This is a genomic window from Prochlorococcus marinus str. MIT 9201 (assembly GCF_000759955.1).
GTDB lineage: Bacteria > Cyanobacteriota > Cyanobacteriia > PCC-6307 > Cyanobiaceae > Prochlorococcus_A > Prochlorococcus_A marinus_G.
Map to the genome: position 1 here is coordinate 114,974 of NZ_JNAL01000010.1, position 57,671 is coordinate 172,644.

The window sequence follows — 57,671 nt, forward strand, 5'->3', positions numbered from 1 at the left end:
ATTCATTAATACAGTGCTTGGGTAAGCAGCCCTACCTCCAGGAATATATATGCCCGCATTTTTAACTGGTCTCCATCTTCTTTGAACAGTATCACCATGCTCCCCTTTTATAGTGAAAGATGATGGAATTTCTTTTTCATGGAATTGTTTGATTCTTTTATGCGCTACCTCAAGTGAGTGCTTTAAGTTAGTATCAATATCATCCCATGCATTCTTTAAGTCATTTTCACTAACTTGCATAGGATCAGGGTTGAAACCATCAAATTTTTTGGTAAATTTGCCCACTGCAGTATCTCCATTATTTTTTACCTCCTGAAGAATCTCTTCGACAATTGAATTTATCTTGTGATTGTTTTCTGAATTAGTTCGAGTAGAAATCCTTTTTAATTCTTGGATAGCGTCTTTTTTATTGTTTATGATCTTCATATTCTTAATTTTTCAAATTGAAAGGTCTCTAGACTCAATGTAAATAACTTACTAAATTATATATGATTGATTAGTAGTCGATCTATTTGTTATGATAATAATCTTCTAATTTTTTACCCTCTGTGGCCAATAACAAATCAGCAAAAAAGAGAATACAAATTGCCGAAAGAAATCGTTTAATCAATAAATCATATAAATCTACTGTTAGGACTTTTACTAAAAGAACCTTAGAAAATTGCGAAAAATATATTAAAGACCCTAGTGAAGATAATAAGAATTTAGTGAAAACAAGTCTTAATAAAGTTTTTAGTTTAATTGATAAAGCAGTTAAAAAAAATGTTCTTCACAAGAATAATGGGGCCAATAAAAAATCTAAAATAAACAATTTTGTAAAAACTGCCCTCACCACAAAGTAAAAAGGCACATAACAATTATGAGCGATATTGAACTCATAGATTCGCATTGTCATTTGATATTTGAAAATTTCGAGAATGATCTAGAAGATGTTGTCAAAAGATTTCGCTCGAGAGGTGTTAAAAAATTAGTTCATGCATGCTGTGAATTAACAGAAATTCCTAAGTTAAAAAAAATATCTCATGAATTTAATGAAATTTATTATTCAGTTGGATTGCATCCGCTAGAAGCAAAAAAATGGAAACCAAGTTCTTTATCCATTCTAAGAAGATCAGCTCAAGAAGATAGACGAGTTATAGCTATTGGGGAATTAGGCTTGGATTTTTTTAAGAATGAAAATAAAAGGCAGCAAATTGATGCTCTTATTCCTCAAATGGAGTTAGCTTATGAACTTGAATTGCCTGTAATTATCCATTGCAGAGATGCTGCAAATGAAATGATCGAGATATGTAACGAACTTTTTAAAAAGGGAAAATGTCCTAAAGGTGTACTTCATTGTTGGACAGGAACACCAGAAGACATGAAGCACTTCTTGGATCTTGGTTTTTATATCAGTTTTAGCGGGATCGTAACATTTCCAAAAGCATATGATATTCATCAGTGTGCCAAATTAGTTCCAAGTGATAAATATCTAATTGAAACTGATTCCCCTTTTTTAGCCCCTGTTCCCCACAGGGGAAAAAGAAATGAACCTTCATATGTGGAAAATGTTGCTAATTTTATGGCAGATTTAAGATCTACGGAATTAATTACAATTGCCAAAGAGTCGTCAAGTAATGCTGAAGATTTGTTTAAATTTGACTTGTTAAGTTGACACAACAGCTGCTAAAATTAATATTTACTTGAAATTTTTCTTAAATTTTTAGGTTTAACTTTCTTTATATGATGGTTTTGTATCCATTAAGCTCAATTTTATAGTCTTTTAAATTGATTTTTTTGTTGAAATCGAGATCTTATCTTTGATTTTGAGTCATAAGAAAAGTTAAACGGTTAAAAATTGAGTAGATTAAAAGTAAATGGTAAATCTCACATAATCGCAGGTTTCTTGGATGAGCAGTAGCGCTTTACAGGTAGCAAAAACAGCTACTTATCTACCAGATTTAGTTGAAGTACAAAGAGCAAGCTTTAAGTGGTTTTTGGAAAAGGGTTTAATAGAAGAACTACAAAACTTTTCTCCCATTTCTGATTACACGGGTAAATTAGAATTACATTTTATTGGTGATGAGTACAGATTAAAAAGACCTAGGCATGATGTTGAGGAAGCAAAAAGAAGAGATGCAACATTTGCATCACAAATGTATGTTACTTGCAGATTAATTAATAAAGAAACTGGAGAAATTAAAGAACAAGAGGTATTTATTGGCGAATTACCATTAATGACTGAAAGAGGAACTTTCATAATTAATGGTGCTGAAAGAGTAATAGTGAATCAAATTGTTCGAAGTCCAGGAGTATATTTCAAAGATGAACAGGATAAAAATGGACGAAGAACATACAATGCGAGTGTTATTCCTAATAGAGGTGCATGGTTAAAATTCGAGACTGATAAAAATAATTTACTTTATGTAAGAGTTGATAAAACCAGAAAAATCAATGCTCACGTTTTAATGAGAGCGATGGGTCTTTCAGATAATGACGTTGTTGATAAACTTAGGCACCCTGAGTTTTACCAGAACTCAATTGAGTCAGCTAATGACGAGGGAATAAATTCCGAAGATCAGGCCTTACTTGAACTCTACAAGAAGTTGCGTCCTGGTGAACCACCCTCTGTTTCTGGTGGGCAACAATTACTATACAGCAGATTTTTTGATCCCAAAAGATATGACCTAGGCCGAGTTGGTAGATACAAAATTAATAAAAAATTGAGGCTTACTGTACCTGATGATGTAAGAACACTTACTCATGAAGATGTTCTCTCCACTATTGATTATCTAATCAACCTAGAGTTAGATATCGGTGGTGCGAGTTTGGATGATATTGATCATCTTGGTAATCGCAGGGTTAGATCTGTTGGAGAACTTCTTCAAAATCAAGTAAGGGTAGGACTTAATCGTTTGGAAAGAATTATTAAGGAAAGGATGACTGTTGGAGAAACAGATTCTCTTACTCCTGCTCAATTAGTGAACCCTAAACCTTTGGTTGCTGCTATTAAGGAGTTTTTTGGATCTAGTCAATTAAGTCAATTTATGGATCAAACCAATCCTCTCGCAGAATTAACTCACAAAAGAAGAATCTCGGCCTTGGGTCCTGGAGGTTTAACACGAGAAAGAGCAGGGTTTGCAGTAAGAGATATTCATCCTTCACATTATGGAAGATTATGTCCTATTGAGACTCCTGAAGGTCCTAATGCAGGACTTATAAACTCTTTAGCTACGCATGCACGCGTAAATGAGTATGGTTTTATTGAAACTCCCTTTTGGGAAGTTGATAATGGCAAAGTTAATAAAAACGGCACTCCTGTTTATCTTTCTGCTGATTTAGAAGATGAGTGTAGGGTAGCTCCTGGAGATGTAGCTACTGATAAGGATGGAAATATACTTGCAAGTCTAATACCAGTCAGATATAGACAAGATTTTGAAAAAGTACCTCCACATCAAGTTGATTATGTTCAACTTTCCCCTGTTCAAGTGATTTCAGTTGCGACTTCTCTTATTCCTTTCCTTGAACATGATGATGCAAATAGAGCTCTGATGGGATCTAATATGCAAAGACAAGCTGTTCCTTTGCTTAGGCCCGAACGTCCTTTGGTTGGGACAGGTTTAGAATCTCAAGTTGCCCGAGATTCTGGGATGGTCCCCATAACAAAAGTTAATGGTACCGTATCTTATGTAGATGCTAATGAGATTGTTGTTAAAGATGATGACGGTAATGAATATTTTCATTATCTTCAAAAATATCAAAGATCAAATCAAGATACCTGCCTAAATCAAAGACCTATAGTAAAAATTGGAGATCAAGTTATATCTGGGCAAGTGTTAGCAGATGGATCAGCATGTGAAGGTGGGGAAATAGCGCTTGGCCAGAATGTTTTAATTGCATACATGCCATGGGAGGGCTACAACTACGAAGATGCAATTCTTGTCAGTGAGAGGATGGTAACTGATGATTTATATACATCAGTACATATTGAAAAATACGAAATTGAGGCAAGACAAACAAAGTTAGGACCAGAAGAAATTACAAGAGAGATTCCTAATATATCCGAAGAAAGCTTGAACAATCTTGATGAAATGGGAATTATTCGGATTGGAGCTTTTGTCGAAAGTGGAGATATTCTTGTTGGAAAAGTTACTCCAAAAGGGGAATCAGATCAGCCCCCTGAAGAGAAACTTTTGAGAGCTATTTTCGGCGAAAAGGCTCGAGATGTTAGAGACAACTCCCTGAGAGTCCCAAAGACTGAAAAAGGAAGGGTTTTGGATGTTCGAATTTACACCAGAGAACAAGGTGATGAATTACCTCCTGGAGCAAATATGGTTGTTAGAGTATATGTGGCCCAAAGAAGGAAAATCCAAGTTGGCGACAAAATGGCTGGGAGGCATGGTAATAAGGGAATTATTAGTAGAATCTTACCGAGAGAAGATATGCCCTACTTGCCTGATGGAACCCCTGTAGATATAGTTCTTAATCCTTTAGGAGTCCCTAGTAGGATGAATGTAGGTCAAGTTTTTGAATTATTGATGGGCTGGGCAGCTTCCAACTTAAATTGCAGGGTTAAAGTTGTTCCATTCGATGAAATGTATGGTCCTGAAAAATCGCATCAGACTGTTCAGGCATTTTTAGAGGAAGCTTCAAAACAGCCAGGTAAATCATGGGTTTACAATCCTGAAGATCCCGGAAAGTTATTACTCAAAGATGGCAGGACTGGGGAACCCTTCGATCAACCTGTTGCGGTTGGCTATTCTCACTTTCTTAAGCTAGTTCATTTGGTTGATGACAAAATTCATGCAAGATCTACTGGTCCTTATTCCTTGGTTACTCAACAACCCTTGGGTGGTAAAGCCCAACAAGGTGGCCAAAGGCTTGGAGAAATGGAAGTTTGGGCTCTTGAAGCATATGGAGCAGCCTATACTCTCCAAGAACTTTTAACTGTTAAATCTGATGATATGCAAGGAAGAAATGAAGCTCTAAATGCAATTGTGAAAGGTAAACCAATCCCTAGACCTGGCACCCCTGAGTCATTTAAAGTTCTTATGCGAGAATTACAATCTTTAGGTCTAGATATTGGGGTATATACAGATGAAGGAAAAGAGGTGGATTTAATGCAAGATATAAATCCGAGAAGGAATACTCCATCTAGGCCGACTTACGAATCACTCGGAACCTCTGAATATGAGGAAGATTAAATATTCAATCAACAACTCCTAATTTAAATCTCCCAAAATGACTAATAGCAACTTAAGAACAGAAAATCACTTTGATTATGTCAAAATTTCAATAGCTTCTCCACAACGAATTATGGATTGGGGACAGAGGACATTACCCAATGGACAAGTAGTAGGTGAAGTTACAAAACCTGAAACCATTAATTACAGGACACTTAAACCTGAAATGGATGGTTTGTTTTGTGAAAAAATTTTTGGACCCTCTAAAGATTGGGAATGCCATTGTGGTAAGTATAAAAGAGTTAGACATAGAGGCATCGTTTGTGAGAGATGTGGGGTTGAAGTAACTGAAAGTAGAGTTAGAAGACATAGGATGGGTTATATCAAACTTGCTGCTCCAGTTTCCCATGTTTGGTATTTAAAAGGGATTCCTAGTTATGTTGCAATTCTTTTGGATATTCCGCTGAGAGATGTAGAACAAATAGTTTATTTTAATTGTTATGTCGTCCTAGACCCAGGAGATCATAAAGAACTTAAATATAAGCAACTACTAACTGAGGATGAATGGCTGGAAATTGAAGATGAAATCTATGCTGAAGATTCAACAATTGAAAATGAACCTTTTGTTGGTATTGGTGCTGAAGCTCTGAAGCAATTACTTGAGGATCTTGATTTAAATCAGGTCGCTGAGGAGCTCAGAGAAGAAATAACCCATAGTAAAGGGCAAAAAAGGGCTAAACTTATAAAGAGAATAAGAGTTATAGATAATTTCATTGCAACTAGTGCAAAACCAGAATGGATGGTGTTAGATGCAATTCCAGTAATACCTCCAGATCTTAGACCTATGGTTCAGCTTGATGGAGGCAGGTTCGCAACTTCTGATTTAAATGATCTTTATAGAAGAGTAATAAATAGAAATAATAGATTAGCTAGACTTCAGGAAATTCTAGCTCCTGAAATTATCGTAAGAAATGAAAAAAGAATGCTTCAGGAAGCAGTTGATGCTCTTATAGATAATGGCAGGAGAGGTAGGACTGTTGTCGGAGCGAACAATAGAGCTCTCAAATCTTTAAGTGACATTATTGAGGGTAAACAAGGAAGATTTAGGCAGAATCTTCTAGGTAAACGTGTTGACTATTCAGGAAGATCTGTAATAGTTGTCGGTCCAAAATTAAAAATGCATCAGTGTGGTTTGCCAAAGGAAATGGCGATTGAGCTATTCCAACCCTTTGTAATTCATAGATTAATTCGTCAAAATATTGTGAATAATATTAAAGCTGCAAAAAAATTAATACAAAAAGCTGACGATGAAGTTATGCAAGTTTTACAGGAAGTGATTGAAGGTCACCCAATCCTTCTAAATAGAGCTCCTACGCTGCATCGATTAGGAATTCAAGCTTTTGAACCAAAATTAGTTGGAGGTAGAGCAATACAACTTCATCCCTTAGTTTGTCCTGCATTTAATGCTGACTTTGATGGAGATCAAATGGCTGTTCATGTTCCTTTAGCTTTAGAGGCACAAACTGAAGCACGTATGTTAATGTTGGCAAGTAATAATATTCTTTCTCCTGCTACTGGGGAACCAATTGTTACTCCTTCACAAGATATGGTTTTGGGATCTTATTATCTAACTGCTCTGCAACCTAATTATCAAAAACCGGATTTTGGGGATAATAAGACTACTTTTGCTTCATTAGAAGATGTCATATTAGCTTTTGAAGATAAAAGACTCAGCCTACATGAATGGGTGTGGGTTAGATTTAATGGAGAAGTTGAAGATGAAGATGAAATGAGTAACCCACAAAAAATTAAAGAGCTTGAGGATGGCTCTAGATTAGAAATTTGGAATTTAAGAAGAGACAGATTTGACTCTCAGAATAATTTGATAAGTAGATTTGTTTTGACAACTGTCGGGAGAGTAGTTATGAACTATACCATCATTGATTCTGTATCTAAAACCTAATCATTAAAAACTATTCCTTATTTACTCTAAAATTATGACATCATCAAAACCTAAAAAAACTTCCAGAGTGCGTAAAACCACAAAAAACTCTAAAAAAAATACTCCACTTACAATGGGGACCCTAGCAAAAACTCCGCCATCATTTAAGAATAAAGTAGTAGATAAGAAAGCCTTAAGGAATTTAGTTTCATGGGCTTACAAAACTCATGGTACTGCTATAACTGCCGCCATGGCTGATAATTTAAAAGATTTAGGTTTTAAATATGCTACTCAAGCTGCAGTTTCTATTTCAGTAGATGACTTAAAAGTTCCTGAGGCTAAACAAGATTTGATTGGACAAGCTGAAGAGCAAATATCTGCTACAGAAGAATGCTATAGACTTGGTGAAATTACAGAAGTTGAGAGACATACAAAAGTTATTGATACTTGGACTGAAACTAATGAAAGATTAGTTGATGCTGTTAAAAATAATTTCAATCAAAATGACCCTCTAAATTCTGTTTGGATGATGGCTAATTCGGGGGCAAGGGGTAATATGTCTCAGGTAAGGCAATTAGTTGGTATGAGGGGACTAATGGCTAATCCCCAAGGAGAAATTATAGACTTGCCAATAAGAACAAACTTTAGAGAAGGACTAACCGTTACTGAATATGTAATTTCTTCTTATGGAGCAAGGAAAGGTTTGGTGGATACTGCTTTGAGAACTGCAGATTCTGGTTATTTAACTCGAAGATTAGTTGATGTAGCTCAAGATGTAATTGTTAGAGAAGAAGATTGCGGAACAGAACGATCAATAGTTGTTGAAGCTGAAGAGGGTAAATTTGGAGCTAGGCTTCTGGGTAGGCTCTCTGCTGAAGATATTGTAGATTCCCAAGATAATTTAATTATTCCTCAAAATACTGCAATAGACCCTTCATTGTCAGAAAAAATTGAGACAGCTTCTATTAAAAAAGTAAAAATTAGATCTCCTTTAACATGTGAGGCGAATAGATCAGTTTGTAGGAGATGTTACGGATGGGCTTTGGCACATAATCATTTAGTTGATTTGGGTGAAGCAGTAGGAATTATTGCTGCACAATCTATTGGAGAACCAGGGACTCAGTTAACAATGAGAACTTTCCATACTGGAGGTGTATCAACTGCTGAAAGTGGAGTAGTAAGATCAAAGATTGCTGGTAAAGTAGAGTTCAGTTCAAAAGCGAAAGTAAGGGGTTACAGAACTCCACATGGTGTAGAAGCTAAGCAAGCGGAAGTTGATTTTATATTGAAAATAGTTCCTCAAGTAAATAATTCTAATAAATCCCAAAAAATTGAAGTTTCGAGTGGATCACTTTTATTCGTAGATGATGGTGAAGAAATAAAATCCGACATCACAGTTGCTCAAATTACTGCGGGAGCAGTTAAAAAGAGCGTTGAAAAAGCCACTAAGGATGTTATTTGTGATTTGGCTGGTCAAGTTAGGTATGACAAGGTTATTCAACCTAAAGAGGTCACAGATAGACAGGGAAATATTACTCTTAAAGCTCAAAGACTGGGAAGATTGTGGGTTTTGGCTGGAGACGTTTATAACTTACCACCTAATGCTATACCAGTTGTCTCATCTGGAAAGGCTGTAAAGGAAGGAACTGTTTTAGCAGAGGCAAGTCAATCGAGTGAGTTTGGGGGACAAATACGATTGAGAGAATCAATAGGAGATTCAAGGGAAGTTCAGATTGTTACTACCTCTATGTCCTTGAGCAACTTTAAATTAAATGAAGAATCTACGCATTCAGGTCAAATATATCATTTGGAATCTAAGGATGGAACATCTTACCGTTTGAACACTTCCCCAGGTAGCAAAATTAGTAATGGTGAGGTCATAGCAGATTTAACGGATGAAAGGTTCCGTACAAAAACTGGCGGTTTAGTAAAGTACTCACCTGGATTATCTGTTAAAAAAGCAAGATCATCAAAAAATGGTTTTGAAGTGAGTCAAGGGGGAACATTGCTCTGGATTCCCCAAGAGACTCATGAAATAAATAAGGATATATCTCTTTTAATGATTGAAGATATGAAATGGATTGAGGCAGGAACTGAAGTTGTAAAGGATATTTTTAGTCAAACATCAGGGATTGTTACTGTAACCCAGAAAAATGACATACTTCGCGAAATAACTGTGAGAAATGGAACTTTTCATGAGTGTGATGATGAAGAAGTTTTGGATAGATTTACAGAAGAAGGGAATCTAGTAAATCCAGGGGAAAAGATTTTGGATGGGGTAGATAATCAAGAAATTTTATTCGTTCAGAGATTAGAAACTCCAAAATGTAGAGGTTTATTATTGCGAACGGTAGAAGAATTTAATATTCCTGATCAAGCAGAATTGCCTGAACTATCTCATATTAAGCAGGAAAAAGGACCACATTTAGGCTTGAAAGCCATTCAAAGACTTACTTATAAAGACGGCGAATTGATAAAATCAGTTGAAGGAGTTGAATTGCTTAGAACACATTTAAGTATTGAAAGCTTTGATGCTACTCCTCAAATGACTATTGATGTCGAGTCTATAGAAGACGAAAATGATGAATCAATAAAGAGATTAAGTCTAGTAATATTGGAATCTATTCTTGTAAGGAGAGATACTATGTCTGACTCTAGTCATGGGTCAACTCATACTGAACTGCAAGTTAAAAACAATCAATTTGTTAAAGCTGGAGATGTAATAGCCACTACTCAAATTCTATGTAAAGAAAAGGGGCTGGTTCAGTTGCCAAATGTTATTGAGGACGAGCCTATAAGAAGGTTAATCGTTGAAAGAGAAGAAGATAAAATCGAAATTAAAATAAGTAAGAAAGCATTAGTTAAAGTAGGTGATCGTGTAGTTGATGGAGACCCTATAAGTGAATCTGAAAAATCTACATCTTGTGGAGAAATAGAGGGAATTTCTAATGGTTCAGTAACCTTACGACTTGGCAGGCCTTATATGGTTTCACCTGATTCAGTTTTACATGTTAAAGATGGGGATTTAGTTCTAAGAGGAGATGGTTTAGCTTTACTTGTTTTTGAGAGGCAGAAAACTGGAGATATTGTACAAGGATTGCCTCGAATTGAAGAGTTGTTAGAAGCTAGAAGACCTAGAGATTCAGCAATTTTATGTAAAAAATCTGGAATTGTTCAGATTAAAAAAGGTAATGATGAAGAGTCAGTCTCTTTGTCGGTTATTGAAAAAGATGATTTAGTTAACGAATATCAACTTTTAGTTGGGAAAAACATTATGGTTAGTGATGGACAACAAGTCTCAGGAGGAGAAATTTTAACTGATGGTCCAATTAATCCGCATGAATTATTAGATTGTTACTTCAGTGATTTAAAGGATCAAAAACCCTTAATGGATGCAGCTCGAGAATCTATATCAAAATTACAAAGAAGTATGGTAAACGAAGTTCAAAACGTTTACAAGTCACAGGGTGTAGCAATTGATGATAAACATATAGAAGTTATTGTCAGACAAATGACAAGTAAGGTCCGAATAGAAGATGCTGGTGATACTACTCTCTTACCAGGAGAACTTATAGAATTAAGACAAGTAGAAGATACAAATCAAGCAATGGCGATTACAGGTGGAGCTCCAGCAGAGTTTACTCCTGTTTTGCTTGGCATAACAAAAGCTTCTCTTAATACTGATAGCTTTATATCAGCAGCGTCATTCCAAGAAACTACAAGAGTTCTTACAGAAGCTGCAATTGAAGGTAAATCTGATTGGTTAAGAGGTTTAAAGGAAAACGTTATTATCGGTAGATTAATACCTGCAGGTACCGGTTTTAGCGGATTTGTTGAGGAATTGGCTTCTGAAGCTGGTCCACATCCTGATATCCTTGCAGAAGAATCTGGTGGATATAGAAGAGCTCAGAACTTAAGGCCAGACTATACAGTTGATATGCCTCAAACGCCTGCTGTAAGCTCAACAGCCATACTTGATGATCCTAGTGATGAAGATTTGGAGACTACACGGAATAGACATGGAATAGATCCCTCTTCTAGTAACTTTGCCGCTTTTGCAAGACCAAGTGCTGAAAATCAATTTTCAGAAGATCAATTACCAGATCCTGCTGCATTAGAAGGATTACAAGAAGAAGGTCTTCTTTCTGATGAATAAATATTTTCTGTTATCATTTTTAGTGACTAGAATGAATTCTTTAATTTGTCAGTGATGATTAAGCCAGAGATTGTCCCCAAAAGAAAATTGCCTCGTTACGGATTCCATCTTTATAATGAGAGACTTAACGGAAGAATGGCTATGATTGGGTTTGTTGCGCTTATTCTTACAGAATTCTTTTTGAAACATGGTTTGCTGTTATGGTAAAAATGATTTTTGAACTAAATAATATGTAACTTGAAAAGTCTTCTTGGAAGTAGTATTAAAGATTTAGAAAATATTGCTATAGATTATGGCCAGGCTGCTTTTAGAGGGCGACAAATCTACAGTTGGATCTACAACTATAGAAATAAGAATAAAAATATTGATCAAATAGAAGTTTTACCTTTAGATTTTAGAAAAAAGTTAAAGGACGACGGTTTTAAAATAAGTGAACTTAGTTTTCAAGAGAAAAAATTGGCCAATGATGGCACTCTAAAGTTATTACTCTCTACAAGGGACAATGAGAGCATTGAGTGCGTGGGAATACCAACTGAAAAAAGACTTACTGCATGTCTGTCGAGTCAAGTTGGATGTCCCATGGACTGCAAATTTTGCGCAACTGGGAAAGAGGGTTTGAAGAGATCTTTAAGAGCGAGTGAAATCTTAGATCAAATTTTATTTATTGAAAATGAAATGAATAGAAAAGTGACTAATATTGTTTTCATGGGAATGGGTGAGCCATTGTTGAATATTGATGAATTGCTTTTATCAATAAGATCTATAAATGAGGATTTTCAAATTAGTCAGAGAAAGATAACTGTAAGCACAGTTGCTGTTCCAAAAATGATAACTAAATTATCACAAAAGTCTTTTCAAATTTTAGGTAATTGTCAATTTACATTAGCCATAAGCCTTCATGCTTCAAATCAAAACACAAGAGAAATGATTATACCAAGTGCAAAAAACTACGAAATCAAAAATATAATTGAAGACTCTAAGCAATTTGTAAAAGATACAGGCCGAAGGGTAAGTTTTGAATACTTAATGCTAAGTGGAGTTAATGATAAATTAGAACATGCCAAAGAATTATGTAATTTGCTAAGAGGTTTTCAATGCCACGTCAATTTAATACAGTACAACCAAATTGACGAGGTTGAATTTAAACGAGCATCTTTAAAAAATCTTCAATTATTTCAATCTAGACTTTCTAATAATGGAATCGCTGTTAGCTTCCGAAAGAGCAGAGGTTTAGACAAAAATGCTGCTTGTGGTCAATTAAGACAAAATGCGAGAAATAATAAGTAATTTTATCTAAGAAAAATTTTTTAAAAGTATATTAAAAAGGTTATTATTGGTTTAATTAAGTTTGAATCTTTGGGTTTTATTAAGACAAAAATTTTACCTTTCGCAATAGTCGCACTTTTTGGCATTGCCTTCTTTGCAGTAAGTGCAAGAATTTGGTTGCCAGGAGATATGATGTCACCTGCTCCCATGAATTAATATTTTTAGTTCTATAAAATGACACAAAGTAAGCATCCTAAGAAAAATAGCCTAGCTGAAATTGCAGTTGATCCAGATATTTTGGCCAGAGAATTGGCTTTGGAGATTGAAATAGATCCTTTAGAACAAATTGATGAAGATGCTTTTTCAAAAGGTTTAAACACAACTCAAGAGTGCAATCAAGCTTTAAAAATGCTAGAAGGTAATAGAGAAGAAAGAATACAGGGCTTAAGAATTTTTTGTGAATATAGAGATAAAAGATCTTTTCCCCTTTTGTTACCACTACTTGATCAACCTTGTCCTGTTGAGAGAATGAGTGCAGTATATGCTTTAGGTCGTAATCCGTGCCCTAGCGCGGTGAAAAAACTTGTCAGCCTGTTGGAGACTGATGATAATGCTTATGTTAGAAGGGCGACAGCTTGGAGTTTAGCTAATTATGATGACCAAATTGTTTTAAAGCCATTAATAAGTGCTTTAAAGAATGATGTAGCTGCAGTCAGATTATGGTCATCGAGTTCTTTGGCTGAAATTGGAAATGTTTCTTTGGAAAACGCACAATTAGCAGCAGAACAGCTTTTAATAAGTTTAAAGATAGATAATGAATCGGGTGTAAGAAGTAATTGTATTTGGTCATTGTGTAGGTTATATGAAAAATTAGATAATACATTTCAAGAAAGTTTCGTTGATGAATGTACCAAAATCGCCCTTTTCGATAAGGAACCCTCTGTAATGGAAGAAGCAAAAACTGCTTTGGATTCAATGGGGATGCAGGGTTTTTATAATTAAAAATCTTAATCTTTTTACCAGAAAGCTAAATAACAAATTAATTTATCTGATAATCAATATAAAAATTAAAATTAATTAACTTGTACCAACTGAAACAAAATATTTTCGTTATTCTATATAAAGTAAAAGTACTCAGTACTTGAATTTAATGCCTCAAAAAACATTGAGATTCAAAATTCATCAAGACGGAAGAGTTGAAGAGACTGTTGAGGGATTTACTGGTAATTCATGCAATGATGCTACAAAAAATCTCGAAGACGCTCTCGGGGAAGTAACAGTAAAGAAGAAAACATCTGATGCTTTCATCTCTAATCAAAATGAAAACTTAAAACAATTAAACAAAGAATCTAATGTCTCATTTTAGTACTATTAAAACCCAGCTCAAAGAATCAGAGCCATTAATTAAGGCTTTGAGCAATCTTGGTTATGCAATTAATCAAGAAGAAAAGTTTGTAAAAGGCTACAGAGGTAAGTTTACAGCAGTTGACATAAGTATGAATTTACCTGGCGAAACTAAAGTTGGATTTAAATGGAACAATAATTCAAATACTTATGAATTAGTTACTGACCTTGATCTTTGGAAATTTGAAATACCAGTAGAAAGATTTATTGCTAAAGTCACACAGATGTATGCCTACAACACAATTATTTCCAAAACGAAAGAGGATGGGTACCAAATTGTAGAAGAAAAAAATAAAAATGATGGTTCTATCGAGTTAGTTTTGACCAAGTGGGATAATTAATTTCAGTGTATGGATTTCATTGGTCCATCTGAAAATTTTTTAGTAAATAATGAAATTTCAGGTTATGAGCCTGTATTAGGAGGTCAGTTAGCCGAAAAAGCTGTATGGGTTGATGAGGCTAGATGTATTGGCTGTCAATACTGTGTACACGTAGCTTCAAATACTTTTACAGTTGATGAATTTCATGGTAGATGTCGTGCTATTAGACAGGATGGAGATGATGTTGATGTTATACAGGAAGCAATAGATACATGTCCTGTTGATTGCATTCACTGGGTCAAGTTTGAAGAATTGGATGATCTAGAAAATAGTCTTGATAGAGATATGTTTCAATCATTTGGAAAACCACCAAGAATGAATAAGCATTAATTTTTTAAAGATGCATTATCGGAGATTTGGTAGAACCAATCTAAAGATACCTGTTTTATCTTTAGGTGGCATGAGATTTCAGAAAAGTTGGGATCAACTAGATTTTTCTGAGATTTCATATGAAGAACAAAATAATGTAGAAAATATTTTGAATTTGGCAAGTAAATATGGTTTAAGTCATGTCGAAACTGCTAAGTATTATGGAACTTCCGAGATGCAATTAGGAATGGGTTTTAAAAATACCAAAAAAATCCCAAACATTATTCAAACAAAGATTCCTCCAAATAGTGATCCAGAAGTTTTTAAAAGTGATGTTATGACAAGTATTGAAAAATTGAAAGTTAAAAGAATTGATTTGCTTGCAATACATGGCATTAATACAAATGAACATTTACGTCAAGCTGTTAAAGATGGAGGTTGTATTGATATCTTAAGGAATTTGCAAAAAGAAAATTTAATTGGATCTATTGGATTTTCGACACATGGTAAATCTTCACTCATTGAGAAGGCAATATCAACAAACTTATTTGATTATGTAAATTTGCACTGGTATTTCATTAATCAAGAAAATACAAAGGTAATAAATTTAGCAAGTAAGTATGATCTTGGGGTTTTCATAATAAGTCCCACGGATAAAGGGGGACATCTTCATACTCCCTCAATAAAAATGTTGGAACTTTGTCAGCCACTTCATCCTATAGTTTTTAATGATCTTTTTTGCTTAAGAAATCAAAATGTCCATACTCTTAGTGTAGGTATTGCAAAAGAGGCAGATTTCGCACTGCATTTAGAAGCTGTCTCGTTATTATCAAAATCTGAGAAGTATGTTCCTGAGATAATAAATAGATTAAGGCAAGAATCCATTAATTCTTTAGGTTTAGAGTGGCATCAAAATTGGAATAGAAATTTACCAAGTTGGGAATATACGCCAGGAAATATTAATATTCCTATTCTGCTTTGGCTTGCAAATTTAATCGATTGGTTGGATATGGAAGGATATGCAAGAGCTAGATATCAATTGCTTGGCAATGGTAGCCATTGGTTCCCAGGAAATAACTCTAATTTATTAGATGTGGATGTTACTGAAGACCAACTACTGAATGTTTTAGAAGGCCATATAAATCCAAAAAAAGTTTTAAGAAAATTAAGAACTTTAAAAGAAAAGTTTGGAGATAACGCTGCTAAAAGATTATCAAAAAAATAATTTCATAATGGATTTTTCTCAGGTTTACCAACTTTTCGAGGATAAATTTCAGGGCAAAAATTTTTAGGCTTGATAAAAATAATATTTCGGATGCCTTTATTTTTTGGTAATAAAATCATCTTTTTCTCTTTAAATTTTCCTTCTAATATTTCTAAAGTTTTATCTAGATTTTTACTTTCTTCATCAGTCCATTTCCCACAATATAAAACTCCTAATCCTTCATTTTTTAGGATTGGTATCATGTATTCTGAAACTGTTGATGGATTACTCACTGCTCTAGTAGTAGCTATATCGAAATTACTTCTCATTGACGATTGATGGGCTAAATTTTCAATACGATCATTGATTACATAAATATTGTTTCTGAAATTAATCTCTTTGACTAAGATTTTAAGTGCATCTGTTTTCTTCTTGGAAGAATCAACTAGGTAAATCTCTGAAGCAGGATGGGTTATGGCATAAGCTAAACCAGGGAAGCCACAGCCGGATCCAATATCTAAAAATTTTTTATTATCAAAATTAATATTCGGGGAAGTTCTAAAGGGCCAAATACTGTCAAAAACTTGCGATATCCAATAATTATCACCATCAATTAATCTAGTGAGATTAGTTTTATTATTTAATTCTTTAATTTTAATTTGTAACTCTTGAAAAATGTTTATTTCTTCTTCAGTTATTAATTCAAAAATTTCTTCGGGAATGTTTTGTTTTTTCATTTCGTTAAAAATATAAATTTTTACCTTCATTTAACACATTCTATTTATTAAAAATTTATTAGAATTACAATATCAGTAAAAGATTATTTTGAAAGGGGAAATTTCTTATTACAAAATTTTAGGTGTAGATGAAAATGCCTCAAATCATGAATTAAGAAAGGCATTTTGCAAACTTTCTATTGAGTTGCATCCTGATACAACTTCTTTAGAAATAGACGACGCTAAAAGTAAATTTCAAGAAGTTTTGGAAGCTTACGAAAATTTGAATAATAGTAATTTGAGGAAAATATATGATGATAAACTTAAAGAAAAATCTAGAGGTGATAATAATAGTAAAGTTTTAAATAATTTAATAATCGATTCTAATAAGCAAAATTTAATAGGAAATAGAAGACCTTTTTCAAATGGAGAATTGTTTTCATTATTTCTTTTAATTATAATCATTTCTATTTGTTTGATTTGTTCAATTTTTATTGCCTCTTTTACTGGTAAAGAATTAGATACAGTACCACTTTGGTTAATAAAATAATTTTTTAAAATGTCTGTGAATCACCCTAAAAAACCCATTAACCAATATTCACTTCAAGCATTGGAATTGTGGCTAACTGATTTAGGTGCTGTGAAGGATACTAATAATCCATCTAAATGGTATCTTTTAATATCTAATTGGAATGCAACTATAATTTTTGAACAAGAAGATTTAAGCGTCATCTGGCAAATTGGAGGATGTGAAACTAAAAGGCTTTTTTCGTATGGTATTAATAGAGAAGATGTGGAAAATGCAATACTGCAGGGACCTTAAATACCCATCTAAAGATTGACTAAAATTTTCCTTATTATCCAGTAACTTTTATCTAATTGCTCATTAGTTATACAGAGAGGAGGCAATAGGTAAATAACATTTCCCAGCGGCCTGATAAATAAACCTTGCTCCATTGCAAGACTCTTTATTTCTCTCCCAATATTATTAAAATAGCCTTTTTTATTCCCAATATCTAGATCGAAGGCAGCAATTGTTCCGGATACTCTTATCTTTTTTATATAAGTTAAGTTTCTAAATTTAATTAAATGAGATAAATGTTTTTCTTCAAATGAAAGGTATTTTTGTGGTTCTTTTTCTAATAAATCAAGGCTAGCGTTTGCTGCAGCACAACCTAAAGGATTAGCAGTAAAACTATGTCCATGCCAAAAAGTTTTTTTTGGGGAATCATCAATAAAGGATTGAAAAATTTTTTCTTTACATAAAGTTATTCCCATCGGCAAAAATCCACCAGTTAAGCCTTTTGAAATACTTATTAAATCTGGAATTATTTTTGCCTTTTGGAACGCAAAAAGGCTTCCACATCTTCCAAACCCAGTCAATACTTCATCTGCGATTAACAAAGAATTATTATTTTTTATAATTTCTGAAACTTTTTTTATAAACTGAGGCCTAACCATATTCATTCCTCCTGCCCCTTGAACAAGTGGCTCTAGAATTACTGCAACTGTGGGAGTTTTGAGTATAGTTTCTAATTTTTGAAGCGCCTGATTTTCTTTATTTTCTACTTCTTCATCATTCATCCAAGTTGAAGGCCATGGGACTCTTCTAACAGGGAACATGAGATTATCGAAATTCTCATTAAAAATATTTCTTTCACCTAAAGCCATTGCTCCAAATGTATCGCCATGATAGGCGCCATCAAAAGCTACTATTTGAGTTCTTGTCTCTCCTTTATTTTGCCATGATTGGAAGGCAATTTTTAAAGCGACTTCCACTGCAGTAGAACCGTTATCAGAAAAGAATAATCTTTCTAGTTTTGTTAACTCACTTAGTCTTTCTGCCAATTTTTTTGCCTGTGGATGTAAGAAATCAGCAAATATAACTTGCTCAAGTTTTTTTGATTGATCGAAAATGGCATCTGCAATATATTCATTACTATGACCATGGAGAGTTACCCACCAACTACTAATTCCGTCTATTAGCTCTTTTTTAGGATCTTTAGTAAATAGGAGGGCATCTTTACCATGGGTTACTTCTATTTGCGGTTTGCTGTTATTGATTTGTGTAAAAGGTGGCCAAATATTTGGGTGCCAATTTTGATTTGGAGTTTTTGAATCCAAAGATTTCATTTACTTATTTTGAGTTTAAAAGTGAGATCAACTTATTTTTGATGTCTAGTTCTTTCCATAGTATATCTAAATTATTTGAGTTAATTTTTTTGATGTAAGGAAATTCAGTAATTAAGGGGATACCACTAAACTCAAATAGAGTTTTTGGATTATCTAAGTGTTTTTCTCCATTGACTACTAAACCTAAAATCTTAATTTTTCTTCGTTTTAAGGCCTCAATACTAAGCAATGTGTGGTTAAGAGTGCCAAGTGAGCTCTTACATACAAGTATTACAGGAAGATTCCATTGTTTTATTTGATCTATTTGCAAAAAATTGCGTGTTATTGGAACCATTAATCCGCCTGCAGTTTCTACGATTAATGAGCCTTTTACTTTTGGCAATCTCAACATTTTAAAGTCAATAGTTTTTTGATCAATTTCAGCAGCCCAATGTGGAGATAGAGGTTTCGTAAACACATAAGCTTCTTTAATGATTTTCTCTTTCCCTACTTGTGCAAGTTTTTTAACAGTTTGACTATCAGTTTGAGATTCAATACCACTTTGAATAGGCTTCCAATAAAAGGAATTTAATCCTCTAACAAAAAAAGAGCTTATTAAAGTTTTCCCAATATCAGTGTCTGTTCCACAAATTATAAATTTGAAAATATCATCTTTGCTGTTCATAATTTCTTTATGATTTGAATCTCAATTTGCCATGAAAGGTTCACTGTATTATTGTAATTCTTTGGCCAAAACTTTTGAATTTCTCTAAACTCTTTCACTGTTTTGCATTTACAAATCGTTGATTGTGCTCCTACATTTTTAATACTTCTAAAAAGCTTATATACATCTTCAAAATTTTCAAGATAATGAAACTTTTCTGAATAATGTATTTCAGTTGATTTGAAATCTTTTAATAATTCTCTAGAGCAAAGAAAATTAAGGCCACTATATTCAATATCAATTTTTCTACAAGTATCTTTCCATTCAGGAAAAGAATTTTTTGTTGGATATGCAATGATTAAAAAACCTCCAGGTAGTAATTTACTAAACCAATTTTTTATTATCTTTTCTGGGTTGTTTAACCAATGTATGCAAAAGTTAGATGTTAATAGAGAACAGTTATTGATTTCAGGAGGTAAATCATTATTCAAATCCCATAAAATTTTTTTACTAGATAATTTATTCTCAAGAAGCATTTCTTTGCTGAAATCAATTCTGGATACTTTTTGGGGAGAAAAACTTTTTTCTATTTCATCAGCCAACAGTCCTGGACCTGATCCAAGATCTATCCATTCACCCTTTTTTTGAGGATCTAATTCTTTCATAAATTGAACAATCTTTTCTGCAAAAAACTTCTGAATATTTGAATACTGTAAATACCGATTTGCAGCATCATTGAAATTATTTTTGATTTTCTCATTCCACTGTTTAGGATTCACTTTAATCATTGAATGTATCAAGTAAGATCTCGTATAAATTTAAATTGTTCATGCAATGACCTTGTTGAGTTAGTTTAATTAGAATTGGGCTCCTATCAAGAGTTCTATTTAAGGACTCTAAAAAGTCATTATTTGATTCTTTGTCAAGAATCAAATCATTTTCTGATCTTATAAAAATAATTTTGCAATCTTTTTTTAAAAAAACTGGGAACTCTCTATTCATGTAAAGTTGTTTTAAATCACTTAAAAGAAGAGTTTTATTTAAACTCTCTATACTTTTATAAAAGATATTTTTAAAACTATTATTTATATCATTTGGCATAAATGATCTATATATAAATTCTTTCAACATATCCTTATGTTCATTTTGTGTGATTTTCATTTCCATTCTTTTTAGAGACCTCAAAATAAAGTTTCTTTTGTTACTTACAGGCAGAAAATTATTAAAAGAATTTATAAGAACAATATGAGTTGCTTCTTTTAAAATTTTTTTTTGCATTAAATGAAAACCATATGAATGGCATAAAGTCATTCTGATCTCTTTTTTAGAGTCGCTTCTAATCCATTTTGCTTGACAATGATTTGTCGAAAAATAGCCTCTATCATTATCTTGCCAATGCCAATTATTTTTTAAGAAATCAACTTTAAAATCATCCCAGAAATGTTTATTTAGTCCCCATCCATGTTGAGTAATAATTTGTTTCATTTAAACTCTCTTAATACAGCAATGAAATTCTTTAGCAAATTAAAATCAAAGTTTCTTTTTATTGTTATTCTGATTCTGGATTGCCCAACTGGAACAGTTGGAGGTCTTATCGCAATTGCTAAAAACCCATTTTTTTCGAGATATTTTTGTAGATAAATTGTCTTTTCTTCTTGGCCAACAATAATTGATAAAATGTGAGAATCGCCTTGAACTGGAAAACTAACATTTTTAATAATTTCATCTTTCCATATCTTCGCAGAAGATAACAAATCATTACCCCATTCTTTATTTTCTAAAATTTTTTTCAAACCTTTTAATGCCCCAGCAGCTAAAGATGGAGCAAGCGCGGTTGTGTACCTAAAAGCACCACTTGTTTGGATAAGATATTCAGCAACTTCTGAATTGGAAGCTATGAAAGCTCCACCACTTCCAAATGCTTTTCCAAAAGTTCCAGTAATCATAGTTATATCCGAACGGCAATTAAAACTTAAACCCCTGCCTTCAGGACCCAAGATCCCGATTGCATGAGCTTCGTCAACTAATAATTGAACACTATTTTTTTTGCAAATATCTGTTATTTCTCTGAGCGGAGCCATTGATCCTTCCATGCTATAAAGAGATTCAACAACAACTAAAATAGAATTTTTTGTAGGATTAGATTTAACAATTTTATCTTCTAAATCTTTTATATTATTGTGTGCAAATCTAACCAATTTTGCTTGAGCAGCTTTAACTCCAACTAATAGAGAGTTATGGATCAATTTATCTGCTATTACGATACTATTTCTGTTTGCTAAAGCCTGAATAGCGGCTATATTTGCTTGAAATCCGCTAGGGAAAAGTAATACTTTTTGTTGACCAAGCCACTCGGCAAGTTCTGTCTCTAATAATTTATGTATTGGTCTTGAACCTGTAATAAACCTAGAGCTTCCTGAACCAATTCCTTCTAATAAACTTATTTCGTAAGCAGCTTTTATTAAATCCTTATCTCTACTCAATCCAAAATAATCATTACTGCATAAGTCTATGAGTTTTTTATTATGCGAATTCGAATTTAGTAGTTCGAATGGTTTTTTACCTAAAGAAAATGTTTTTAATTTACGGATTCTATTTTTTGGGATTTTTATTTTTTTCATTTTGGCAAAATAAAATATATTAGATTTAATTAAAAAGATTTAGATTTACCATTTAAGTTTGCAAGGTATTTTTTGTTTATTAATATCTATATAGATCATATATTAAGAAGTTAACTCATCATCTCTTCAATCACAATTATTGCTTAGTTTAGAGGAATATTTCCCCTTTCCGCTAGATGATTTTCAATTAGAGGCAATACAAGCTATTAATAGCGGAAATTCTGTTGTTTTAACGGCACCAACAGGTTCGGGTAAAACATTGATAGGTGAATTTGCTATTTATAGAGGTTTATCTCATGACAGCAGAGTTTTTTATACAACACCTTTAAAGGCCCTATCAAACCAAAAGTTTAGAGATTTTGCTAATCAATATGGTGAGGATAAAGTTGGTCTTTTAACTGGCGATATAAGTATAAATAGAGAAGCGCCAATCTTAGTAATGACTACTGAGATTTTTAGAAACATGCTTTATGGCGAATTTGATGAATTTGAAGATCCCTTAGAAAATTTAGAATCTGTAATTCTTGATGAATGTCATTACATGAATGACCCCCAAAGAGGAACAGTTTGGGAGGAAACAGTAATCCATTGCCCTTCTAGAACTCAAATAATAGCTTTATCAGCAACAATAGCTAATGCAGATCAATTACAAAATTGGATAGAAAAAGTTCATGGACCTACAATACTAATTAATAGTGACAAGAGACCAGTCCCACTTGATTTTATTTTTTGTAGTGTTAAAGGGTTCCATCCACTTTTAAATAATAAGGGTAATGGAATTCATCCAAACTGTAAGATTTGGAGAGCACCTAAAGGGCAGAAAAAGAGAGGAAAAGTGGGAAGGATAATACAACCAAAGTCTCCTTCAATTTGCTTTGTTATCTCGAAACTAGCTGAACGAAATATGTTACCAGCTATTTACTTTATTTTTAGTAGAAGAGGCTGTGACAAGGCTATTGAGAATATAAAAGATTTAACTTTAGTTAGTTATTCAGAAGCAAATATGATAGCCCAAAAATTAGATGTTTATCTTAAAAATAATCAAGAGGCAATTAAAGATAAATCTCAATACGAGGCATTAAAACGCGGTATCGCATCTCATCATGCTGGATTATTGCCTGCATGGAAAGAATTGGTTGAGGAATTATTTCAGCAAGGTTTGATAAAAGTAGTTTTTGCAACTGAAACTTTAGCTGCAGGAATTAATATGCCCGCAAGAACCACTGTTATTTCTTCTTTATCAAAAAGGACAGATGATGGGCATAGATTACTATTTAGCAGTGAATTTTTGCAAATGTCAGGAAGAGCTGGAAGAAGAGGAAAAGACACCCAAGGATATGTTGTTACATTACAAACAAGATTTGAAGGTGCCAAAGAAGCAAGTGCACTGGCTATTAGTAAACCAAATTCTTTAGAGAGTCAATTCACACCTAGCTATGGAATGGTACTTAATCTTTTGCAAAGTTATACTTTAGAGAAGTCTAAAGAATTAATTAAAAGAAGTTTTGGTAGTTTTTTATATTTAGGTGAATCCTCAGGTGAGAATGTAATTCTTGAAAATTTAGATAAGGATTTAATTGAATTAAAAAAAATTACAGCTAACGTTTCATGGAAAGATTTTGATGCCTATGAAAAGTTAAAAAATCGTCTTAAAGAAGAGAGAAGACTCTTTAAAATTTTAGAAAAACAAGCTGCAGAAAAATTATCAGAAGAGATCACTAATGCACTCCCATATATTAGAGATGGAAGCTTGATTTCAATAAAAGCTCCTCAAATTAAAAGAAAAATTATGCCAGGATTAATTTGTAAGAAAATATATGAATCCCAAAAAATTAAGAGTTTATTATGTTTGACAATTGATAATTTATTTATTCTTATAAAACCCTCATTCATAGTAAGTATTTTTAATGATTTGGATACAATTGATGTTTTAGGAATTGAAGTGCCAAAGATGTATTTTTCTGGGGAGGTTGTTAGGGGAGATGATATATCGCAGTGCTTTGCAGATGAAATTCTAGAAGTTTCTAAAAAAAATGATTTACAAACTCCACAATATGATCTGACAAAGGAAGTTTTGGCACAACAGCAACAAATTAATAATTTAGAAGAAACAGTCACTAATCACCCCGCACATAGATTTGGGGACTCTAGGAAATTAAAGAAATATAGAAAAAGAATTTTTGATGTTGAGCAAGAAATAAATGTGAGAAAAAAAATTCTTGAGGATAAAGAAAATCATAACTGGAGAACTTTTACCGATTTGATTAAAATTTTGAACCACTTTGGTTGTTTAAATGATTTGGAATTGACAGAAGTTGGACAAACAGTTGGTGCAATAAGAAGTGAAAATGAATTATGGATTGGTCTTGTTTTAGTAAGTGGTTATTTGGATGATTTAGATCCTCCTGATTTAGCTGCAATTATTCAAGCTATATGCGCTGATGTAAGGAGGCCAAATATTTGGTGTAATTTCAAGCCTTCTTTAAAGGTATTAGATGTTTTTAATGAATTAGATGGTTTAAGAAAATTAGTCGTTTCTCAACAAAATAAGTTTAATATTGAAATTCCTATCTATTTAGAAACAGAGTTGACTGGAATTATTTCTGAATGGGCAAGGGGAAAAAAATGGAAAGATTTGGTCTTTAATACTTCATTAGATGAAGGTGATGTAGTGAGGATTATTAGAAGATCAATTGATGTACTTTCTCAAGTGCAATACTGTATTGGTGTTAGTAATAAATTAAAAAGCAAAGCAAAGCTAGCCTTAAAAGCTATTAATCGTTTTCCTGTTTCTGAGACTAATGATTTTATAAAAGTTTCTGAAGATATTAATCCTGCAACAAAAAGAATTGACAATAATTCTTAAATGTTTTGATCAAATCATTGAATTAATATTCATTGCTTTATCAAATTCATCTTCGTTTAAATAACCTAATTTAAGTGTTGCCTCTCTCAAATTTAATGATTCTTTGAAAGCAAGGTTTGCAATTTCAGCTGCTTTTTCATAACCAATTTTTGGCACTATGGCTGTAACTAACATTAGTGAATTTTCTAAATTTGACTTCATTTTCTTTTGATTAGGTTTCATCCCATCAACTAATTTTATTCTGAAGTTTTCTATTGCATTTTTAAGTAATTTTAAACTTGTAAGAATATTAAATCCAATAAGAGGCTTATATTCATTCATCTGTAAAGTGCCGCTAGAATTTGCCATTGAAACTGCATATTCAAGACCCATTATCTGAGTGCAAACCATTGATAATGCTTCGCATTGAGTCGGATTCACTTTACCCGGCATGATAGAACTTCCAGGTTCATTTTGAGGGATAATTAATTCATATATTCCTGATCTTGGACCAGAAGATAGAATTTTTATATCATTTGAAATTTTAAATAATGCACCTGCTAATATTTTTATCTGACTCATTACTTGAGCGAGACGATCATGCGAAGCCATGATAGAAAAATTATTTTTTGATTTATAGAACATTAGATTAGTATCAGCAGAAATTGATTTTATAGACTCTTCACAAAATCCTCTTGGACAATTAATCCCTGTACCAACAGCAGTTCCTCCAAGAGGTAAGAAATACAACTCATTTAGACTAATAATAATTGCATTTTCAGCATCTTTAATTTGCTCTGACCACCCTGCTATTTCTTGCCCAAAAGTAAGGGGCACTGCATCTTGAAAATGGGTTCTTCCTATCTTTATAAGGTCTTTACATTCTTCACTTTTTTTATCAAGGATCTTTGTAAGTTCTCTTATTGTTGGAACAAAATTTTTGATTATTTCATTAACAACAGATATTTGAATAGCAGCAGGAAAAGTATCATTAGTTGACTGAGATTTATTAACATCATCATTCGGATGAATTGGTTGATGGCTACCAAGCTCTGAATTTGTTTTTAATGCTGCAATATTTGAAATTACCTCATTAACATTCATATTTGTTTGTGTACCACTACCTGTTTGCCAAACCTTCAAGGGAAACTGTGAATCATGAAGCCCATCAAGTATCTCTGTACAAGCCTCCACAATTAAATCTTTTTTTCTTTTTTCTATTAAACCTAAATTGAAATTTGCAATTGAAGCAGCTTTTTTTATTAAGGTGAGTGAATAAATTAACTCAATTGGAATTAATTCTTCTCCAATAGAAAAATTTATTATCGATCTTTGTGTTTGAGCACCCCACAAAGCTTTGATGGGAACCTCTATTGTCCCCATACTATCTTTTTCAATCCTAAAGTTTTTTGTCATTATTCCTCTGAAAACACTGGTTTAACCTAGATAAGGTTTTCAGTAATCCTAGATACCTAACTTCTCCCATATTACACTTAAATTCTTGAGATGAATTGAAGGATTGAAACATTCTTCTAAGTCACTTTGATCAATAAAATCCATTATTTCATTATCTCTCTCTATATTTTGTTTGAAATTCCCATTCTGAGTGTTCCAGGCTTGATGCGCATTTTTTTGTACTAAGCTATAAGCCTTTTCTCTAGACAAGCCCTTTTCTACAAGCAAAAGTAAAACTTTCTGACTAAAGATTACACCACCATATATATTTAAATTTCTGAGCATATTTTTTGGATAAACTTCCAAATTGCTCACTATATCTTTCATTTCCCTGAGCATAAAATGCAAACAGATTGATACGTCAGGTAACATGATACGTTCATTTGAACTATGGCTGATATCTCTTTCGTGCCAAAGCGGAACATTTTCCAGTGCAGTTAAGACGTGACTCCTCAAAATTCTTGCTAAACCACTTACTCTTTCACTTCGAATGGGATTTCTTTTATGAGGCATGGCAGAACTTCCTTTTTGCCCTTTTGTAAAGCCCTCCTCAACTTCTAAAACATCAGTTCTTTGTAAATTTCTTATTTCAGTTGCGAATCTGTCTAGAGAAGCGCCAACTAGTGCAATAGTTTGCACATATTCTGCATGTCTGTCTCTTGATATAACCTGCGTACTTGCTGTATCTGGTTTTAAGCCGAGTAAATCACAAGTTATTTGTTCTACTTTGGGATTAGTATTAGCGTAAGTTCCCATTGCACCACTTATTTGTCCAATTGCTACAGATTCTCTCAGTGTTAACAATCTTTTTTTGTTCCTTATTATTTCTGCTAACCATCCAGCAAGTTTAAAACCGAAGGAAATTGGCTCCCCATGAATAGCATGAGATCTGCCAATCATTAATGTATTTTTATGCTTCCTTGCTAATAATCTGACTTCATTTTCTAGGTTCTTAATTTCTTCTAATAACAATTCGCAAGAATCTTTTAACTGAAGAGATAAGCCAGTATCAAGTACATCACTACTGGTCATGCCAACATGTATATATCTTCCAGAATCTCCTACAAATTCATTAACGCTTGTAAGAAATGCTATGACATCATGTTTAACTTCCTTCTCAATTTCTGTAATTCTAGATTCATCAAACTTTGCATTTGAACGTATCTCTTTCATGGCATTCTCAGGAATTTTCCCGAGGGAAAAATTTGCTTCACATGCAGCTATTTCAACCTTAAGCCAACTTTGGAATTTTGCGCTTTCAGTCCAGATTTTCCCCATTTCGGGTAATGTGTAACGTTCGATCACAATTTTTATTAATTATCAATTTAAACTTTATAACCAAAATCGAATTATTGCCCTATACCTTAAAGATGTACTTGCCATTGAACATATTTGCCTTTTTATTATTTTCTTATGTAACATTTTTATAGCTAATAAAGAAAGCTTGAATATAAAAAAAGTTTGCATTTATTCTTCTTGTTAATAATGGGTAATTTTTTAGTTCTAATTTAAAATTGGAAGGTATTAAATAATTTGGATCTTAATCTTGTAGAAGTTCATTATTCAGTCTTTTTTATTGATTAATAGATGATTAAAAAAAGTAGATTAGACCTTTATCTTCTAAATAAAGGTTTATGTGAAACTCGTCAAAAAGCCCAAGGTTTAATTCTTGCGGGCAAGGTTAGAGATATTAATGGAAAAGTATTAGATAAGCCTGGACAACAAGTATTAATTGGTTCGGAATTTTTTATCGATTCGGGACCTATGTTTGTATCAAGGGGCGGCGAAAAATTATTGGAGGCATTTAAAAAACTTGAAATTAAAGTAAAAGATAAAATATGTATTGACGCAGGAATCTCTACTGGGGGATTCACTGATTGCTTATTGCAACAAGGAGCAAAGTTAGTTTATGGGATAGATGTAGGTTATGGACAGACTGCATGGAAGATTAGAAATAACCCAAAAGTCATACTTTTTGAACGAACTAATATTCGAAATTTAAAACCTAAAGATCTTTTATCTAGAAGTAATGAATTACCGAGTTTTGTTGTTGCTGATTTGTCTTTTATTTCATTAAAGTTGGTTTTTAAATCTATTGGTAATTTATTAGAAGGTAATTGTATTGAGGGAATTTTTTTAATTAAACCCCAATTTGAGGTGGGTAAAGATAAAGTCAGTAAAGGTGGTGTTGTTCGCAATCCCAAATTCCATACTGAGGCGATAGAGTCTGTTATCTATGCTGCTAAGAATTTCCAATGGAATATAAAAAATTTGATAGCTTCCCCATTAGTTGGTCCTGCTGGGAACCATGAATATCTAGCTTGGATGACCTTAGGAAGTCAAGCAAATAAAAGTATTAATTGTGAATATATACAAAATTTAGTAAATGAAACTCTTTGAATTAAAGAGCCTCTTCGTCTTTTTCGCCAGTTCGAATTCTTACAACAGAATCAATTGATGTGATGAATATTTTTCCGTCACCTATTTCTCCAGTTTTTGCTGCTTCAGCAATTGCACCTATCACTGAATTAACTTTTTCATCTTCTACGACAACTTCAACTTTGAGTTTTTGAAGGAATTCAACAGTAAATTCGGATCCTCTATATCTTTCAACTTGTCCTTTTTGCCTTCCAAACCCTCTGACTTCACTAACTGTCATTCCAACAATACCAGAGTTTACTAATGCAATTTTTACATCCTCTAATTTAAATGGACGTATGATTGCCTCAATTTTCTTCATGATTAAAGATTGAATATTATTATTTTAATTGTTTTTTGGGAAAACATCCAACATTGAAATATCAGAAAAACATTTAATATTAAGGCCTGCATTAGTGGCGTCCTCAATCAGTAATTTAGAGTTTTCTTCAGAAATGATTACTGTGCTATTTGATAATGCTTCCCACTGATTATTTTCGAAGTGCGTTTGAAGCCATAACATTCCAACTGCAGTTTTTGGTTGAAGGGATTTATTTGAGTTTTTATCGATAGTTATCAAACAAATGTCCATTATTTTTTATTGAACTAAACACATATAACCCTTTTGACCGACATTATTAATGTTACTATTGCTACAAAAATAAGATTTAACAGCTTTTGTCTTATTCAATTGTAATACTTAAGCTTGTTGTGATTTTTGCAGATTTTGATCTTTTTATATAGGTTTAGTAAATAAGTTCTACTAAAAATGAGTACAGCTAAATTAGATGATTCGACTCAAAGACCACTTTATGGTGAGAGAATTATTGAAGAATCAAAAATAATTTGTTTCGAAAATCCAAATAAGGAAAGAATTTATGAAATTTCTATACAGTTACCTGAATTTACATGTAAGTGCCCCTTTTCTGGTTATCCAGATTTTGCAAAGCTAAATATTATTTATCAACCTAATTTGAAAGTCTATGAGTTGAAATCTTTAAAACTTTATATTAATAATTTTAGAGATATAAAAATATCACATGAGGAAGTTGTTAACAGAATTATGGATGATTTAGTGAATGAGGGCTCACCTCACTGGATACATTTAAATGCTGCGTTCAATCCAAGAGGAAATGTTTCTATGCAGTTAGATATTTTTAGTGGAAAGAAAAAAAATTAAAAATTTTTTATTTCTTTTGATAATTTTAAAAATTCTTTTTTAAACCCAACTAGATTTTTATTGCTAAGACCCCCAATGGATAATTTTTGTGATTCTTTATTTACAAGAATCCATAATTGGTTAGTTGGTATAAGACTTACTATCGTACCAAAAATTATTAAAATAAAAGCAAAGTAAATAAATGGTATAGACGGATCATTTTTAATTATTAATCCACTGCTGGGGATTATTTTTTTCAGAGAAACTTTTGAAGAGTTAACTTCTAAAGGATTGTCATTGATATAGAGATTATTCCCAGAAAAATTTTCTGTATTGGAAATTTTGAGTGGGCCATTTTCATTATCTATTGTTAAAAGGAAATTTTTTTTAGTCTCTGATCCTAATTCAACTAGAACTCCCCAAACTTGATTGCCGATTTCGGGAATCTCCTTTAATTGTAATTGATAAAGGATATTATCTATTTCTAAAACAACATTTGATATGGCCCAATCAGCTTGATAAATAGTTAATCCTTTAAACCTAATTGGGTGATTAACTTTGGCGGTTTTTATTTCATTTAAATTTAGATCTTTAGAAGAAAAATTTAAATTTGAAATAAATTGTTTGGGTATACCATCACTTTCTCGTTCTATAGAAAAATCGACTAATTTAACATTGGCTTTTGAGTTTGTGCTCTCATTAACAAGATCCAAACTTTCTCCAGGCAGTAAGTATTGTTCTTTTGATTGACTTGTAAAACTTCCATAAGCTGAACCTATAAGTAAGACTATTAATCCGATATGTACAACTAAAGGACCAATTTTCCCAATTAAACCTTTTCTTGCAGAAATATGACTTTTAAATTTATATGTTTTCCATCCTCTTTTTTTAAGTAATAAGTCTACTTTTGATATTTGGTCTGCATCTTGATTGATTGAGTGACTTGAAGTTAATTGCAGTCTGCTAAATTTTTGTTCACTCTTGTATTCAATCCATTTTAATGAAGCTTTTAATGAAGGGATTTGCCTCCTGAAACTACAAGCTGCGAGGGAAATGCAAAGAAGAATTAATGTAAATAAAAACCAAAAGCTTGTATATACATGATCCAATTGAAGTTTTAAGATTGTTTCTCCATCTAAAAATCCATAAATGGGAGTACTATCAAAATTATCAATGTAGTATTTACTATTACTACCTTGAGGTATAAAAGTACCTATGCCACTTGTAAAAGCTATAAAGATTATCAGTGCTATGGCAAATCTTAAACTTGATATTTTTAAAATCAAACTCTTAAGAATACTCATTTAAATCCAATTTGAAAATAAATTTAATAACCCTAGGGAAACTAAAAATATCCCACTTAAGGTGGGTATTATTTGACTATATTTTCTAAGCTCTAAAAATTTTTTTAAGTTTTCTGCAGTAGCTCCTGCAACAATTAATGGAGTTACTTGGCCTACACCAAAGAAGAATAAAAAAATAACAGAGATTGTTGGATTTTTAGCTTGCGATACCCAAGCAAGGAGAGTAGCCAAAACTGGAGTAATGCAAGGTGAAGATGCTAAACCAAAAGTAGTTCCTATCGCAAAAGGTGCTAGAGGTAATGGTATTTTATCTTCAATTATTTTTAGATCAGGTCCGTTCGGAAACTGCAACTTTAGAATTCCTAATAAATTTAAACCCATTATTATTGCTATAAGGGCAACAAATGAAGTGTAATAAGATGGAATTTGCCCGTATATTTTGCCTAAGAATCCACTTGCAGCCCCAAGCGCAACAAGAGAAAAAACGACTCCTCCTGAAAAACTAATAAGTTTAAATCTATTCTTCTCTGTTCCTCCTATATAAGCAATTGTGATTGGAAGTAATGATAATGAGCATGGCCCAAGACTTGTTAAAAGCCCTGCGCTGAAAACTAAAAATATAGTAAATGGACCAGGACTATTAAGACCATTCTGCATTAGCAGATTACCCTTTTGAGATAATTCTGAAATAACTAGGTTAAATGATTCGATAGCTTAATTTAAATCAATTAAATTCTAACTAATTAAGTGATTTTCGTGTACCAATAATTCCTATGAATCCTGTTGATTCTAATGAACATCTCAGTAACATCCCTGCAATAAAAAAGGAGGCGATTAATGAATTACCGCCATAACTAACGAAGGGTAGTGGCAAGCCTGTAGTGGGCATTGAACCTGTTGCTACAGCAATATGCATTATTGATTGACCTGTCAACAATACACCACATCCTATAGCAACTAATTTTGTATAGTTGTTCCTGCACTTAAGACTAATTCTTAGACTTATATAAGAGAAAACCGCTAAAAATCCTAAGAATAAAGTACACCCCAACAAACCAAATTCTTCCGCAAAAATGGCAAAAATAAAATCTGTATACATAAATGGTAAGTACTGCAATTTTTGTATAGAAAGTCCAAAACCTTGGCCAAATAGACCACCTGAACCTATAGCTAATAAACTTTGAACCAATTGAAATCCACTTTCCTGTTGATCTCTCCAAGGATTAATAAATGAACTAACTCTAAGTTTTTGATATTCGTTATTTAGAATACTAATACAACCAGTGATGAATCCTAATGATGCAAATGAAGAAAGAGAGCTGAGTTTTATGCCTCCACATAAACCCATTACCCAAAAAAGAATTCCAGTTAATGATGCAGTACTTAAATTAGGTTGCTTTAGTATTAATAAAATTAATAAACCAAAGGAGAATATTGAAATTAATTTTTTATCATTTTTTATCAGATTCCAATGAGCAAAAAGGTTAGAAGCTTCGAGAATCAGAAAAGGTTTTATTAATTCAGATGGTTGCAGATTTAAATTCCCTAGTACTAGCCATCTTGAAGAGCCATTTACCGTAATTCCAGTAATATTGGTTAGAAAAATCAAAAAAAATAAAATATAAAAAATAATTTTTGAAAACTTTAAAAGATTTCTAATGTTCGTATTAAGAACGAAAACAAATAGACCAATGCCTGGAATTGTCCAAATAATCTGTTTTTTTAAAAAATAAGCCCAATTTCCCATTTCTCTACTGGCTACCCACCAACTTGACGATCCTAGAATGCATATTCCTAATATTGACCAAATTCCAACGAGGATAATAAGGATTTTTGCCTCATAAGGCCATATTGTCCAAGGCAAAGGAATAATTGATTCTATAAGGTTGCTTTCATTATTTTTTTTACAAGGAATATGGTTTTTTTTTCTTTTAGAAATTCTTTTATATTTTATTTTTTCTTGACTTATCTCCAATTTTTTTAGATGAATATGTACTATTGAGACGTTTAATTGAGATTTTGCCAAGTCTTTTATTAACGTTTTAAAGTCTTAAAGCAATTAAAAAGATGATTTTTCATGAATTTTATTCTTGAAAAATGAAGTAAAAATTGGTCTATAGATTCATAATAAATCTTAAGAATTAATTTTTTATACAAAAAAACTAGCAAAAAGTCCCCTCCCCGTGATAGATTCCGTGAGTTTATATACTTATTTCAAACCATTCAGAGAGGATTTCTAAACTATGTTCACATCAGTGGACTCAAATAGAAAAAAACTTGAGCATCCTCCTTATGAGAATGTTCAATTACCTCAATCCTTGCATAATAAGATCATCAAAGAAAGTAAATCTGGTATTGCAAATCAAATAGTTAATTTGCTTTCTCAAAATGATGAATACACAAAATTGCAATTAACAATTTTTGGAATTACTTTTATTGTTTCTATTTTATTAGCATCAATAACAGGAATTTTTCTAGGATTCACTTTTGGTTTAAGTATTTTTATAGGTGCAATTGCCGGAATTTTTTACCTACGTTTGCTTGCCAAAAGTATAGGAAAACTTGGTAAAGAATCATCAGGTGTATCAAAATTGCAACTATTAGTTCCAGTTTGCCTCTTTATTTTTGCAAGCAAGCTAGGATATTTGGATATTTTTCCTGCAATGATAGGTTTTTTCATTTATAAGCCTTCACTCATTCTCTATTTTTCACGTTCTTAAGTAAATTTTTTTATTCAAAACAAATGTTTTTTAATTCCTTGCTAACAAATTTTGCAGCATTAGAAGTTGGTCAACATCTTTATTGGCAAATTGGAAATATCAGACTTCATGGGCAGGTATTTTTAACATCTTGGATTTTATTAGGAGCTTTATTAGTTTTTATTTCTTTAGGAACTAAAAAAATGGAAAATGATCCTAAAGGTCTTCAAAACTTGCTTGAGTTTCTCTGGGATTACATAAGAGATCTTGCTAGGACGCAAATAGGTGAGAAAGTTTATAGAGATTGGATGCCATTTATAGGTACTTTATTTTTATTCGTTTTTGTTAGTAATTGGGGAGGAGCTTTAATTCCTTGGAGATTGATTAAGTTACCAAGTGGAGAATTAGGAGCACCTACTGCAGATATCAATACAACTATAGCTTTAGCTTTATTGGTTTCACTCTCTTATTTCTATGCAGGTTTAAGCAATAAGGGTTGGAGATACTTCGAATACTATGTTCACCCAACTCCGATTATGCTTCCTTTCAAAATTCTAGAGGACTTTACGAAACCTTTATCACTCTCTTTCAGGCTATTTGGAAATATTTTGGCTGATGAACTTGTTGTGGGTGTTTTAGTTTTCTTAGTTCCGCTAATTCTCCCAATACCAGTTATGTTCCTAGGATTATTTACTAGTGCAATTCAGGCATTGATTTTCGCAACTTTAGCGGCCTACTACATTGGAGAAGCTGTTGAAGAACATCATTAGCTGTCTTCTAATACATTCAGACGCTTTTACAAAAGGTCTGTAATCTGGCAAAATATCTAATCGCGTAGGTCTGAAAATATCAGACCCATTCTTAAAAGAAAGGATGTCCAAGCGTGTATGACAACAAAGATTATCACAAGTATTAAGCTCTTTATTTCAAAATTATGGATTCGATTACTTCCGCTGCATCAGTTGTAGCTGCTGGTTTAGCAGTTGGTCTAGGTGCTATTGGCCCAGGTCTTGGACAAGGTAACGCAGCTCAAGGTGCTGTTGAGGGTATTGCCCGTCAACCAGAAGCTGAAGGTAAAATCAGAGGAACTCTTCTTTTATCTTTCGCTTTCATGGAGTCATTAACAATTTACGGATTAGTTGTGGCTTTGGTTCTACTTTTTGCGAATCCTTTTTCCTAAAAGTTGATATTGCTTCTAATTCCTTATTAGCAATATTTAAATTTATTTTTTTAACTTCAACTGAATCATATGTTGGCCTTTAATTTTTTTGGTGCTACAGAGGGTGGATTATTTGATATAAATGCCACTTTGCCACTAATGGCGATACAAGTAGTCGCGCTTACTTACATATTAAATTCTCTCTTTTTTAAGCCTGTTGGCAATGTTGTAGAAAAAAGAGAAAAATTCGTAAGTAATAATATTATTGAGGCCAAAAATAAACTTTCTGAGGTTAAAAAATTAGAAGCTGATTTATTAACTCAGCTTCAAAGTGCTCGTACAGAAGCTCAAAGAATTGTGAGCGAAGCTGAGAATGAGTCTGACAAGCTTTATAAAGAAGCACTAGAACTTGCTAACAATGAAGCAAATGCTTCAAAAGAAAAAGCAAGACTAGAAATTGAAAGTCAGACTTCTGCTGCTCGTGATCAACTTTCTAAACAGGCTGATGATCTAAGCGAACTTATTGTTAATAGATTGATTCTAGAAAAATGAATTTAACTCTTTTAGCTACAGAAGGTTTTGGATTGAACTTTAATTTATTCGAAACTAATATCCTAAATTGGGCTGTAGTTGTTTTCGGTCTTTATAAATTTTTGCCTGGTTTCCTAGGTAAAATGCTTCAAAAAAGGAGAGAAGGAATCCTTCTTGAATTAAAAGATGCTGAAGATCGGCTCCTAAATGCAACCCAGGCTTTAGAAAAGGCGAAGAAAGATTTATCTTCAGCAGAAGAAAAAGCTTCGCAAATAAAAGTAGATTCCCTTAAAAGATCTGAATCAATCAGAATGGAAAGTGAAAAAAAAGCGATAGAGGAGATGGCGCGTATTAAACAAAGTGCAATCTCTGATGAGAGCTCTGAAGCATCCAGAGCAATTTCTCAACTTCGAAAAGAAGCTGTTGAACAGGCTATTAAAAAAGCTTTAGATTCTCTCCCAAATCGACTTGATAAAACAACACAAGAAAATTTGGTAACTCAATCAATTAACAATATTGAGGTGAACTAATGCCACTTTTGAATTCAGTTACTACACCATATGCAGAGGCATTACTTCAAGTTGTGAATGAAAATTCGCAAACTGAAGAGATGGTTTCTGAGGTTAAACAACTCTTGGAATTAATAAATGATTCCCCTGAATTAGAGAAGGCACTATCATCTCCCATTTTAGAGACAGATGCTAAGAAGAAAATCATTATTGAAATTTTTTCAAATAAGGTTAATTCTTCTCTACTGAATTTCTTAAAATTATTAGCCGATAGGCAAAGAATTGGAATTATTACTTCAATTCTTGATAGGTTTTTAGAGATTTACCGAGAAAATAGTAATATTGCTTTGGCAACTGTTACTTCTGCAGTCGAGCTTACTGATGAACAGAAAGGTTTAATTACCAAAAAGATCATCAAAATTGCTGGAACAGAAAAATTAGAACTTGTAACTAAAATCGACCCATCTCTTATTGGTGGTTTCGTCGCCAGTGTAGGATCAAAAGTAATTGATGCTTCCCTTGCTTCACAAATAAGAAAACTTGGCTTATCCCTTTCCAAGTAACTTTTAAATCAACCTTAAATTCTTAAATCCATGGTATCTATACGCCCTGATGAAATCAGTTCAATCTTAAAACAACAAATAACTGATTACGACCAATCTGTAAGTGTAAGCAATGTAGGAACTGTTCTGCAAATCGGTGATGGCATTGCAAGAATATATGGCTTAGATCAGGTCATGGCAGGTGAGTTATTAGAATTTGAGGATGGTACCGAAGGTATAGCTTTAAATCTTGAAGATGATAATGTTGGAGCCGTTTTAATGGGAGAGGCACTTGGTGTCCAAGAAGGAAGTAATGTTAAGTCCACAGGTAAAATCGCGTCTGTTCCAGTTGGTGAAGCAATGCAGGGGAGAGTTGTTAACCCTCTCGGACAACCAATAGATGGGAAAGGAGAAATTCCAACAAGTGATACTAGATTGATAGAAGAAATGGCCCCTGGAATAATTAAGAGAAGATCAGTTCATGAACCAATGCAAACAGGTATCACATCTATTGATGCAATGATTCCTGTTGGAAGAGGTCAAAGAGAATTAATTATTGGTGATAGACAAACTGGAAAATCTGCGATTGCAATTGACACAATAATAAATCAAAAAGGTCAAGACGTAGTTTGCGTTTACGTAGCTATTGGTCAGAAGTCAGCATCAGTAGCAAATATTGTAGAGGTCTTACGAGAGAGAGGAGCCCTAGATTATACAGTCGTAGTAAGTGCAGGAGCTTCAGAACCAGCTGCTTTACAGTACTTAGCACCTTATACCGGTGCAGCAATTGCTGAACATTTTATGTATCAGGGTAAAGCAACACTTGTTATTTATGATGATCTAACAAAACAAGCTCAGGCTTATAGACAAATGTCTCTTCTTTTAAAAAGACCACCAGGAAGAGAGGCTTATCCCGGAGACGTGTTCTATTTACACAGTAGATTACTAGAAAGAGCTGCAAAACTCTCCGATGCCATGGGAGGGGGCTCTATGACAGCTCTCCCAATCATTGAAACTCAGGCAGGGGATGTTTCGGCTTACATCCCAACTAATGTTATTTCAATTACTGATGGACAAATATTCTTGAGTGCAGATTTATTTAACTCAGGATTAAGACCAGCTATTAATGTTGGTATTTCTGTTAGCCGTGTTGGAGGAGCCGCTCAGACAAAAGCAATTAAAAAAATTGCAGGAACTTTAAAATTAGAACTTGCGCAGTTTGATGAACTAGCTGCTTTTTCTCAATTTGCATCTGATCTTGATGAGGCAACTCAGCAACAACTTGAAAGAGGTAAAAGACTAAGAGAGTTATTAAAGCAACCTCAATTTTCTCCGCTAAACCTTGCAGAACAAGTTGCAGTTGTTTATGCAGGAGTTAAAGGTCTTATTGATGAGGTTCCAGTTGAAGATGTTACTAAATTTGCAACTGAACTTAGGGAATACCTAAAGTTAAATAAGGCAGAATTTATAGAAGAGATTCTTAAAGAGAAGAAATTAAATGATGGATTAGAAACGACACTAAAAGAGGTGATAAATGAAGTTAAATCCTCAATGCTTGCCACAGTTTAAATTTATTTAAGGAGATACCATGGCAAATCTTAAAGAGATTAGAGATCGAATCGTTTCCGTTAAAAATACAAGAAAAATAACGGAGGCCATGAGACTTGTGGCAGCTGCAAAAGTTAGGAGAGCTCAAGATCAAGTTCTTAAGAGTAGACCTTTTGCAGATAAACTTGCACGGGTCTTAGAAAATATTCAATCTAGAGTACAATTTGAAGCTGTCGACTCTCCTCTATTGTCCAAAAGAGAAGTAAAGAGCATCTCCTTGGTTTGCATAACTGCGGATAGAGGTTTATGCGGTGGTTACAACACAAATATAATAAAAAAGGTAGAAATAAGATACGCAGAATTAGTCAAACAAGGGTATCAGCCAAATTTAATTTTGGTAGGGAAGAAAGCTATCGGATATTTCCAAAACAGAAAGGATAGATATGTAATTAAAAGTACTTTCAAAGAACTAGAACAGGTACCTACAGTAAAGGACTCTGAGGGAGTTACAAATGAAATTTTAGCTGAATTTCTTTCAGAAAATTCTGATAGGGTGGAAATTATTTACACAAAATTCATCACTCTAGTTAGTTGCGCCCCTGTCGTTCAAACACTTTTGCCACTTGATCCTCAGGGAATTGCTGAGGAAAACGACGAAATTTTTAGATTGACTACAAAAGATAGTAAGTTGCTTGTTGAAAAATCAAATATTCAAAAAAGTGATTCAGATAAATTGCCATCAGATATTGTTTTTGAACAAAGTCCTGATCAACTACTAGATTCGTTATTACCATTATATTTACAGAATCAGGTACTAAGAGCTCTTCAAGAGTCAGCAGCTTCAGAACTCGCTTGCAGGATGACTGCTATGAATAATGCGAGTGATAACGCTAAAGAATTAGCAAGTACTTTGAATCTAACCTATAACAAAGCAAGACAAGCGGCTATTACTCAAGAAATATTAGAAGTTGTAGGAGGTTCAGCAGTTTAGCAATAAGATTTAGGATATGTCGGAATACAATATCAAAGTTGAATTTGAGCAAAAGACTTTTAGTTTTTTATGTTCTGAAGATCAAGATATTTTTTCAGCGGCAAAAATGGATGGAGTAGATTTACCAAGTAGTTGTTGTTCAGGAGTTTGTACAGATTGTGCATCAATGATATTGGAAGGATCTGTAGATCAAGAAGATGCTATGGGATTAAATGATGATTTGAGGGAAAAGGGCTTTGCACTTTTGTGTGTGGCATATCCCAAGTCAGATTTGAATATTCTTATTGGTAAAGAAGTCGAAGATGATTTATATAATGATCAATTTGGTAAATATCAAAAATGAAATTAAGTTCAGTTGATTATTATTTAGATTGGCCAGTTGCAATAAAATTAAAAAATTTAAGGGAATTTATCATTGCAAAATTAGAAAAAAAGGGTGATTTAATTCGTTGGTCAATTGTTGATATTCAAAATTCTATTGACTCTTTTGGAACAAAAAAACTTAAAATTAAAGCTGTCTTTGCTAATTAAAAAATATAAATTGAAACATTTTAAATAATGGAAAATTCACCAACAATATTTATTATTCCAACTGGTATTGGTTGTGAAGTAGGAGGTTTTGCTGGGGATGCACTTCCTACTGCTAAATTATTAGCATCGGCAAGTGGATGTTTAATTACTCATCCAAATGTTATGAATGGCGGTGCTCTCTCTGAAAAAGATAAAAATATTTTTTATGTTGAGGGTTATAGTTTAGACCGACTTGCTAAAGGAGAAATCGCTTTAAAAAATGTAAAGCAACAGAAAATTGGGATAATATTTGATTCAGCTATTGAAAAAGATATATTGGTAAGACATTTACAAGTTGCTGATGCATGTGTTTCTACTTTAGGGATTAATGTTCATTCTTATGTGATTACAAAAAAGCCATTAAACATAGTTATTGATTCTGATTCCTCAAAAATTAGTGGCGGGACAATTGAAAATCCTGATACTCTAATTGATGCTGGAAAATGCTTAATAGAAAAAGGAGTTACAGCAATAGCAATTGTGGCAAAATTTCCAGATGATTCAGATTCTTTAGAAACAAATATCTATCGAGAGGGGAAAGGGGTTGATCCTATTTCTGGAGTCGAAGCAGTTATAAGTCATTTAATAAGCAAATTTTTAAAAGTTCCCTGTGCTCACGCACCTGCTTTAAATCAAATTGAATTAAATGAAAACTTAGATCCTCGGGCAGCTGCAGAAGAAATAGGATACACCTTTTTACCATCAGTATTGATTGGGTTAAGCAATGCACCTGACCTTGTTGAATTGCCTGCTAAAAATGAATCAATCTCACTACACCCTGATCAGATTGAATCTATTGTTGTGCCTAATGGGGCACTGGGTGGAGAAGCAGTACTGGCAGGGATTGAAAAAGGTTTAAATATTATCTCTGTACAAAATCAAAATAAATTAAAAGTGACAAATGAGTTTTATGATTATCCCAATCTTTTTGAAGTGGATAATTATTTAGAAGCTGCAGGCATAATTCTTGCTATCAAAAAAGGTATCAACCTTGATTCAGTTAAACGGCCATTAAAAAAAATACAACGGTGTTCCTTATAGTGATTAATAAGATATTGCTATTGGAACTCTCCAGTCACTTCCTAATGATTGACTGCTTAGTTTTAGGATTGGAGGAGCCTGCTTTCTTTTAAATTCCGCTTTTTTTATGAGTGAGATAATTTTTAAAATTAAATCTTTTTTATAACCATCTTCTTCTAGTTGTTGTAAATCTTTTTTCTCTTCAATAATTCCTTTAAGAATATTATCTAAAATAGAATAAGGTGGGAGAGAATCAGTATCTAATTGATCAGGACCTAATTCGGCACTTGGAGCTTTCGTACGTATATTTTCTCCAATTATTTCTACATAAGTATCTAACAAATATGATTTTCTATGATTAATTGAATCTTCACTATCAAGCCAATTGCATAATTTAAAAACATTAGTTTTATATAAATCCCCAATTACTGATAATCCCCCATTCATATCTCCGTAAAGTGTGCAATATCCTACAGCTAGCTCTGATTTATTTCCTGTTGAAAGTAATAAATGCTTTTCTTGATTTGCTAAAGCCATCAGAAGCGTTCCTCTGATTCTTGATTGAATATTTTGATTCGTTATTTCAGCCATCTCGAAAGATATGGTATTTTTAAAAGATTCTTCAAAAGAGTTCATCAAATTTTCAATTGGGATGCTATTGAAATTTATTTTTAATCTTCTCGCTAAATCTTTCGCATCACTCTTTGAATGAGATGAACTCCACTTGGAGGGCATTGATACGCAATAAACATTATTACTGCCAAGAGCAGCTGTCGCAATTGCTGAAACTAGTGCTGAATCAATGCCTCCACTAAGTCCAATTAAAGCTGTTTTAAAACCGCATTTCTGTGCATAATCCTTTACACCAAGTACTAATGCATCAAAAATTAATGACATCTCAGACTTTTCAAATTTATTTTTTTGAGGTTTTGTTTGCTCAATGTCCCAACATGAGAGGTCTTCTGAAAACGATTTTAATTGCTTAATTTTAGATCCATTCTTATCAAGAATAAAACTATTTCCATCAAAAATTAAATTATCATTTGCTCCAATCTGGTTTACATATATCAGCGGTACTTGAAGGTATTGAGCAGCAAAACTGGACACTTTGGATCTTAGCTCTAATTTTTTGAAGGTATATGGTGAAGCCGATAAGTTCACCAAGATATCAACTTTTTTTTTCTTTAAATCAAAAATAGGATTCTTTTTATGAATTCCTCTACCTTCTATATTTTTGTTGACCCATAAATCCTCACAAATAGTAAAGCCAAGTCGCCAATTTTTATTATTAATTTCTTTTGTTAATACTGAAACTTTCTCTTCTGATCTAAAGTATCTTTTCTCATCAAATACTTCATAGGTGGGAAGAATAATTTTACGAGCAATTATTTTCCATTCACCGCGCTCAAGCATTGCAATAGAATTATAAAGATTTGGGAAAAAAGAATCATTTATTATCTCAGCTATCCCTACTGTGATACTCAAGTTTCCATATTTTTTATTAATATCTAATGCTAATTGGTCAAGAATTTGATATTGATTTTTTATTAAATTCTTTTTTAGAAGTAGGTCGTTTGCTGGATATCCCCATAGTGATAATTCTGGAGTAAGAACTAAATCAGCTGAAATTGAACTAGCTTTCGAAGCAGTACAAAGTATTTTTTTTGCATTACCCTCTAAATCACCAACAACTGGATTAATTTGAGCAAGTAAAAACTTCATTCAACTAATTTAGTGGATTCATATAAATTATTCTTTTTAACAATATCTATTAATGAAGTTGGTAAATTAGAATAATTAAAATTTGACCTGAGCTTAGAACTTGAAATATTTGGGATTTTTATGGTTGAAATCTTAAATTTCACTTTATAAGTTTCTAACATTTTAAGAGTATTTGATTCAACAGGATATCCCTCTCTTAAAATTACTAAAAATCTAACCTCATCTGTAATTTTATCAAAATCTTTCCAGTAGAAAATATCTTTAATTAAATCGCTCCCAATAACAAAATCTAAATTATTTAATTCATAAATTCTTTTACATTTTTTAATTGATTCCACTGCCCATTGGCTACTAACACTTTGATTAAATAAAATTCTAGGATTATCTAAATCTTCAATAAGAGTTTTTAATAAATGGCTACGAATTGAGATATCCTCTTTGTGATTTTTGTTGGGGTTATCACTAACATAACCTATTGTTAAAGCATATATTTTGGATAATTCTTCAAGTATTTTTTTATGTCCAATGGTAGGTGGATCTGCACTGGTACCAAATAATGCAATGCTTTTTCCCATTTAAGTTTTAAGGCAGAATACTAACAAAATTATTATTTAAATTTTTATTTGAAAAATAAATATTTATGTGATTAAAAATCTCTGGGTCATTAAAAGTCATATTTTTGATCATAATAGCGGGTTCTATAAAAGAAGCTTTGCTTCTTATAAATATCTCTTTTGCTGCTAATTTTCCTAGAATTTTTGTAGAATGCACTGCTATTGCTGCTTGAATAATTGCTATCGGTCCATAGGGTAATAATGAAAGCCCATTAGTAAAAGGTGCTGTTAATAGAATTACTTTCTTAATAAGGTTGAAAGAGGTATTGACGCCGACTTGAGTGACTCCCAAACATAAATTATTAATGGATATATTTTTAAATATTTTTCTAGTAGATTCACCTTTCAACTTTAAGCCGTAAATCTTACTTAATTCGCTAATCAATGCAGTATCTAGTGCGAAACTACCAGCAATATCAAATAAAATGAAAGGATTAAGAGCTACTGCGGATGCCTTTATAGTCGAAAATTTACCAATAGTTGATTGAGCTAATTTCTGCCTTCTTTGCAATCTTTGCTCTTTTATTCGCAGAAACAATTTGTCAGCTAATTGAATAGAATTTAGGGTTAATAGTATTTCACCATATTGTTTTATTAATTTTGTTATGTAATTTTTAAGATTGTTTTGATTATTAATAATTATTGGAATATTTAAATCTTTTGGAAGCTTAAATTTTATATTTTCAATTATTTCTTTTAATTCATTTTTATTAAAAAGATCGATTTTGTTTAAAACTATAATAATTTTTTTTCCATCTTTTATGAAAGAGCTGATTTCGCTTAACTCATTTCTATTTAAATCTCCTGAAACTATAAATAAAATAAGATCTGAATTATTTATATAAGAGTAAACTTTATCTGGAAATTTAATATTGCAGAAATCAAATCCTGGAGAATCTAGCAAATCTAAACTATTTAGTGATTGATCTTTAAGATTCCAAGTTTCCGATTTTATTTCTTTTGTAGTCCCATTAATAATATCTGTTTTAAAGATGTCTTTTTTTAATAGAGAATTTAAAACAGAAGATTTTCCTACACCTGATTTACCGTATGCTCCAATTCTTATTTTTTTTTCTTTGAGTCTTAAAAGTTGTTGATTAAAAGAAATTATTTCTTTATTAAGAAAACTTTTTTCATAATTAGTAAGATCTATAGTCTCCCACCATTTTTTTAACACTAGATAATTTTTATCAGATTTCAGTTGTTTCATAATTTATTTTTTCCACCAACCAGCTAATACTGATAAGACAGCTTCTGCACCAATAATTCCCACAAATCCTCCAAATTCATCTACTACTACTTTTACTCCTTTATTATTCTTGTCAAATCTTGTTAATAATTGATCTGCCTTAATCATTTCGGGAATATATTCTACAGGTTCGCAAACTTCTGATAACAATTTTTTATTTTCACCATTAATTAATTCTGCTAACATTTTTTCACGCTTAACTACCCCTTGAATTTTGTCAACTTTATCTCCTAAAATAACCCACCATGGAGAGGTATCAGACATTATGAGTTTCGAAATTTTATCAAGATTCGACGACCCATCGAGACAAGGTGCCGATACCCTTGGGATCATTAAATCTTTAGCTTTTAAATCATTTAATTGGAAAACCTTAAATATCATTGCAGCCTCGTCAGCTTCTATCACTCCTTTTTGACTCCCAATTCTTGCCATTTGTCTAATTTCTTCTTCATCTGTTGAGATTTCATTTTCTACAGTAATAACTGGAAATATTTGTTCTATTAGTATTAAGAATGGTCTCATTAAAGTATTTAATATTCTCAAAATGGGAACTGATAGTAGAGCTATTTGAACTGAAAATCTTGTGCCGAAAGCTTTGGGCAGTACTTCTCCGACTAAAACAACTAATATATAAAAAGCAATTGAAAATAAGGTTAAGCCATAACTACTTTTAATTACCAAAGCTCCGTATACTCCTAAGATAAGACTACCAATTATGTTAAAGCCATTATTAGTAATAGTAATAACAGTTAGTGTCCTTCCAAGATGTTTTCTTAGTTTAAGAAGTTGATTTGCAGAACTTTTTGGTTTTTGTTTTGAGGCTATCTCTATAATTCTAATTGAATTAACAGCTAAAAAAGCTGCTTCTACTCCCGAACAACATGCAGACCCAACTAAAATAAAAACTATAAGTAAAATTAAACCGTAAACATTTGGTTCCATTAAATTAGATTAGGTACTAAATCTTTTTAAATTCATTCTTCCATTTTTTTTTAAAACACGCCAATACACAATTTATGTTTAAGCCTGACAATAAAGTTTTTGAAGAAAGAAGAGAAATTTTCCTAAATAAATTAGCTGGAAAGGCTGCTATTATTCCTGCGGCTAATCTTGTAAAGCATCATGCCGATTGTGAATATCCTTTTAGGCAAGATAGTAATTTTTGGTATTTAACTGGTTTCGACGAGCCTGATGCAATCGCTCTTTTCTTATCGCATAAACCAAGGGGAGAGAGATTTATTCTGTTTGTTGCTCCCAAAGATGTTATCAGTGAAGTATGGCATGGTTTTAGATGGGGTTTAGAAGGCGCTGAAGAAGAGTTTAAAGCTGATAAGGCTCATTCAATAACCGAACTAAAAGATTTACTTCCAAGTTATATAAATGGTTGTGATGAGATTGTTTTTTCAATTGGTAAGCATTTATTAATCGAAAAAATAGTGCTGGAAATATATTCGCAACAACTTGAAAATCGCTCAAGATTAGGGATTGGTGCAAATTCTATAAAATCTCCAGAAATTTATTTAAATGAAATGAGATTAATTAAAAGTGAATTTGAAATCAAGAGAATGAGAGAGGCTGCACAAATTTCAGCAGAAGCTCATGAATTAGTTAGAGAATCTATCTCATCAAAGAAAAATGAAAGACAAATTCAGGGCCTTATAGAGGGATTCTTTTTGGAAAAAGGGGCGAGAGGACCTGCATATAATTCTATTGTTGCTTCAGGAGATAATGCATGTATTTTGCATTACACTTCAAATAATTCACCGTTAAACAAGAAAGATTTATTGTTGGTAGATGCTGGCTGCTCACTAACTGATTATTACAATGGAGACATAACAAGAACCATTCCAATAGGTGGAAAATTTTCTGAAGAGCAAAAAGTTATCTACGAAATTGTATTAAGTGCCCAGAAAAATGCAATCAAAAGTGCTGTAACTGGTTCGAACTCTAGTACTGTGCATCATATTGCCTTAACAATTCTGATAGAAGGATTAAAAGAAGTTGGTTTATTGTCCGGCAACACTGAGGAGATCATTGAGAATCAGTCATATAAACATCTTTACATGCATAGGACTGGACATTGGCTTGGATTGGATGTTCATGATGTTGGAGCTTATAGAATGGGGGACTATGAAGTGCCATTACAGAATGGAATGATCCTAACGGTAGAACCTGGTATTTATATAAGTGATAGGATCCCAGTCCCTGAGGGACAACCACTTATTGATGAGAAATGGAAAGGTATTGGAATAAGAATTGAAGATGATGTATTGGTGAGAGATGCAAATCCAGAAGTTTTAAGTCTCTCCGCACTTAAAGAAATTTCTGATTTGGAATTTTAAAAAATTTGACTTATCCAGTTAATAGTTTTATTTTTTATAAAGCTTAGATTCAAACATGGATAAGTCAGATTCATATGATTTCAAACTCTCTCAAGCAAGAGGCTTGGCTAGTCAGCTTGGAATGTTTGCAGAAGAAAACGATATCCCTAAAGATCTTTGGGATTCATTGGAAGCTACAATTTATGATTTTTATAAAGTTTCTCATGATAAATAAAAATTTTGTTTAAAAAAATATCAATAACTAAATCAAGAAATTTTAAATAAATCAATCAAAATGTGACCATAAACTGATAAATTATTTATAAACATAAATAAGTGAATGACTTCATCAGATAAGTTAAATCAAAATTCAACAGAAAAAAAAGAGAAAACCAGTGCTTCACCAAAATCTAAGAATTCTTCTCCTAATTCAGGGATGATGGGTGCTACTGCTGTATTAGCAGCAGCTACAATTGATGAAGATGGTGTACCTACTGGCTATACCCCTAAACCTGATGAAGGGAGGTTCATCATTAAAGTGTTATGGTTACCTGATAACGTTGCATTAGCTGTTGATCAAATTGTAGGGGGAGGGGCAAGTCCCCTTACTGCTTATTATTTTTGGCCAAGAGATGATGCGTGGGAAAAATTAAAAAGTGATCTTGAGAACAAGGCTTGGATTACAGCTAATGAAAGTGTTGAAATATTGAATAAAGCTACTGAAGTAATAAACTATTGGCAAGAAGAGGGTAAAACTAAAAAGTTAGAAGAAGCCAAATTGAAGTTTCCCGAAGTAACTTTTTGTGGAACTGCTTAGATTTAATTCTTTGCAGCTTGAATTCTAGCTTCAGCCTTAGAAATTTCTTTTAAGGCTTTTATTTTTTGTGGATTTTTTTCATTTTCAGAGAACTTGCTAATTGCTAATTTTGCTTCTTTAAGATCTTGCTCAGCATTTTGAACATCAATCTCAGAACCAATTTCAGCATTATTTACTAGAACTATTACTTCATCTGATTCAATTTCAGCGAAGCCTCCCATAAGAGCTATTGATTTCCACTGGGAATTCATTCTTAGCCTTAAAACGCCGATATCTATAGCAGTAACTAAAGAAATATGTCCTGGTAGTACGCCAAGTTGACCAGTAGTACTAGGAAGGATTACTTCTTCAGCCTCGCCTTGATAAACGTTTTTATTAGGAGCTAAAACTTTAAGAGAAATTGCCATTAATTTGAAATTATTGAAAGTTAAAAATAGATTCTAGATATTTATTTTTCTGATTTTATTTTGTCAGCCTTTGCTTTAACTTCATCAATATTACCAACTAAGTAAAATGCCTGTTCGGGTAAATCATCTAACTCACCTGATAAAATCATGTTGAAACCTGCGATGGTGTCCTCTAATTTTACATATTTACCAGACATTCCTGTAAATATCTCAGCCACAAAGAAAGGTTGTGAAAGGAATTTCTCAATTTTTCTGGCCCTGTCCACTGTTAATCTATCTTCTTCAGAAAGCTCATCTAAACCAAGAATAGCAATAATATCTTGAAGTTCTTTATATCTTTGTAAAGTTGATTGAACAGCTCTTGCTGTTTTGTAATGCTCATCGCCAACAACGGATGGTTGAAGCATAGTACTTGTTGAGTCTAATGGATCAACTGCTGGATAAATTCCCTTTGCTGCAAGAGCTCTTGCAAGCACAGTAGTAGCATCTAGATGGGCAAAGGTTGTAGCTGGAGCAGGGTCTGTCAGGTCATCAGCAGGAACATAAACAGCTTGAATAGATGTTATTGAACCTTCTAATGTAGATGTAATTCTCTCCTGCAATTCACCAACATCAGTTCCCAGAGTTGGTTGGTATCCTACGGCTGAAGGCATTCTTCCAAGTAAAGCTGATACTTCAGAGCCTGCTTGAACGAATCTAAAAATGTTATCAACAAAAAGTAGAACATCTTGTTTATTTACATCTCTAAAATGTTCAGCCATTGTAAGTGCTGATAAGCCTACTCTCATTCTTGCGCCAGGTGGTTCATTCATTTGTCCAAAACACAAAGCAACTTTTGATTGAGTTAAGTCATCTGCATTAATAACGCCTGATTCTTTGAATTCTTCATATAAATCGTTCCCTTCTCTTGTTCTTTCTCCAACACCTCCAAAAACAGAAACCCCACCATGTTCCTTTGCGATATTATTTATTAACTCTTGAATAAGGACGGTTTTACCAACGCCAGCTCCTCCAAATAACCCGACTTTTCCTCCTTGCCTGTATGGAGCTAAAAGGTCAATAACTTTAATTCCAGTTTCAAAAACTTTTGGCTTAGTTTCTAGGTCAGTTAATTTTGGAGCCGCTCTATGAATTGGTGCAGTATCCTGAGTTTTTACTGGACCTTGTTCGTCTACTGGTTCTCCTAAAACATTAAATATTCTTCCTAAAGTTGCTTCTCCTACAGGTACAGATATTGGCGCACCTGTGTCGATTGCTTCCATGCCTCTTACAAGGCCATCTGTGCCACTCATTGCGACTGCTCTTACCCTATGGTCACCAAGGAGCTGTTGGACCTCTGCAGTGAGCGCTATTTCTTGTCCAGCAGGATTTTTTGCTTCTATTCTTAAAGCATTAAGTATTTTGGGTAATTGCCCAGCTGGGAATTCTACGTCTAGAACAGGGCCAATTACCTGACGTACTACGCCTTTTGTTTGTGAGGAAGTTGATGGAGTTGCTACCATTTTTTATTGATTTGGTGATAAATGGCTGATTTTATACAGCTTATAATCCGAAAATACTACCACCTCATGGGTAGATTCGTTAAATGGGTTCGGCCACCCGCACAGTTGAACTATGGTTTAATTGCCGCTTCGCAGATTATGTTGTTGATGATAAGGATCGAGTATTTCTCTTTCCATTTTTATGACGCAAGGCGTCTCAATCATGATCCTCCATTAATCTATGGCAGCTGTTTCACTTACGGTCTCTACAGTAAAACCACTGGGAGATAGAATATTTATCAAAGTTTCCGCATCTGAGGAAAAAACTGCTGGGGGCATACTTTTGCCTGATTCAGCTAAAGAAAAACCACAGGTAGGAGAAGTTGCTCAGGTAGGCCCTGGCAAACTTAATGACGATGGTTCTCGACAAACTCCAGAAGTGAGTATTGGCGATAAAGTCTTGTACAGCAAATATGCTGGAACAGACATCAAATTGGGAGGAGATGAATATGTCTTGCTCTCAGAAAAAGATATTTTAGCTGTTGTAGGCTAAAATATTTGTTTCAAAAATTATTAAAACTTATTACTAAATTGCTGCCTAAACATGGCTAAAAGAATTATTTACAATGAGCAAGCTCGTAGAGCGCTCGAGAGAGGAATTGATATCCTTGCTGAGTCTGTAGCTGTAACGCTTGGACCAAAAGGAAGAAATGTTGTCTTAGAAAAAAAATTTGGTGCTCCCCAAATTATTAACGATGGTGTCACAATCGCTAAAGAGATCGAATTAGAGGACCACATTGAAAATACAGGGGTTGCTCTAATTAGACAAGCTGCTTCAAAAACTAATGATGCAGCTGGAGATGGCACCACAACAGCTACTGTTTTGGCTCATGCAATGGTTAAAGCAGGTTTAAGAAACGTGGCGGCAGGAGCTAATGCAATCACCTTGAAAAAAGGAATTGATAAAGCTACTGAATTTCTAGTTGGTAAAATCCAGGAGAATTCCAAGCCCATAAGTGATAGTAATGCTATAGCTCAATGTGGAACTATTGCAGCTGGAAACGACGAAGAAGTAGGCCAAATGATAGCCAATGCCATGGATAAAGTTGGTAAAGAAGGTGTTATTTCCTTAGAAGAAGGAAAATCAATGACTACTGAACTAGAAGTTACCGAGGGGATGCGTTTTGATAAAGGTTACATATCACCTTACTTCGCAACAGATACGGAGAGAATGGAGGCTGTTTTAGATGAACCTTACATCCTTCTGACTGATAAAAAAATTGCCTTAGTACAAGATTTAGTTCCCGTTTTGGAACAAATAGCTAAAACTGGTAAACCACTAGTCATTATTGCTGAAGATATAGAAAAAGAGGCTTTAGCAACCCTTGTTGTTAATAGATTACGAGGTGTCCTAAATGTTGCTGCAGTAAAAGCGCCTGGGTTTGGTGATAGAAGAAAAGCAATGCTTGAAGATATGGCAGTTTTAACAAATGGCCAACTTATTACTGAAGATGCTGGCTTGAAATTAGAGAATGCTACTTTAGATATGCTCGGAACGGGTAGAAGAATAACTATCAATAAGGAGACTACAACAATTGTAGCTGAAGGAAATGAGCAAGCAGTAAAAGCTAGATGTGATCAAATTAAGAAACAAATGGATGAAACAGATTCTTCCTACGATAAAGAAAAGCTTCAAGAACGTTTAGCTAAATTAGCTGGAGGAGTGGCAGTAATTAAGGTTGGGGCTGCTACCGAAACTGAAATGAAGGATAAAAAGCTTCGTCTTGAGGATGCTATTAACGCAACAAAAGCAGCTGTTGAAGAAGGAATTGTACCTGGAGGAGGAACAACTCTTGCTCATTTATCTCCTATTCTAAAAGAATGGGCTGATAAAAATTTAGAAGGCGAGGAATTAATTGGAGCTAACATTGTTGAAGCTTCATTGACTGCCCCTCTTATGAGAATTGCAGAAAATGCTGGTTCTAATGGTGCTGTAATTGCTGAAAATGTAAAATCTAAGCCTTTTAATGATGGATTTAACGCTGCTACTGGAGAATATGTTGATATGTCCTCTGCCGGTATAGTTGATCCTGCAAAAGTGACTCGTTCAGGATTACAAAATGCAGCTTCAATTGCAGGCATGGTCCTAACAACTGAATGCATAGTTGCAGATTTACCTGAGAAAAAAGATTCATCTGCTCCTGCAGGAGCTCCAGGTATGGGTGGTGACTTTGATTATTAACTAAAAGGTAGTTAGTTAATTTACTTATAATTAAAGGGATCATATAAACGGTCCCTTTTTTTTTGAAACCTTATGAAAGCCAGCCAGCGCTAAGAATAATTGCAAGAGACAAAAATATAATTAAAAAAGTCCAAGTTATTTTGTTTAGAGATGCTTCAGCACTGCTTGCGCTATTAAACATTGAGCTTCCAGTTGCAGCTATTCCTCCCATTCCATCACCTTTGGGACTATGAAGTAAAACTAAGAGGATAAGTAGAACTCCAGAAAGTACCCATATCCAACTAAAAATTTGAATCATTATTTTAAAGTCTTGTATTAGCTTTAGACGTGTTGTACGACTTTATTATAACCCTTTAACTCTATTTCCTTGATTAAAGATTTTCCAGTCATTTCTTTAGGAATCGGGAGATTTAATAGTTGCAATAAAGTTGGAGCAATATCTGCCAAGCCAGCATTATCTCTTAAATTAATTTCATTTCCCATATTTGGGATTTTTCTTTTTTCACCTTCGATAAAAATCAAAGGAACTTTATTTGTAGTGTGTGCAGTCCATGGTTCTCCTCCAGGCCCTTTCATTAATTCTGCATTACCATGATCGGCTGTTATGAGAATGCTTCCACCCATTGCTCCAGTGGCATTAACTATTTGACCGATACATTTATCTACTTTTTCTATAGCTTTAATAGTTGCATTCATGTTGCCTGTATGACCAACCATATCTGGATTAGCAAAATTTATTACCACAAAAGCATAATTTCCAGTTTTAATTGCTTTAGTGCAACTTTTAGTTAATTCTTCCGCTGACATTTCTGGTTCCATATCATAAGTTGCGACCCTTGGAGATGGAATTAAATGTCTATCTTCCCCAGGTAAAGGAATTTCTACTCCTCCATTGAAAAAATATGTTACGTGAGGATATTTTTCTGTTTCTGCTGTTCTGTATTGCTTGAGCCCGTTTTCTGAAACTATCTGGCCGACGAAATTATTGAGAGATTCAGGAGGAAATGCAACCTTAACAGAGAAATTCGCGTCATATTGAGTGAAGGTAACTAAATCTAGACTTGGAGAAAATTTTCGTTCAAAGTCTGAGAATTCCTGCTCTGAAAGCGATTTAATTATTTGCCTCGCTCTATCTGGTCGGAAGTTAAAGCAAATCAAACTATCCCCATCTTTAAGATAATTTTCAGAAATTCGAATCGGTTCTATAAATTCATCAGTTATGTTTTGGTCATAACTTTGTTTTATATAATCCTGAGGAGAAATATTTGTTATTTTGATATGTGGATCGGTCAAATTAGCATGTGCTTTTTCTGTTCTGTCCCATAGAAGGTTTCTATCCATCATCCAGTATCTTCCACATATAGAAGCTATTTCACCTGTATTTAATTTATTGATGCATGACTCAATTTGATTTATATATTTTAAAGCACTTTTTGCTGGTGTATCTCTTCCATCAGTAATAATGTGAATTGCAACTTTTTTAATACCGCAATCGGATGCCCATTTTATTAACCCTAATAAATGATCAATATGACTATGTACCCCGCCATCAGAACATAATCCCGTGATATGCAAAGTAGAATTGTTTCTTTTAAGTGTATCGGCGACCTCTTTTAACTGATTAATCAATCCTAACTGATTATCCTTAAAGACATTTGTAATCCTTACGAGTTCCTGCTGGATTATTCTACCCGATCCAATAGTAAGATGCCCTACCTCTGAGTTGCCCATTTGACCATCTGGGAGACCCACATCAGATCCACTAGCGCTTATAAGAGTGTGTGGATATGAATGCCACAATGAATCCATGATTGGTGTATTGGCTCTTTTTATGGCATTGTCGGTTAATTCGTCTCGGTATCCCCATCCATCTAATATCGCAAGGACTACAGGGCTCTGAGGAACGTTTAATTTATTTATATTTTTGCTGCTAATCTTTGACATACTTAGATCAAATTCACTTTAAGTGATCTAGTGTTAAATTTAGCTTTAAACGCTACTCTTTAACAATTTAAATTTAATATAGTCAGCTTTTGCTAATTTATTTAAAAATTGAACAAATTTTATTTATTAAGAAATTATGTCCAATAAAACAAAAAGGAAAGTAATACTTACTGAAGTTGAGTTAAAAAAAACCCTTTCACGGTTAACTTCTGAAATTGTTGAAAAAGTAAAAGACCTGGACAACCTACTTTTGATTGGTATTCCAACTAGGGGAATTAATCTAGCAGAAGTTCTACAAAAAAAATTATCCTCTAAAACAGGTTTAAAGATAAGAAAAGGAATAATTGATCCAACTTTTTATAGAGATGATCAAAATAGGGTTGGAACTCGCCTATTAAAAGCAACTGATATTCCATCTTCTATTGATAAACAAGAAATTCTTTTGATTGATGATGTAATTTATACAGGTAGAACTATTAGAGCTGCTATGGACGCTTTATATTCATGGGGCAGACCTCAAAAAGTGTTGTTACTAGTAATGGTAGATAGAGGTCATAGAGAATTACCTATTCATCCAGACTTTTGCGGCAAAAAAGTTATAACCAGTAAAAATGAAAGTATTAGTTTACGTCTTAATAATATTGATAACGAAGAAGGAGTTTTTCTTGAATAGCTTTATTTCAGAAGATTTTTCCTAAATTATATTCTCCTAAAAATTCATCGTTAATATCGAGGCACTTAACTAATAAATCAGCTTTGTCACTAATTTTGAAGAAAAGAGTCAAGTTATCATCTCCAATATTACATTTATTTTTTAGTGAAATTTTGAGGGGTTCTTTATTCCATCTGATAGTTTCTTCTTCACTTTGATGATCTGATATTTTTGGTAATCCATTTTCAAAAATAACATCATATTCCCTTTCTTTTTTTGTTTCTCCAATAATTATTTCAAATATCTGCTGATTATTTTGGCTGGCCTGAAGTATTAGTTTAAATGGGTTTTCAGTTGGCCATGTTTGACCTTTGCAAAAAATTGGATGCCAGAAATGTTTTTGTTCTTTTTTATTAAACAATCTTATAGATAATCCTTTATTTAAAATGTCCTTAATTTTTACACCTGGGGTCATTGCTAAAGCTCCTAAAGCTATTGATTCGATAGGAGGAGGTGATTTAATTTCAATTTTTGGAATCTTTTTTGTTATCCATTCTTTAATAAATGGTATTTGAGTACCTCCTCCAACCAAAATAATTGCACTCAAGTCATCTACTGTACAAAATTTGCCTCTCGCTTCATTTAATAAATCTTTAAGTAAAAAATTAAGATGATTGATGAGATTATTATTAACAATAATTTCCTCAAATATTTCTTTACTTAAGTAGAATTCCTTTTCTAGTTTTTCTTCAATTAAAAATTTAACTGGATATTTATTTTCATACTTGATTGAAGATGAGCTGAGTTTACATTTTATTTCTTCAGCCTTTAGAAGATTAATTACGAATTTATTATTTGGAATAAAATAATCTACGATCCATTGATCAATATCTTTACCACCAATTTTTGAGCCTATTTTACCGATTATTTCAGCACACTTTATTTTTTGTTTTGAAATTGAGCTTACATCATTTCCTTTGAATTTTAATAATTCTGCTATTGGACCTGATTTCCCTTCTCCTCCCTCTATTTTGACTATATTCATATCTATAGTGCTTCCTCCAATATCTACAGTCATAATTTTGGAGCCAAATGGAACATTAATCCCCAAACTTGCCGCCGTGGGCTCATCAACAAGAGCTACTTCATCTACAGAAATATTTCCACATAGGTTAACTAACCATTCTCTATAACCCTTATATGTATCAATCGGAGCAGTTAAAACAAGTCTCTTGATTGCATATCTCTGAGGAATGTTTGCCCATAAAAATTTAAAAAATTTTTCGCCACATTCAGCAGGTTTTAGAATATTTTTTTGATTATTTTTTTCAATAGGATTTCCAATCAATCTTTTAAAATTCGAATGGAAAAACAAATCCGAATTAGAATTATCCCTCATCTTTAGGGCGCTTACACCAATTTTCAGAATTTTTGAAGGTTCTTCGAACCAAACTGCTGATGGAATGACTCCTGGGGATGATGTTATATTTGGGATCTCAACTAAAACAGTATTTATATCTTTTTGATTTTGAAAAGCTACTACAGTATTAGTATTCCCTAAATCAATAGCAAGCGTTCCAGATAAATTCTCTTCCATATGAAATTTTTTAATCAAATAAGTTCTTTTTGTAATTTATGTTTTGAATTGTTCCAATAAATTGTAGAATAAAGTTAGTATGATTTGTTTTAATGAACGTATCAAACAACGGAAGAGTCGACTCTAATGATCTTGCAAAAAGAGGTGAAAGCTTAATAAGAAAATCAACCAATAGATATTTAACTACTGTGAAAATTGCTTTCAGAGCTAAACAAAGACGGTTTGATGATTTTGATGGACTTTTAGAGGAGTCAACTATTAAACCTGTTCAAAGGTCAATTATTGAACTTAGCGATGAACAAGACCAGCCAGATTTACTTCCTGGTTGATTTTGGTAACAGACCAAAAAAGATGGAGATTACTTAGAGATTTTGAAAAAGGCAAATTTTGCTTTTTGATTTGTGTTGATTATTGGTCAATTGAGTTACAAAAAAGTGAGTTTAATTCACTTTATCTTTTACTGCTAAAAATTAATGAACAACTTCAAAATATCAAGAATGAATTGATGGATGAGGAGTTGATTACCTTAGAATTAGAACAACTACCTTGGTATATTAAGTTAGAGGGTAAGAAGGATGCATGGAGTTTAAGGTTTATCTTTGAAAGTCAAGATCAAACTAGATCTTTCGAAATGTATTGGCCGATACCAATAGCTCAAGATTTATTTATTGAAATAAAAAAAATGTGGGAATCAATGGATTAAAAGATAAATAAAATTGGAAGTTTTGAAAAATATTTCCCCGGGCCAAAAAAAATATTTCACAACTTTTCCACAACTATTTTTTGAAAAATATCAAATAACCTAAAGCATGTGGAAAACTTCTAATTTTATATAATTCTTTATATTTCAGTAAGATTTAATTCAAAAAAATTAATTTTCATGAGCCCCCCTTTTATGACTGGATTCTCATTATTCTATTTACTGAGACTGTTTCTTAATAATACTTGTTGACGATTTAGTAATTTTGAAGAAAACTTAACCTTATAGATTTTATTTAAAAAAGTTTTTTGATATGCAAAAGTTTAATTGTGACCAAGATCCAATACTCACAAGTAATAAAGAGGAAGTAATAAGTTTTAAATGTGAACTTCAGGAGAACCTTCAAAAAGCAATGAAAGAATTTGTTGAGGAACATCCTAACTGGGATCAATACAGAATACTACAAGCTGCTATTGCAGGATTTTTAATGCAAAAAGGATTTCATAATAGAGATTTAACGCGACTCTATGTTGGCAATATGTTTTCAATGAATTTTAAGGACTAAAGTTTTTATATCTTTTCAAGTAGTATTTTTGCTACGTCATTTCGTATAGGTATTATAGATAACCTATTCCCTTTTTTTACAACTAATAACTCATCCTCATTAAACAAAATCTTTAATTCAGGTAAACTAAGAATTTGATTTGATTTAGATAAAAATTTTACTTTTACGCAATCCCATCTCGGATTTTCAGATTTCGATTTTGGATCAAAATACTTTGAATCTCTATCAAATTGAGTTGGATCAACAATATTTAGATCTATCACCTCCATAAGTCCCACAATACCTGGGGGTTTACAGTTCGAATGATAGAAAAAAACTTTATCTCCTTTATTCATTTTTCTCATAAAATTTCGAGCTTGATAATTTCTTATTCCGTCCCATAATGTTACACCCTCATTTTTTAAAGTATCTATACTGTAGGCATCAGGCTCACTTTTCATTAGCCAGTAATTAGGTTCAGTCATAGTCTATAGTTTGCGGGAAATAGTGCTGCTGATATGGTGCTGATATGGCATTTTGTTAACTTTTTTCGAAAGTCAGCTAAATCCAAAGCGTTTTGTTTAGTTTATCGAAGATAGTTAGTCGAAGAAAGTTTAGAAAAAATATAGAAACAGATCGCTTTAAGTAAAATTTTTTTTGAAATCAATAAACGTAGTATTTACAATGCTTTTCAG

At 32.8% G+C, this 57,671-nt stretch carries 62 protein-coding genes (1 of these 62 cut by a window edge); 38 read left to right on the plus strand and 24 right to left on the minus strand.

Features of this window, described 5'->3' with window-relative positions:
* A protein-coding gene (gene hisD / locus EU95_RS04895) for a histidinol dehydrogenase (protein WP_032522044.1) crosses the window boundary here: on the minus strand, positions 1–426 show its 5' end (the start). The gene continues 861 nt to the left of window position 1, outside the view; only the first 426 of its 1,287 coding nucleotides appear in the window; its start codon is at positions 424–426; its stop codon lies beyond the left edge, outside the window.
* 122 nt (positions 427–548) lie between these two features.
* On the opposite strand from hisD, the gene rpsT reads away from it, so the two are divergent.
* The 13 genes from rpsT to EU95_RS04840 all read left to right on the plus strand — a co-directional run bounded on the left by rpsT (position 549) and on the right by EU95_RS04840 (position 15,844).
* Positions 549–842, plus strand: a complete 294-nt coding sequence (rpsT, locus tag EU95_RS04890) for a 30S ribosomal protein S20 (protein WP_032522045.1) — start codon at positions 549–551, stop codon at positions 840–842.
* Positions 843–859: 17 nt separating this feature from the next.
* Entirely contained in the window at positions 860–1,654 is a 795-nt protein-coding gene (locus EU95_RS04885; RefSeq protein ID WP_032522046.1) for a TatD family hydrolase, read from the plus strand.
* 235 nt (positions 1,655–1,889) lie between these two features.
* A complete protein-coding gene (gene rpoB / locus EU95_RS04880; protein ID WP_032522048.1) occupies positions 1,890–5,183 on the plus strand; it encodes a DNA-directed RNA polymerase subunit beta in 3,294 nt (1,097 codons plus the stop codon).
* 37 nt (positions 5,184–5,220) lie between these two features.
* Positions 5,221–7,125 carry a DNA-directed RNA polymerase subunit gamma gene (locus EU95_RS04875; protein WP_032522049.1) on the plus strand — a complete coding sequence of 635 codons (1,905 nt, stop codon included), beginning with the start codon at positions 5,221–5,223 and terminating at the stop codon, positions 7,123–7,125.
* A gap of 34 nt (positions 7,126–7,159) precedes the next feature.
* A complete protein-coding gene (locus EU95_RS04870; RefSeq protein WP_032522050.1) occupies positions 7,160–11,260 on the plus strand; it encodes a DNA-directed RNA polymerase subunit beta' in 4,101 nt (1,366 codons plus the stop codon).
* Positions 11,261–11,314: 54 nt separating this feature from the next.
* A complete protein-coding gene (locus EU95_RS10140; RefSeq protein ID WP_072014836.1) occupies positions 11,315–11,467 on the plus strand; it encodes a high light inducible protein in 153 nt (50 codons plus the stop codon).
* 30 nt (positions 11,468–11,497) lie between these two features.
* The gene (rlmN, locus tag EU95_RS04865; protein ID WP_032522051.1) at positions 11,498–12,547 is read left to right on the plus strand and encodes a 23S rRNA (adenine(2503)-C(2))-methyltransferase RlmN; all 1,050 of its coding nucleotides are present in this window, start codon (positions 11,498–11,500) and stop codon (positions 12,545–12,547) included.
* A gap of 69 nt (positions 12,548–12,616) precedes the next feature.
* Positions 12,617–12,742, plus strand: coding sequence for a hypothetical protein (locus EU95_RS10260; RefSeq protein ID WP_257008943.1), 126 nt, complete (start codon positions 12,617–12,619; stop codon positions 12,740–12,742).
* Between the two features lie 18 nt (positions 12,743–12,760).
* On the plus strand, positions 12,761–13,528 hold the full coding sequence (locus tag EU95_RS04860; RefSeq protein ID WP_032522052.1) for a HEAT repeat domain-containing protein: 768 nt from the start codon (positions 12,761–12,763) through the stop codon (positions 13,526–13,528).
* 148 nt (positions 13,529–13,676) lie between these two features.
* Positions 13,677–13,892, plus strand: a complete 216-nt coding sequence (locus EU95_RS04855; protein ID WP_032522053.1) for a DUF2997 domain-containing protein — start codon at positions 13,677–13,679, stop codon at positions 13,890–13,892.
* Positions 13,879–14,271, plus strand: a complete 393-nt coding sequence (locus EU95_RS04850) for a DUF1257 domain-containing protein (protein ID WP_032522054.1) — start codon at positions 13,879–13,881, stop codon at positions 14,269–14,271. The genes EU95_RS04855 and EU95_RS04850 overlap by 14 nt, the downstream gene beginning before the upstream one ends.
* Before the next feature lie 9 nt (positions 14,272–14,280).
* Positions 14,281–14,640, plus strand: a complete 360-nt coding sequence (locus EU95_RS04845) for a ferredoxin (RefSeq protein ID WP_032522056.1) — start codon at positions 14,281–14,283, stop codon at positions 14,638–14,640.
* A 10-nt stretch (positions 14,641–14,650) separates the two neighbouring features.
* Entirely contained in the window at positions 14,651–15,844 is a 1,194-nt protein-coding gene (locus EU95_RS04840; protein WP_032522058.1) for an aldo/keto reductase, read from the plus strand.
* 2 nt (positions 15,845–15,846) lie between these two features.
* On the opposite strand, the gene rsmG is transcribed toward EU95_RS04840, so the two are convergent.
* Positions 15,847–16,560: a 16S rRNA (guanine(527)-N(7))-methyltransferase RsmG gene (rsmG, locus tag EU95_RS04835; RefSeq protein WP_032522059.1), complete on the minus strand. Its 714-nt coding sequence runs from the start codon at positions 16,558–16,560 to the stop codon at positions 15,847–15,849.
* A gap of 88 nt (positions 16,561–16,648) precedes the next feature.
* Between rsmG and EU95_RS04830 the strand changes: the two genes are divergently transcribed.
* Both EU95_RS04830 and EU95_RS04825 read left to right on the plus strand, forming a co-directional pair.
* Complete coding sequence (locus EU95_RS04830; protein WP_032522060.1) at positions 16,649–17,089, plus strand: J domain-containing protein; 441 nt, start codon at positions 16,649–16,651, stop codon at positions 17,087–17,089.
* A 9-nt stretch (positions 17,090–17,098) separates the two neighbouring features.
* Positions 17,099–17,362, plus strand: coding sequence for a DUF3143 domain-containing protein (locus EU95_RS04825; protein WP_413679219.1), 264 nt, complete (start codon positions 17,099–17,101; stop codon positions 17,360–17,362).
* Positions 17,363–17,370: 8 nt separating this feature from the next.
* On the opposite strand, the gene bioA is transcribed toward EU95_RS04825, so the two are convergent.
* From bioA to EU95_RS04800, 5 genes are read right to left on the minus strand one after another with little or no spacing between them, the layout of a single operon-like run.
* Positions 17,371–18,672, minus strand: coding sequence for an adenosylmethionine--8-amino-7-oxononanoate transaminase (bioA, locus tag EU95_RS04820; RefSeq protein WP_032522061.1), 1,302 nt, complete (start codon positions 18,670–18,672; stop codon positions 17,371–17,373).
* Between the two features lie 4 nt (positions 18,673–18,676).
* Positions 18,677–19,336 carry a dethiobiotin synthase gene (gene bioD, locus EU95_RS04815; RefSeq protein WP_032522062.1) on the minus strand — a complete coding sequence of 220 codons (660 nt, stop codon included), beginning with the start codon at positions 19,334–19,336 and terminating at the stop codon, positions 18,677–18,679.
* Positions 19,333–20,103 (minus strand): methyltransferase domain-containing protein, encoded by a 771-nt coding sequence (locus EU95_RS04810; protein ID WP_032522064.1) that lies wholly within the window; start codon positions 20,101–20,103, stop codon positions 19,333–19,335. The genes bioD and EU95_RS04810 overlap by 4 nt, the downstream gene beginning before the upstream one ends.
* Positions 20,096–20,800: a hypothetical protein gene (locus EU95_RS04805; protein WP_032522065.1), complete on the minus strand. Its 705-nt coding sequence runs from the start codon at positions 20,798–20,800 to the stop codon at positions 20,096–20,098. The genes EU95_RS04810 and EU95_RS04805 overlap by 8 nt, the downstream gene beginning before the upstream one ends.
* Positions 20,797–21,936 (minus strand): aminotransferase class I/II-fold pyridoxal phosphate-dependent enzyme, encoded by a 1,140-nt coding sequence (locus EU95_RS04800; RefSeq protein ID WP_032522066.1) that lies wholly within the window; start codon positions 21,934–21,936, stop codon positions 20,797–20,799. The genes EU95_RS04805 and EU95_RS04800 overlap by 4 nt, the downstream gene beginning before the upstream one ends.
* Before the next feature lie 139 nt (positions 21,937–22,075).
* Here EU95_RS04800 and EU95_RS04795 point away from each other — a divergent pair, with 139 nt between their 5' ends.
* Positions 22,076–24,802 (plus strand): DEAD/DEAH box helicase, encoded by a 2,727-nt coding sequence (locus EU95_RS04795; protein WP_032522067.1) that lies wholly within the window; start codon positions 22,076–22,078, stop codon positions 24,800–24,802.
* A 9-nt stretch (positions 24,803–24,811) separates the two neighbouring features.
* Here EU95_RS04795 and EU95_RS04790 read toward each other — a convergent pair whose 3' ends face one another.
* Positions 24,812–26,197: a class II fumarate hydratase gene (locus EU95_RS04790; RefSeq protein WP_032522068.1), complete on the minus strand. Its 1,386-nt coding sequence runs from the start codon at positions 26,195–26,197 to the stop codon at positions 24,812–24,814.
* Positions 26,198–26,245: 48 nt separating this feature from the next.
* Positions 26,246–27,541 carry an adenylosuccinate lyase gene (purB, locus tag EU95_RS04785; RefSeq protein ID WP_032522069.1) on the minus strand — a complete coding sequence of 432 codons (1,296 nt, stop codon included), beginning with the start codon at positions 27,539–27,541 and terminating at the stop codon, positions 26,246–26,248.
* A gap of 282 nt (positions 27,542–27,823) precedes the next feature.
* On the opposite strand from purB, the gene EU95_RS04780 reads away from it, so the two are divergent.
* Positions 27,824–28,636, plus strand: a complete 813-nt coding sequence (locus EU95_RS04780; protein ID WP_032522071.1) for a TlyA family RNA methyltransferase — start codon at positions 27,824–27,826, stop codon at positions 28,634–28,636.
* 1 nt (position 28,637) lies between these two features.
* Here EU95_RS04780 and EU95_RS04775 read toward each other — a convergent pair whose 3' ends face one another.
* Positions 28,638–28,976 carry a P-II family nitrogen regulator gene (locus EU95_RS04775; RefSeq protein ID WP_032522072.1) on the minus strand — a complete coding sequence of 113 codons (339 nt, stop codon included), beginning with the start codon at positions 28,974–28,976 and terminating at the stop codon, positions 28,638–28,640.
* 24 nt (positions 28,977–29,000) lie between these two features.
* On the minus strand, positions 29,001–29,246 hold the full coding sequence (locus tag EU95_RS04770) for a hypothetical protein (protein ID WP_032522073.1): 246 nt from the start codon (positions 29,244–29,246) through the stop codon (positions 29,001–29,003).
* A 177-nt stretch (positions 29,247–29,423) separates the two neighbouring features.
* On the opposite strand from EU95_RS04770, the gene queF reads away from it, so the two are divergent.
* Positions 29,424–29,834 carry a preQ(1) synthase gene (queF, locus tag EU95_RS04765; RefSeq protein ID WP_032522074.1) on the plus strand — a complete coding sequence of 137 codons (411 nt, stop codon included), beginning with the start codon at positions 29,424–29,426 and terminating at the stop codon, positions 29,832–29,834.
* Here the strand turns inward: queF and EU95_RS04760 are convergent.
* The 3 genes from EU95_RS04760 to EU95_RS04750 form a co-directional block, all read right to left on the minus strand.
* On the minus strand, positions 29,831–31,117 hold the full coding sequence (locus tag EU95_RS04760; protein ID WP_032522075.1) for a cytochrome c biogenesis protein ResB: 1,287 nt from the start codon (positions 31,115–31,117) through the stop codon (positions 29,831–29,833). The two genes, queF and EU95_RS04760, sit on opposite strands and share 4 nt — an antisense overlap.
* Entirely contained in the window at positions 31,118–31,774 is a 657-nt protein-coding gene (locus EU95_RS04755; RefSeq protein WP_032522076.1) for a cytochrome c biogenesis CcdA family protein, read from the minus strand.
* A gap of 82 nt (positions 31,775–31,856) precedes the next feature.
* On the minus strand, positions 31,857–33,092 hold the full coding sequence (locus EU95_RS04750) for an FtsW/RodA/SpoVE family cell cycle protein (RefSeq protein WP_032522128.1): 1,236 nt from the start codon (positions 33,090–33,092) through the stop codon (positions 31,857–31,859).
* 268 nt (positions 33,093–33,360) lie between these two features.
* Here EU95_RS04750 and EU95_RS04745 point away from each other — a divergent pair, with 268 nt between their 5' ends.
* From EU95_RS04745 to EU95_RS04695, 11 genes are all read left to right on the plus strand, one after another.
* Positions 33,361–33,837, plus strand: coding sequence for an ATP synthase (locus EU95_RS04745; RefSeq protein WP_032522077.1), 477 nt, complete (start codon positions 33,361–33,363; stop codon positions 33,835–33,837).
* Positions 33,838–33,860: 23 nt separating this feature from the next.
* Positions 33,861–34,586 (plus strand): F0F1 ATP synthase subunit A, encoded by a 726-nt coding sequence (gene atpB / locus EU95_RS04740; RefSeq protein ID WP_011863567.1) that lies wholly within the window; start codon positions 33,861–33,863, stop codon positions 34,584–34,586.
* A gap of 164 nt (positions 34,587–34,750) precedes the next feature.
* On the plus strand, positions 34,751–34,996 hold the full coding sequence (gene atpE / locus EU95_RS04735) for an ATP synthase F0 subunit C (protein WP_002805169.1): 246 nt from the start codon (positions 34,751–34,753) through the stop codon (positions 34,994–34,996).
* A gap of 69 nt (positions 34,997–35,065) precedes the next feature.
* A complete protein-coding gene (locus tag EU95_RS04730; protein ID WP_011819069.1) occupies positions 35,066–35,527 on the plus strand; it encodes a F0F1 ATP synthase subunit B' in 462 nt (153 codons plus the stop codon).
* Positions 35,524–36,036, plus strand: coding sequence for a F0F1 ATP synthase subunit B (locus EU95_RS04725; protein WP_032522079.1), 513 nt, complete (start codon positions 35,524–35,526; stop codon positions 36,034–36,036). Before EU95_RS04730 ends, EU95_RS04725 begins: the two co-directional genes overlap by 4 nt.
* Positions 36,036–36,578, plus strand: a complete 543-nt coding sequence (gene atpH, locus EU95_RS04720; RefSeq protein ID WP_032522080.1) for an ATP synthase F1 subunit delta — start codon at positions 36,036–36,038, stop codon at positions 36,576–36,578. The genes EU95_RS04725 and atpH overlap by 1 nt, the downstream gene beginning before the upstream one ends.
* Positions 36,579–36,608: 30 nt before the next feature.
* On the plus strand, positions 36,609–38,126 hold the full coding sequence (atpA, locus tag EU95_RS04715; protein WP_032522081.1) for a F0F1 ATP synthase subunit alpha: 1,518 nt from the start codon (positions 36,609–36,611) through the stop codon (positions 38,124–38,126).
* A gap of 19 nt (positions 38,127–38,145) precedes the next feature.
* Positions 38,146–39,096, plus strand: coding sequence for a F0F1 ATP synthase subunit gamma (locus EU95_RS04710; RefSeq protein ID WP_032522082.1), 951 nt, complete (start codon positions 38,146–38,148; stop codon positions 39,094–39,096).
* Positions 39,097–39,112: 16 nt separating this feature from the next.
* On the plus strand, positions 39,113–39,439 hold the full coding sequence (locus EU95_RS04705) for a 2Fe-2S iron-sulfur cluster-binding protein (protein WP_032522083.1): 327 nt from the start codon (positions 39,113–39,115) through the stop codon (positions 39,437–39,439).
* Positions 39,436–39,627 carry a hypothetical protein gene (locus EU95_RS04700; protein ID WP_032522084.1) on the plus strand — a complete coding sequence of 64 codons (192 nt, stop codon included), beginning with the start codon at positions 39,436–39,438 and terminating at the stop codon, positions 39,625–39,627. Before EU95_RS04705 ends, EU95_RS04700 begins: the two co-directional genes overlap by 4 nt.
* 27 nt (positions 39,628–39,654) lie before the next feature.
* Positions 39,655–40,707, plus strand: coding sequence for a DUF3326 domain-containing protein (locus EU95_RS04695; RefSeq protein WP_032522085.1), 1,053 nt, complete (start codon positions 39,655–39,657; stop codon positions 40,705–40,707).
* A gap of 3 nt (positions 40,708–40,710) precedes the next feature.
* Here EU95_RS04695 and EU95_RS04690 read toward each other — a convergent pair whose 3' ends face one another.
* From EU95_RS04690 to EU95_RS04675, 4 genes are read right to left on the minus strand one after another with little or no spacing between them, the layout of a single operon-like run.
* The gene (locus EU95_RS04690; protein WP_032522086.1) at positions 40,711–42,408 is read right to left on the minus strand and encodes an NAD+ synthase; all 1,698 of its coding nucleotides are present in this window, start codon (positions 42,406–42,408) and stop codon (positions 40,711–40,713) included.
* Positions 42,405–42,983, minus strand: a complete 579-nt coding sequence (locus EU95_RS04685; protein ID WP_032522087.1) for a nicotinate-nucleotide adenylyltransferase — start codon at positions 42,981–42,983, stop codon at positions 42,405–42,407. The genes EU95_RS04690 and EU95_RS04685 overlap by 4 nt, the downstream gene beginning before the upstream one ends.
* Positions 42,984–42,990: 7 nt before the next feature.
* Entirely contained in the window at positions 42,991–44,232 is a 1,242-nt protein-coding gene (locus EU95_RS04680) for a GTP-binding protein (RefSeq protein WP_032522088.1), read from the minus strand.
* 3 nt (positions 44,233–44,235) lie between these two features.
* Positions 44,236–45,213, minus strand: coding sequence for a CNNM domain-containing protein (locus EU95_RS04675; protein ID WP_032522089.1), 978 nt, complete (start codon positions 45,211–45,213; stop codon positions 44,236–44,238).
* A gap of 74 nt (positions 45,214–45,287) precedes the next feature.
* Between EU95_RS04675 and EU95_RS04670 the strand changes: the two genes are divergently transcribed.
* The 3 genes from EU95_RS04670 (at position 45,288) to EU95_RS04665 (ending at position 47,409) form a co-directional block, all read left to right on the plus strand.
* Positions 45,288–46,613, plus strand: a complete 1,326-nt coding sequence (locus tag EU95_RS04670) for an aminopeptidase P N-terminal domain-containing protein (RefSeq protein ID WP_032522090.1) — start codon at positions 45,288–45,290, stop codon at positions 46,611–46,613.
* 55 nt (positions 46,614–46,668) lie between these two features.
* Positions 46,669–46,827, plus strand: coding sequence for a hypothetical protein (locus EU95_RS09870; protein WP_193742463.1), 159 nt, complete (start codon positions 46,669–46,671; stop codon positions 46,825–46,827).
* A gap of 105 nt (positions 46,828–46,932) precedes the next feature.
* Complete coding sequence (locus EU95_RS04665) at positions 46,933–47,409, plus strand: 30S ribosomal protein PSRP-3 (protein WP_032522091.1); 477 nt, start codon at positions 46,933–46,935, stop codon at positions 47,407–47,409.
* A gap of 2 nt (positions 47,410–47,411) precedes the next feature.
* Here the strand turns inward: EU95_RS04665 and atpC are convergent, their stop codons facing one another.
* Positions 47,412–47,816: an ATP synthase F1 subunit epsilon gene (atpC, locus tag EU95_RS04660; protein WP_032522092.1), complete on the minus strand. Its 405-nt coding sequence runs from the start codon at positions 47,814–47,816 to the stop codon at positions 47,412–47,414.
* A gap of 41 nt (positions 47,817–47,857) precedes the next feature.
* Complete coding sequence (gene atpD, locus EU95_RS04655; protein WP_032522094.1) at positions 47,858–49,318, minus strand: F0F1 ATP synthase subunit beta; 1,461 nt, start codon at positions 49,316–49,318, stop codon at positions 47,858–47,860.
* 220 nt (positions 49,319–49,538) lie between these two features.
* Here atpD and groES point away from each other — a divergent pair, with 220 nt between their 5' ends.
* Entirely contained in the window at positions 49,539–49,850 is a 312-nt protein-coding gene (gene groES, locus EU95_RS04650; RefSeq protein WP_011377073.1) for a co-chaperone GroES, read from the plus strand.
* Positions 49,851–49,901: 51 nt separating this feature from the next.
* Positions 49,902–51,539: a chaperonin GroEL gene (groL, locus tag EU95_RS04645; RefSeq protein WP_032522095.1), complete on the plus strand. Its 1,638-nt coding sequence runs from the start codon at positions 49,902–49,904 to the stop codon at positions 51,537–51,539.
* 70 nt (positions 51,540–51,609) lie between these two features.
* Here groL and secG read toward each other — a convergent pair whose 3' ends face one another.
* Both secG and gpmI read right to left on the minus strand, forming a co-directional pair.
* On the minus strand, positions 51,610–51,837 hold the full coding sequence (gene secG / locus EU95_RS04640) for a preprotein translocase subunit SecG (RefSeq protein WP_032522096.1): 228 nt from the start codon (positions 51,835–51,837) through the stop codon (positions 51,610–51,612).
* A 23-nt stretch (positions 51,838–51,860) separates the two neighbouring features.
* Positions 51,861–53,483 (minus strand): 2,3-bisphosphoglycerate-independent phosphoglycerate mutase, encoded by a 1,623-nt coding sequence (gene gpmI, locus EU95_RS04635; RefSeq protein WP_032522097.1) that lies wholly within the window; start codon positions 53,481–53,483, stop codon positions 51,861–51,863.
* A gap of 136 nt (positions 53,484–53,619) precedes the next feature.
* On the opposite strand from gpmI, the gene pyrR reads away from it, so the two are divergent.
* Positions 53,620–54,156, plus strand: coding sequence for a bifunctional pyr operon transcriptional regulator/uracil phosphoribosyltransferase PyrR (gene pyrR, locus EU95_RS04630; protein ID WP_032522098.1), 537 nt, complete (start codon positions 53,620–53,622; stop codon positions 54,154–54,156).
* Between the two features lie 7 nt (positions 54,157–54,163).
* On the opposite strand, the gene EU95_RS04625 is transcribed toward pyrR, so the two are convergent.
* Positions 54,164–55,732 (minus strand): Hsp70 family protein, encoded by a 1,569-nt coding sequence (locus tag EU95_RS04625; protein WP_032522099.1) that lies wholly within the window; start codon positions 55,730–55,732, stop codon positions 54,164–54,166.
* Between the two features lie 92 nt (positions 55,733–55,824).
* On the opposite strand from EU95_RS04625, the gene EU95_RS04620 reads away from it, so the two are divergent.
* From EU95_RS04620 to EU95_RS04610, 3 genes are all read left to right on the plus strand, one after another.
* Positions 55,825–56,061 (plus strand): DNA-directed RNA polymerase subunit omega, encoded by a 237-nt coding sequence (locus tag EU95_RS04620; RefSeq protein ID WP_032522101.1) that lies wholly within the window; start codon positions 55,825–55,827, stop codon positions 56,059–56,061.
* A 2-nt stretch (positions 56,062–56,063) separates the two neighbouring features.
* Positions 56,064–56,435 (plus strand): DUF1818 family protein, encoded by a 372-nt coding sequence (locus EU95_RS04615; protein WP_032522129.1) that lies wholly within the window; start codon positions 56,064–56,066, stop codon positions 56,433–56,435.
* A 310-nt stretch (positions 56,436–56,745) separates the two neighbouring features.
* A complete protein-coding gene (locus EU95_RS04610; RefSeq protein WP_032522102.1) occupies positions 56,746–56,997 on the plus strand; it encodes a DUF2811 domain-containing protein in 252 nt (83 codons plus the stop codon).
* 5 nt (positions 56,998–57,002) lie between these two features.
* Here the strand turns inward: EU95_RS04610 and EU95_RS04605 are convergent, their stop codons facing one another.
* The gene (locus EU95_RS04605) at positions 57,003–57,461 is read right to left on the minus strand and encodes an EVE domain-containing protein (RefSeq protein WP_032522103.1); all 459 of its coding nucleotides are present in this window, start codon (positions 57,459–57,461) and stop codon (positions 57,003–57,005) included.
* Between the last annotated feature and the right edge of the window lie 210 nt (positions 57,462–57,671).

What these genes read in the sequence shown, in the direction of transcription:
- groES (WP_011377073.1), top strand. Translation starts at nt 49,539, where the DNA reads ATGGCAGCTGTTTCACTTACGGTCTCTACAGTAAAACCACTGGGAGAT.
- queF (WP_032522074.1), top strand. Translation starts at nt 29,424, where the DNA reads ATGAGTACAGCTAAATTAGATGATTCGACTCAAAGACCACTTTATGGT.
- EU95_RS04845 (WP_032522056.1), top strand. Translation starts at nt 14,281, where the DNA reads ATGGATTTCATTGGTCCATCTGAAAATTTTTTAGTAAATAATGAAATT.
- EU95_RS04885 (WP_032522046.1), top strand. Translation starts at nt 860, where the DNA reads ATGAGCGATATTGAACTCATAGATTCGCATTGTCATTTGATATTTGAA.
- EU95_RS04695 (WP_032522085.1), top strand. Translation starts at nt 39,655, where the DNA reads ATGGAAAATTCACCAACAATATTTATTATTCCAACTGGTATTGGTTGT.
- EU95_RS04860 (WP_032522052.1), top strand. Translation starts at nt 12,761, where the DNA reads ATGACACAAAGTAAGCATCCTAAGAAAAATAGCCTAGCTGAAATTGCA.
- atpB (WP_011863567.1), top strand. Translation starts at nt 33,861, where the DNA reads ATGTTTTTTAATTCCTTGCTAACAAATTTTGCAGCATTAGAAGTTGGT.
- EU95_RS04755 (WP_032522076.1), bottom strand. Translation starts at nt 31,774, where the DNA reads ATGCAGAATGGTCTTAATAGTCCTGGTCCATTTACTATATTTTTAGTT.
- atpC (WP_032522092.1), bottom strand. Translation starts at nt 47,816, where the DNA reads ATGGCAATTTCTCTTAAAGTTTTAGCTCCTAATAAAAACGTTTATCAA.
- EU95_RS04700 (WP_032522084.1), top strand. Translation starts at nt 39,436, where the DNA reads ATGAAATTAAGTTCAGTTGATTATTATTTAGATTGGCCAGTTGCAATA.
- EU95_RS04875 (WP_032522049.1), top strand. Translation starts at nt 5,221, where the DNA reads ATGACTAATAGCAACTTAAGAACAGAAAATCACTTTGATTATGTCAAA.
- atpE (WP_002805169.1), top strand. Translation starts at nt 34,751, where the DNA reads ATGGATTCGATTACTTCCGCTGCATCAGTTGTAGCTGCTGGTTTAGCA.
- EU95_RS04840 (WP_032522058.1), top strand. Translation starts at nt 14,651, where the DNA reads ATGCATTATCGGAGATTTGGTAGAACCAATCTAAAGATACCTGTTTTA.
- EU95_RS04760 (WP_032522075.1), bottom strand. Translation starts at nt 31,117, where the DNA reads ATGAGTATTCTTAAGAGTTTGATTTTAAAAATATCAAGTTTAAGATTT.
- EU95_RS04780 (WP_032522071.1), top strand. Translation starts at nt 27,824, where the DNA reads ATGATTAAAAAAAGTAGATTAGACCTTTATCTTCTAAATAAAGGTTTA.
- bioD (WP_032522062.1), bottom strand. Translation starts at nt 19,336, where the DNA reads ATGAACAGCAAAGATGATATTTTCAAATTTATAATTTGTGGAACAGAC.
- EU95_RS04770 (WP_032522073.1), bottom strand. Translation starts at nt 29,246, where the DNA reads ATGGACATTTGTTTGATAACTATCGATAAAAACTCAAATAAATCCCTT.
- EU95_RS04665 (WP_032522091.1), top strand. Translation starts at nt 46,933, where the DNA reads ATGACTTCATCAGATAAGTTAAATCAAAATTCAACAGAAAAAAAAGAG.
- EU95_RS04690 (WP_032522086.1), bottom strand. Translation starts at nt 42,408, where the DNA reads ATGAAGTTTTTACTTGCTCAAATTAATCCAGTTGTTGGTGATTTAGAG.
- EU95_RS04670 (WP_032522090.1), top strand. Translation starts at nt 45,288, where the DNA reads ATGTTTAAGCCTGACAATAAAGTTTTTGAAGAAAGAAGAGAAATTTTC.
- groL (WP_032522095.1), top strand. Translation starts at nt 49,902, where the DNA reads ATGGCTAAAAGAATTATTTACAATGAGCAAGCTCGTAGAGCGCTCGAG.
- EU95_RS04855 (WP_032522053.1), top strand. Translation starts at nt 13,677, where the DNA reads ATGCCTCAAAAAACATTGAGATTCAAAATTCATCAAGACGGAAGAGTT.
- secG (WP_032522096.1), bottom strand. Translation starts at nt 51,837, where the DNA reads ATGATTCAAATTTTTAGTTGGATATGGGTACTTTCTGGAGTTCTACTT.
- EU95_RS10140 (WP_072014836.1), top strand. Translation starts at nt 11,315, where the DNA reads ATGATTAAGCCAGAGATTGTCCCCAAAAGAAAATTGCCTCGTTACGGA.
- EU95_RS04870 (WP_032522050.1), top strand. Translation starts at nt 7,160, where the DNA reads ATGACATCATCAAAACCTAAAAAAACTTCCAGAGTGCGTAAAACCACA.
- atpD (WP_032522094.1), bottom strand. Translation starts at nt 49,318, where the DNA reads ATGGTAGCAACTCCATCAACTTCCTCACAAACAAAAGGCGTAGTACGT.
- EU95_RS04605 (WP_032522103.1), bottom strand. Translation starts at nt 57,461, where the DNA reads ATGACTGAACCTAATTACTGGCTAATGAAAAGTGAGCCTGATGCCTAC.
- EU95_RS04620 (WP_032522101.1), top strand. Translation starts at nt 55,825, where the DNA reads ATGAACGTATCAAACAACGGAAGAGTCGACTCTAATGATCTTGCAAAA.
- atpH (WP_032522080.1), top strand. Translation starts at nt 36,036, where the DNA reads ATGCCACTTTTGAATTCAGTTACTACACCATATGCAGAGGCATTACTT.
- EU95_RS04850 (WP_032522054.1), top strand. Translation starts at nt 13,879, where the DNA reads ATGTCTCATTTTAGTACTATTAAAACCCAGCTCAAAGAATCAGAGCCA.
- EU95_RS04800 (WP_032522066.1), bottom strand. Translation starts at nt 21,936, where the DNA reads ATGAAAAAAATAAAAATCCCAAAAAATAGAATCCGTAAATTAAAAACA.
- EU95_RS04705 (WP_032522083.1), top strand. Translation starts at nt 39,113, where the DNA reads ATGTCGGAATACAATATCAAAGTTGAATTTGAGCAAAAGACTTTTAGT.
- EU95_RS04730 (WP_011819069.1), top strand. Translation starts at nt 35,066, where the DNA reads ATGTTGGCCTTTAATTTTTTTGGTGCTACAGAGGGTGGATTATTTGAT.
- pyrR (WP_032522098.1), top strand. Translation starts at nt 53,620, where the DNA reads ATGTCCAATAAAACAAAAAGGAAAGTAATACTTACTGAAGTTGAGTTA.
- EU95_RS09870 (WP_193742463.1), top strand. Translation starts at nt 46,669, where the DNA reads ATGGATAAGTCAGATTCATATGATTTCAAACTCTCTCAAGCAAGAGGC.
- gpmI (WP_032522097.1), bottom strand. Translation starts at nt 53,483, where the DNA reads ATGTCAAAGATTAGCAGCAAAAATATAAATAAATTAAACGTTCCTCAG.
- EU95_RS04805 (WP_032522065.1), bottom strand. Translation starts at nt 20,800, where the DNA reads ATGAAACAAATTATTACTCAACATGGATGGGGACTAAATAAACATTTC.
- rpoB (WP_032522048.1), top strand. Translation starts at nt 1,890, where the DNA reads ATGAGCAGTAGCGCTTTACAGGTAGCAAAAACAGCTACTTATCTACCA.
- EU95_RS04810 (WP_032522064.1), bottom strand. Translation starts at nt 20,103, where the DNA reads ATGATTAAAGTGAATCCTAAACAGTGGAATGAGAAAATCAAAAATAAT.
- rsmG (WP_032522059.1), bottom strand. Translation starts at nt 16,560, where the DNA reads ATGAAAAAACAAAACATTCCCGAAGAAATTTTTGAATTAATAACTGAA.
- EU95_RS04685 (WP_032522087.1), bottom strand. Translation starts at nt 42,983, where the DNA reads ATGGGAAAAAGCATTGCATTATTTGGTACCAGTGCAGATCCACCTACC.
- EU95_RS04790 (WP_032522068.1), bottom strand. Translation starts at nt 26,197, where the DNA reads ATGACAAAAAACTTTAGGATTGAAAAAGATAGTATGGGGACAATAGAG.
- EU95_RS04710 (WP_032522082.1), top strand. Translation starts at nt 38,146, where the DNA reads ATGGCAAATCTTAAAGAGATTAGAGATCGAATCGTTTCCGTTAAAAAT.
- bioA (WP_032522061.1), bottom strand. Translation starts at nt 18,672, where the DNA reads ATGAAATCTTTGGATTCAAAAACTCCAAATCAAAATTGGCACCCAAAT.
- EU95_RS04825 (WP_413679219.1), top strand. Translation starts at nt 17,099, where the DNA reads ATGTCTGTGAATCACCCTAAAAAACCCATTAACCAATATTCACTTCAA.
- EU95_RS04745 (WP_032522077.1), top strand. Translation starts at nt 33,361, where the DNA reads ATGTTCACATCAGTGGACTCAAATAGAAAAAAACTTGAGCATCCTCCT.
- EU95_RS04775 (WP_032522072.1), bottom strand. Translation starts at nt 28,976, where the DNA reads ATGAAGAAAATTGAGGCAATCATACGTCCATTTAAATTAGAGGATGTA.
- EU95_RS04675 (WP_032522089.1), bottom strand. Translation starts at nt 45,213, where the DNA reads ATGGAACCAAATGTTTACGGTTTAATTTTACTTATAGTTTTTATTTTA.
- EU95_RS04610 (WP_032522102.1), top strand. Translation starts at nt 56,746, where the DNA reads ATGCAAAAGTTTAATTGTGACCAAGATCCAATACTCACAAGTAATAAA.
- atpA (WP_032522081.1), top strand. Translation starts at nt 36,609, where the DNA reads ATGGTATCTATACGCCCTGATGAAATCAGTTCAATCTTAAAACAACAA.
- EU95_RS04725 (WP_032522079.1), top strand. Translation starts at nt 35,524, where the DNA reads ATGAATTTAACTCTTTTAGCTACAGAAGGTTTTGGATTGAACTTTAAT.
- EU95_RS04680 (WP_032522088.1), bottom strand. Translation starts at nt 44,232, where the DNA reads ATGAAACAACTGAAATCTGATAAAAATTATCTAGTGTTAAAAAAATGG.
- EU95_RS04625 (WP_032522099.1), bottom strand. Translation starts at nt 55,732, where the DNA reads ATGGAAGAGAATTTATCTGGAACGCTTGCTATTGATTTAGGGAATACT.